Annotated in this window: 49 protein-coding genes and 3 pseudogenes (2 of these 52 cut by a window edge); 39 read left to right on the forward strand and 13 right to left on the reverse strand. The window is 42.4% G+C overall.

Annotated elements, in window-relative coordinates; genetic code table 11:
* From I872_RS03485 to I872_RS03495, 3 genes are all read left to right on the forward strand, one after another.
* Positions 1 to 129, forward strand: the final stretch of a protein-coding gene (locus I872_RS03485) for a M20/M25/M40 family metallo-hydrolase (RefSeq protein WP_015604771.1). Its footprint begins 1488 nt before the window's first position; only the last 129 of its 1617 coding nucleotides appear in the window; its start codon lies beyond the left edge, outside the window; it ends in the stop codon at positions 127 to 129.
* Positions 130 to 239: 110 nt separating this feature from the next.
* A complete protein-coding gene (locus tag I872_RS03490; RefSeq protein ID WP_015604772.1) occupies positions 240 to 983 on the forward strand; it encodes an ABC transporter ATP-binding protein in 744 nt (247 codons plus the stop codon).
* Positions 973 to 2613 (forward strand): hypothetical protein, encoded by a 1641-nt coding sequence (locus tag I872_RS03495; protein ID WP_015604773.1) that lies wholly within the window; start codon positions 973 to 975, stop codon positions 2611 to 2613. The genes I872_RS03490 and I872_RS03495 overlap by 11 nt, the downstream gene beginning before the upstream one ends.
* 241 nt (positions 2614 to 2854) lie before the next feature.
* On the opposite strand, the gene I872_RS03500 is transcribed toward I872_RS03495, so the two are convergent.
* The 3 genes from I872_RS03500 to I872_RS03510 all read right to left on the reverse strand — a co-directional run bounded on the left by I872_RS03500 (position 2855) and on the right by I872_RS03510 (position 5050).
* A complete protein-coding gene (locus I872_RS03500) occupies positions 2855 to 3613 on the reverse strand; it encodes a CPBP family intramembrane glutamic endopeptidase (protein WP_041826878.1) in 759 nt (252 codons plus the stop codon).
* A 344-nt stretch (positions 3614 to 3957) separates the two neighbouring features.
* Positions 3958 to 4605, reverse strand: coding sequence for a PAQR family membrane homeostasis protein TrhA (trhA, locus tag I872_RS03505; RefSeq protein ID WP_005590131.1), 648 nt, complete (start codon positions 4603 to 4605; stop codon positions 3958 to 3960).
* Positions 4589 to 5050, reverse strand: a complete 462-nt coding sequence (locus tag I872_RS03510; protein WP_015604775.1) for a DUF1836 domain-containing protein — start codon at positions 5048 to 5050, stop codon at positions 4589 to 4591. Before I872_RS03510 ends, trhA begins: the two co-directional genes overlap by 17 nt.
* A gap of 155 nt (positions 5051 to 5205) precedes the next feature.
* Here I872_RS03510 and yaaA point away from each other — a divergent pair, with 155 nt between their 5' ends.
* Positions 5206 to 5922, forward strand: coding sequence for a peroxide stress protein YaaA (gene yaaA / locus I872_RS03515; RefSeq protein WP_015604776.1), 717 nt, complete (start codon positions 5206 to 5208; stop codon positions 5920 to 5922).
* A 291-nt stretch (positions 5923 to 6213) separates the two neighbouring features.
* On the opposite strand, the gene I872_RS03520 is transcribed toward yaaA, so the two are convergent.
* The 4 genes from I872_RS03520 to coaA all read right to left on the reverse strand — a co-directional run bounded on the left by I872_RS03520 (position 6214) and on the right by coaA (position 9056).
* Complete coding sequence (locus I872_RS03520) at positions 6214 to 6942, reverse strand: TraX family protein (RefSeq protein ID WP_015604777.1); 729 nt, start codon at positions 6940 to 6942, stop codon at positions 6214 to 6216.
* A gap of 302 nt (positions 6943 to 7244) precedes the next feature.
* Positions 7245 to 7763 (reverse strand): DNA topology modulation protein, encoded by a 519-nt coding sequence (locus tag I872_RS03525; protein WP_015604778.1) that lies wholly within the window; start codon positions 7761 to 7763, stop codon positions 7245 to 7247.
* Positions 7764 to 7828: 65 nt separating this feature from the next.
* Positions 7829 to 8065 (reverse strand): 30S ribosomal protein S20, encoded by a 237-nt coding sequence (gene rpsT / locus I872_RS03530; protein ID WP_001274000.1) that lies wholly within the window; start codon positions 8063 to 8065, stop codon positions 7829 to 7831.
* Between the two features lie 70 nt (positions 8066 to 8135).
* Complete coding sequence (gene coaA, locus I872_RS03535; RefSeq protein ID WP_015604779.1) at positions 8136 to 9056, reverse strand: type I pantothenate kinase; 921 nt, start codon at positions 9054 to 9056, stop codon at positions 8136 to 8138.
* Between the two features lie 93 nt (positions 9057 to 9149).
* On the opposite strand from coaA, the gene I872_RS03540 reads away from it, so the two are divergent.
* From I872_RS03540 to I872_RS03575, 8 genes are all read left to right on the forward strand, one after another.
* Positions 9150 to 9737, forward strand: a complete 588-nt coding sequence (locus I872_RS03540) for a class I SAM-dependent methyltransferase (protein WP_015604780.1) — start codon at positions 9150 to 9152, stop codon at positions 9735 to 9737.
* A 2-nt stretch (positions 9738 to 9739) separates the two neighbouring features.
* Positions 9740 to 11017 (forward strand): pyrimidine-nucleoside phosphorylase, encoded by a 1278-nt coding sequence (locus tag I872_RS03545; RefSeq protein WP_015604781.1) that lies wholly within the window; start codon positions 9740 to 9742, stop codon positions 11015 to 11017.
* Between the two features lie 17 nt (positions 11018 to 11034).
* Positions 11035 to 11697 carry a deoxyribose-phosphate aldolase gene (deoC, locus tag I872_RS03550; protein WP_015604782.1) on the forward strand — a complete coding sequence of 221 codons (663 nt, stop codon included), beginning with the start codon at positions 11035 to 11037 and terminating at the stop codon, positions 11695 to 11697.
* Positions 11684 to 12073 (forward strand): cytidine deaminase, encoded by a 390-nt coding sequence (locus I872_RS03555; RefSeq protein ID WP_015604783.1) that lies wholly within the window; start codon positions 11684 to 11686, stop codon positions 12071 to 12073. Before deoC ends, I872_RS03555 begins: the two co-directional genes overlap by 14 nt.
* A gap of 71 nt (positions 12074 to 12144) precedes the next feature.
* Entirely contained in the window at positions 12145 to 13200 is a 1056-nt protein-coding gene (locus I872_RS03560; protein ID WP_015604784.1) for a BMP family lipoprotein, read from the forward strand.
* Positions 13201 to 13336: 136 nt separating this feature from the next.
* A complete protein-coding gene (locus I872_RS03565; protein ID WP_015604785.1) occupies positions 13337 to 14851 on the forward strand; it encodes an ABC transporter ATP-binding protein in 1515 nt (504 codons plus the stop codon).
* Positions 14852 to 14864: 13 nt separating this feature from the next.
* A complete protein-coding gene (locus tag I872_RS03570; RefSeq protein WP_015604786.1) occupies positions 14865 to 15959 on the forward strand; it encodes an ABC transporter permease in 1095 nt (364 codons plus the stop codon).
* Between the two features lies 1 nt (position 15960).
* Positions 15961 to 16917: an ABC transporter permease gene (locus tag I872_RS03575; RefSeq protein ID WP_015604787.1), complete on the forward strand. Its 957-nt coding sequence runs from the start codon at positions 15961 to 15963 to the stop codon at positions 16915 to 16917.
* Positions 16918 to 17018: 101 nt separating this feature from the next.
* Here the strand turns inward: I872_RS03575 and I872_RS03580 are convergent, their stop codons facing one another.
* Positions 17019 to 17951, reverse strand: a complete 933-nt coding sequence (locus tag I872_RS03580; RefSeq protein WP_015604788.1) for a polysaccharide deacetylase family protein — start codon at positions 17949 to 17951, stop codon at positions 17019 to 17021.
* Between the two features lie 131 nt (positions 17952 to 18082).
* Between I872_RS03580 and I872_RS03585 the strand changes: the two genes are divergently transcribed.
* From I872_RS03585 to I872_RS03625, 9 genes and pseudogenes are all read left to right on the forward strand, one after another.
* Positions 18083 to 19369 (forward strand): homoserine dehydrogenase, encoded by a 1287-nt coding sequence (locus tag I872_RS03585; RefSeq protein ID WP_015604789.1) that lies wholly within the window; start codon positions 18083 to 18085, stop codon positions 19367 to 19369.
* A 1-nt stretch (position 19370) separates the two neighbouring features.
* A complete protein-coding gene (thrB, locus tag I872_RS03590; protein WP_015604790.1) occupies positions 19371 to 20237 on the forward strand; it encodes a homoserine kinase in 867 nt (288 codons plus the stop codon).
* A 183-nt stretch (positions 20238 to 20420) separates the two neighbouring features.
* Positions 20421 to 21359: a UDP-N-acetylmuramate dehydrogenase gene (gene murB, locus I872_RS03595; RefSeq protein ID WP_015604791.1), complete on the forward strand. Its 939-nt coding sequence runs from the start codon at positions 20421 to 20423 to the stop codon at positions 21357 to 21359.
* Between the two features lie 144 nt (positions 21360 to 21503).
* Complete coding sequence (locus I872_RS03600; RefSeq protein ID WP_015604792.1) at positions 21504 to 22661, forward strand: ABC transporter ATP-binding protein; 1158 nt, start codon at positions 21504 to 21506, stop codon at positions 22659 to 22661.
* On the forward strand, positions 22642 to 23448 hold the full coding sequence (locus tag I872_RS03605; protein WP_015604793.1) for an ABC transporter permease: 807 nt from the start codon (positions 22642 to 22644) through the stop codon (positions 23446 to 23448). The genes I872_RS03600 and I872_RS03605 overlap by 20 nt, the downstream gene beginning before the upstream one ends.
* Positions 23445 to 24217 (forward strand): annotated as a pseudogene (locus I872_RS03610) (ABC transporter permease). Before I872_RS03605 ends, I872_RS03610 begins: the two are co-directional and overlap by 4 nt.
* A complete protein-coding gene (locus I872_RS03615) occupies positions 24214 to 25284 on the forward strand; it encodes an ABC transporter substrate-binding protein (RefSeq protein ID WP_015604795.1) in 1071 nt (356 codons plus the stop codon). Before I872_RS03610 ends, I872_RS03615 begins: the two are co-directional and overlap by 4 nt.
* A gap of 123 nt (positions 25285 to 25407) precedes the next feature.
* The gene (locus I872_RS03620; RefSeq protein ID WP_015604796.1) at positions 25408 to 26793 is read left to right on the forward strand and encodes an IS1182 family transposase; all 1386 of its coding nucleotides are present in this window, start codon (positions 25408 to 25410) and stop codon (positions 26791 to 26793) included.
* Positions 26794 to 26987: 194 nt separating this feature from the next.
* Positions 26988 to 28139: an iron-containing alcohol dehydrogenase gene (locus tag I872_RS03625; RefSeq protein ID WP_015604797.1), complete on the forward strand. Its 1152-nt coding sequence runs from the start codon at positions 26988 to 26990 to the stop codon at positions 28137 to 28139.
* Positions 28140 to 28251: 112 nt separating this feature from the next.
* Here I872_RS03625 and I872_RS03630 read toward each other — a convergent pair whose 3' ends face one another.
* Complete coding sequence (locus tag I872_RS03630; protein ID WP_015604798.1) at positions 28252 to 29067, reverse strand: Cof-type HAD-IIB family hydrolase; 816 nt, start codon at positions 29065 to 29067, stop codon at positions 28252 to 28254.
* 137 nt (positions 29068 to 29204) lie between these two features.
* Here I872_RS03630 and proB point away from each other — a divergent pair, with 137 nt between their 5' ends.
* The 12 genes and pseudogenes from proB to I872_RS03685 all read left to right on the forward strand — a co-directional run bounded on the left by proB (position 29205) and on the right by I872_RS03685 (position 47102).
* On the forward strand, positions 29205 to 30314 hold the full coding sequence (gene proB / locus I872_RS03635; protein WP_015604799.1) for a glutamate 5-kinase: 1110 nt from the start codon (positions 29205 to 29207) through the stop codon (positions 30312 to 30314).
* Between the two features lie 102 nt (positions 30315 to 30416).
* Positions 30417 to 31679: a glutamate-5-semialdehyde dehydrogenase gene (locus I872_RS03640; protein ID WP_015604800.1), complete on the forward strand. Its 1263-nt coding sequence runs from the start codon at positions 30417 to 30419 to the stop codon at positions 31677 to 31679.
* Positions 31680 to 31681: 2 nt separating this feature from the next.
* On the forward strand, positions 31682 to 32482 hold the full coding sequence (proC, locus tag I872_RS03645; protein ID WP_015604801.1) for a pyrroline-5-carboxylate reductase: 801 nt from the start codon (positions 31682 to 31684) through the stop codon (positions 32480 to 32482).
* Positions 32483 to 32868: 386 nt separating this feature from the next.
* Complete coding sequence (locus tag I872_RS03650; RefSeq protein WP_015604802.1) at positions 32869 to 34140, forward strand: DUF2130 domain-containing protein; 1272 nt, start codon at positions 32869 to 32871, stop codon at positions 34138 to 34140.
* Positions 34141 to 34151: 11 nt separating this feature from the next.
* Positions 34152 to 37328, forward strand: a pseudogene (locus I872_RS12190) (SIR2 family protein).
* A gap of 15 nt (positions 37329 to 37343) precedes the next feature.
* A pseudogene (locus I872_RS12480) lies at positions 37344 to 37424 on the forward strand (DUF2130 domain-containing protein); the annotation flags it as partial.
* A gap of 1 nt (position 37425) precedes the next feature.
* Positions 37426 to 37872, forward strand: a complete 447-nt coding sequence (locus I872_RS03660; RefSeq protein WP_015604803.1) for a GNAT family N-acetyltransferase — start codon at positions 37426 to 37428, stop codon at positions 37870 to 37872.
* Between the two features lie 3 nt (positions 37873 to 37875).
* Positions 37876 to 38754: a tRNA pseudouridine(55) synthase TruB gene (gene truB / locus I872_RS03665; RefSeq protein ID WP_015604804.1), complete on the forward strand. Its 879-nt coding sequence runs from the start codon at positions 37876 to 37878 to the stop codon at positions 38752 to 38754.
* A gap of 283 nt (positions 38755 to 39037) precedes the next feature.
* Entirely contained in the window at positions 39038 to 43861 is a 4824-nt protein-coding gene (locus I872_RS12370) for a collagen-flanked surface repeat-containing protein (protein WP_015604805.1), read from the forward strand.
* The gene (locus I872_RS12065) at positions 43794 to 45608 is read left to right on the forward strand and encodes a collagen-flanked surface repeat-containing protein (RefSeq protein ID WP_272912033.1); all 1815 of its coding nucleotides are present in this window, start codon (positions 43794 to 43796) and stop codon (positions 45606 to 45608) included. Before I872_RS12370 ends, I872_RS12065 begins: the two co-directional genes overlap by 68 nt.
* A 155-nt stretch (positions 45609 to 45763) precedes the next feature.
* Positions 45764 to 45838 (forward strand): hypothetical protein, encoded by a 75-nt coding sequence (locus tag I872_RS12485; RefSeq protein WP_231089366.1) that lies wholly within the window; start codon positions 45764 to 45766, stop codon positions 45836 to 45838.
* 136 nt (positions 45839 to 45974) lie between these two features.
* The gene (locus I872_RS03685; RefSeq protein ID WP_231913992.1) at positions 45975 to 47102 is read left to right on the forward strand and encodes a glycosyltransferase; all 1128 of its coding nucleotides are present in this window, start codon (positions 45975 to 45977) and stop codon (positions 47100 to 47102) included.
* Between the two features lie 326 nt (positions 47103 to 47428).
* Here I872_RS03685 and pepT read toward each other — a convergent pair whose 3' ends face one another.
* Positions 47429 to 48652, reverse strand: a complete 1224-nt coding sequence (gene pepT, locus I872_RS03690) for a peptidase T (protein WP_015604808.1) — start codon at positions 48650 to 48652, stop codon at positions 47429 to 47431.
* Between the two features lie 281 nt (positions 48653 to 48933).
* Between pepT and I872_RS03695 the strand changes: the two genes are divergently transcribed.
* From I872_RS03695 to I872_RS03710, 4 genes are all read left to right on the forward strand, one after another.
* Positions 48934 to 49566, forward strand: coding sequence for a copper homeostasis protein CutC (locus tag I872_RS03695; protein WP_015604809.1), 633 nt, complete (start codon positions 48934 to 48936; stop codon positions 49564 to 49566).
* An 11-nt stretch (positions 49567 to 49577) separates the two neighbouring features.
* A complete protein-coding gene (locus tag I872_RS03700) occupies positions 49578 to 50249 on the forward strand; it encodes an MmcQ/YjbR family DNA-binding protein (RefSeq protein WP_015604810.1) in 672 nt (223 codons plus the stop codon).
* A gap of 112 nt (positions 50250 to 50361) precedes the next feature.
* Positions 50362 to 52110: an ABC transporter ATP-binding protein gene (locus tag I872_RS03705; RefSeq protein ID WP_015604811.1), complete on the forward strand. Its 1749-nt coding sequence runs from the start codon at positions 50362 to 50364 to the stop codon at positions 52108 to 52110.
* Positions 52107 to 53846: an ABC transporter ATP-binding protein gene (locus I872_RS03710; RefSeq protein WP_015604812.1), complete on the forward strand. Its 1740-nt coding sequence runs from the start codon at positions 52107 to 52109 to the stop codon at positions 53844 to 53846. Before I872_RS03705 ends, I872_RS03710 begins: the two co-directional genes overlap by 4 nt.
* A 166-nt stretch (positions 53847 to 54012) precedes the next feature.
* Here the strand turns inward: I872_RS03710 and I872_RS03715 are convergent, their stop codons facing one another.
* The 3 genes from I872_RS03715 to I872_RS03725 all read right to left on the reverse strand — a co-directional run bounded on the left by I872_RS03715 (position 54013) and on the right by I872_RS03725 (position 56525).
* Positions 54013 to 55311, reverse strand: a complete 1299-nt coding sequence (locus I872_RS03715) for an aminotransferase-like domain-containing protein (protein ID WP_015604813.1) — start codon at positions 55309 to 55311, stop codon at positions 54013 to 54015.
* A gap of 138 nt (positions 55312 to 55449) precedes the next feature.
* Complete coding sequence (locus tag I872_RS03720; protein ID WP_015604814.1) at positions 55450 to 55962, reverse strand: transcription repressor NadR; 513 nt, start codon at positions 55960 to 55962, stop codon at positions 55450 to 55452.
* Positions 55963 to 56000: 38 nt separating this feature from the next.
* Positions 56001 to 56525: an ECF transporter S component gene (locus I872_RS03725; RefSeq protein WP_015604815.1), complete on the reverse strand. Its 525-nt coding sequence runs from the start codon at positions 56523 to 56525 to the stop codon at positions 56001 to 56003.
* A gap of 208 nt (positions 56526 to 56733) precedes the next feature.
* On the opposite strand from I872_RS03725, the gene I872_RS03730 reads away from it, so the two are divergent.
* Together I872_RS03730 and I872_RS03735 are read left to right on the forward strand one after the other, a co-directional pair.
* Entirely contained in the window at positions 56734 to 57072 is a 339-nt protein-coding gene (locus tag I872_RS03730; protein WP_005590197.1) for a zinc ribbon domain-containing protein YjdM, read from the forward strand.
* 8 nt (positions 57073 to 57080) lie between these two features.
* A protein-coding gene (locus I872_RS03735) for a Pr6Pr family membrane protein (protein ID WP_015604816.1) crosses the window boundary here: on the forward strand, positions 57081 to 57671 show its 5' portion. 39 nt of this gene lie beyond the right edge of the window; the window shows 591 of its 630 coding nt (coding positions 1–591); it begins with the start codon at positions 57081 to 57083; its stop codon lies beyond the right edge, outside the window.

Below are 57671 nucleotides of genomic sequence, written 5' to 3' on the forward strand. Positions count from 1 at the left end.
ATCAATCTTGGACCATGGGGCAAGGACTTGCATCAGCTGACTGAGCGTGTCTATGAGCAGGACATGCTGGAAACCATTCCTAATTTCTTGCTCTATCTGCTGGAAAATGCTCAATTTTTCAAGGTTTAAAAGATGGCTATAGATTATTTCAAAGCAAAATCCGAACTTTTTCGCTCATTTTAAGACAAATAACTTTTAAGATAGTATAATAAGCTTAAAACATAGTAAAGGAGTTTCTCATGATTGAATTTAGAGATGTTACAAAAGACTATGATGGCAAGCTGGCGCTTAACCAGCTGAATCTAACCTTGGAAAGCGGTGAGATTGTCGGTCTGATCGGTCACAATGGAGCGGGTAAGTCAACGACCATTAAATCCTTGGTCAGTGTTATCAATCCGACGCAGGGACAAATTTTTGTGGACGGAAAGGAGCTATCCAGTAATCGTCTAGAAATCAAGAAAAAAATCGGCTATGTAGCTGATTCTCCTGACCTTTTCTTGCGCCTAACAGCCAATGAATTTTGGGAGCTAGTGGCGACTTCCTACGACATGACCACGGCAGAAGTAGAAGCTCGTTTGGGTGAGCTGCTGGCTATCTTTGACTTTGCTAGTCATCGCTATGAAGTAATTGAGTCGTTTTCACACGGTATGCGGCAGAAGGTCTTTGTCATTGGTGCCCTTTTGTCTGATCCAGATATCTGGGTCTTGGATGAGCCTTTGACGGGCTTGGATCCTCAGGCAGCTTTTGATCTAAAGCAGATGATGCGTGAGCATGCTGATAAGGGCAATACAGTTCTGTTTTCAACTCACGTTTTAGAAGTGGCTGAACAGCTATGCGATAAGATTGCTATTCTCAAAAAAGGAGAGCTGATATTCTACGGAACGGTTGAAGACTTGAAAGCCCAGCATCCAGACCAGTCCCTCGAAACCATCTATCTAGGTCTGGCTGGTCGCAGAGAAGAGGTGAGTCCAGATGCGCTTTAATGCCATTAAAAAATTGGTTGATATCAATATTCTTTATGCGATTCAAGCTTCGCAGTTGCAGCAATACCGCAAGAAGCAGGCAAAGAATCCCTCGGTCAAGGTCAATGTCTCTCAGAAGACCATTCGCATGTACTTGATTTTGGGTTTTGTCTACTTGGTTATTTTTGGCATCATGAGTGCCTTCAATCACATGGTAGGAAATCCGGGCCTTTTTGCCAATATGGTCTCCGTATTTGCTATATTTTCCATGTCACAGGGCTTCCTCGTTTTCTATAATGTCTTTTATGAAAGCAAGGATTTGCAGTCCTATCGGCCCTATGCCTTTAGTGAATCAGAAATCATTGTCGGAAAGAGCATCTCTGTTGTCCTGACTCTCTTGATTGCGATTCTGCCCATGTATAGCTATTTTATCGTACTAGGTCTTCAAGGCGGAAATCCTTTAGTCGGCCTGCCTCTGGCCTTGGTTTCGATTGTCATTTTAAGTTCGGTTATAACCTTTGTCATTTTGATTTTGGTGCATTTTATCACTAAGACAGCCTTCTTTAGAAAGTATAAGACCATCCTATCCAATGTGATTCTGGGGCTAGTTTCCCTAGGCTCGGTAGGTCTCTATATCTTTATCAATCAGATGAACAGTCGCAGTATCGCCAGCAATACAATGGTTACACCTTATTTCCCGCCAGTTGTAGCCTTTTACGACTTTATCATCAATCCTCTTAGCTTGACTGCGATTTTAGGAATTTTAGCTTGGCTTGCCGTGGCGGTTCTGCTCTTTTTGGTGGTCAAGTTCAAGGTCATACCAGAATTTTATGAAGCAGCCTTGATGACAGGAGCAGCAAGTGGCAAACGCGAGCGGGTGCGCGATATCAATATGGACGAGGCCAAGAATTTTAAGAAGTTCGTCTGGCGCTACCACATTCGGCTGCTGAGTGAAGGTTCGGTCATCTTGCAGGCTCTCTTTATGTCGGCACTGATACCTTACATCATCATTTTTAGTATGCTCATGGGGGCGATCAATGCAGGTCTGGATGTTAGCCCGTTCTTGATTCCACGATTTTTACTTCCGCTTATCTTCCTAGCTATGTTTATCGCTACCCTCAATTCGGGTGGGAATAATCTGACCTCTATTGGTTTATCCTTGGAGCGGGAAAATTTTGATTATCTAAAGGTTTTGCCTTTTGAGCTCAGAAAATACGTTCGTCTCAAATTTTGGTATCTCTTTGCTATTCAGTCCATTCTACCAGTGATTCTTCTTTTGGCGACCAGTCTTATCTTCCATGTTCATCCGGTGACTTTTCTGGTTATGCTGCTGGTTTGGTTTATTGCCAGTCTAGCTTGGAGCGCTTGGGGCTATCATCGGGATTATAAGCATTTGGTGACCAACTGGTCCAATGTCAACGAGCTAATGACTCGAGATAATAGTATGGGTAAGACCCTATTGGCACTAGCCTTTACCATTGGAGTGATTATCGTAATTGGTGTTCTCTATGCGATTTCATACTCCCTGCCTCTCACTGTTCTCTACCTCCTTTCAGTTCTGCTGATTGTGATTTCTGGACTTGTTTCTTATCTGATCTATCGCTACTATATGAAAAGACTTGATAGCGAAATTGCTAGTTTCAATTCGTAAATAACAATAATAAAAAGAGGCTGTGACAAAAGTCCTAGCCTCTCAATTGTCTTTGGATTGTCGAGCAAGACGCAGTGGTTGAGTGGGCTCTATTACGCTGATTTCATCAGCTTTTTCATCCCTACTCAACTGTGCGGAGGTGGGACGACGAAATCGAATTCTAACGAATTACTGATTTCTGTCCCACTCTCTTTTAGTTGCGATTTATTCTACAGTTTTTTGTTAGCTGAGATTTATCCTTTTAGGAGCGCCAGTTAATCAGTACATACATCAAGCTGGAGCCAAACATATCTGCCAAGGCGTGCATGAGGAAGAAAGGCAGAAGGTTCTTGACCTTGTACTTGTAAAGGAAATAGTAAAGGAGTCCATAGACCACTCCGATAACCAAGACCCAGAGCATTCCTTGATAAGTATGGAAAGAAATCCGAACGATAGTAGAGTAGGCCAGCGCCCACCACTTATACTTATCCTTGACCGAAGTCATGAGGCCAAGAAAGAAGAATTCTTCATAGAAGCCGTTGAGCAGTCCATAGAGGATGGTCATTGGTGTCAGATCAGCAAATTTCCGGAAAATTTCCAGTAAATCTATATAGGACCAGAGGGTTGGATCAAAGTAATTATACTCGCCGCTCAGTGTCATCACGATGTCGCCAAAGAATCCTACTGCTACGAAGATCAGAGGTGTCCAGAGTAGAACCGACCAAGTCAGGCGGATGGGAAGCTGCTTAAAATCAAAGCGCCGCAGTAAGAGATAGAGAATGGTCAAGACCAGCATCAAAAGCTGAAGATTGAAATTGCTAGAAAAGGCTGCGCCTTCGCTAGCTGTATTGCTGACCGTTTCAGTAGCTGCAGTCGTCGCTGTTGTTGAAAAACTAGCTAGGTAAAGCTCAGTTGATCGGTAGATGAACTGACCAAACATGAGCAGAGTAATCACAAGAATATCGAACCATTTCAGCTCTTTCAGAGGCTGCGATGGGCGGATTTTTGATAAAATAGTCATTCGTTTTCCTTCCATAACTGGCAGAATCATTTGCCAGAGATAATCTTCTCTATCTTTATCTTAGCAGAAAAAGCTTAAATTTTTATTATTTTCAAAGACCCTGCTTTTGAGAAGTGGTCTTCGCAGATCAGTTGTAGGCTTGGTTGAAGAGCTACATTATACTATAGAGAAGAGGCTGGGACAAAAGTCCCGGCCTCTCAATTGTCTTTGGAGTGTCGAGCAAGACGCAGTAGTTGAGTGGGCTCTACTAGGCTGATTTCATCAGCTTTTACAGCCCTACTCAACTGTGCGGAGGTGGGACGACGAAATCGAATTCTAACGAATTACCGATTTCTGTCCCACTCTCACATGAAATAAACAATTGCTAGGTACTGTAGGGCAGAAGCAGCTAGGATGAAGAGGTGCCAAATCATATGGAAGTAGGGCTTCTTTTTGGCATAAAAACCAGCGCCGACTGTGTAACAAAGCCCGCCAGCTAGCATCAGTCCCCAAAACACTGGCCCAGTTTGTCCTATGATTTGCGGAATGATAAAGATCACCAGCCAGCCCATAATTAGATAGAGAGCCAGACTGAATTTCTCATTAACCTTCTTGGCAAAGATTTTGTAGAGAATACCAAAGATGGTCGTGCCCCACTGAATCACGATAATCAGATAGCCCCGCCAGTCATTCATGAGTGAAAGGACGACGGGAGTATAGCTGCCCGCGATGGCAATATAGATCATGGAGTGGTCAATAATCCGCAGGATATATTTGTGGGTAGAGCCATAGGACATGGAGTGGTAAATAGTAGAGGAAAGAAACATAAGAAAAAGGCTTATGACAAAGATAGAAGTGCCAACAGCAGAAACGAGGCCATGCCCTTCATAACTGTAAATTGCTGAGATAGGCAGAAGAATCAGCATCAAAACAGCTCCGACGGCATGGGTAACAGCATTGGCAATCTCCTCTCCAAAAGAGAGTTGTTTACTGAGTTTAAGCGCGTAGTTCATCGTTATCGACCTCCTTTTCGGGTATTTGGATAAAGGCAAGGGTTTGCTGGTAGAGTTTTAAGGTCTGACAAGCACTGGCAATGATGGGTGTCACTTCAAGTTTCTGCCCATTCATATAATCCACAAAGTCATTGTAAAGCTCCTCAGACTGGGTTTCAGCGTTGAGCATATCCAAAGTCGCAGCAATATCTTGAATAGAAAAAACAGTTTTCAAGCTTGTAATGGCAATCAAGCGGGCAACTTGCTGGCGATTGTATTTTTTCTTTGAAGGTTTTTCAAGGTAGCCATGCTTGACATAATTATTGATCATGGATGCGGTCAAGCCTTTGTCAGATGCGGTAAAAGCTGGCATGCAGACCTTGTTGACATAGAGCAGGACCTGGTCCAGATACAGGTCAAGAACAGGTAATTCATCCCATCTAGGGAACAGATTTTTTGTTTCCAAATTTTAAACTTTCTAATATCTAGTTTTTATAACTAGATATTATCATTTTTGAAAATTAAAGTCAAGAATAAATCCAATTAGTCCAAAATTTGCTATAATCATGAGTAAGGAAAACAGGAAAATGGACTCAGAATCCAAGATGAGAAAGGAAGAATATGAAGATTTTAATTCCGACTGCTAAAGAAATGAATGAAGAGCAGAGTTCGCTGGGGCGCTCCCAGTTGACGCCTAAAAGCGAAATCATAATAGAAAAGTTGTTGCAATTCTCAGCCAAGGAGCTGGAAAAATTATACAAAATCAGTCCGCAAATGGCCGAAATAGAATACCAGCGGATTCAAAATTTAAGCAAGAATGAAGCGGAGACCTATCCAGCCTTGCACTTATTTGACGGGCTTATGTATCGCAATATCAAGCGAAAAGATTGGACACAAGAGGAGAAATCCTACATTCAAGAGCATTTGCTGTTAACGTCTAGTCTATATGGGGTCATTCCTGCCCTTAGTCCTATTGCTCCTCATCGGCTGGACTTTTTGGTGGGGCTGAAGCCAAATGGTCAAACGCTGAAAAAATTTTGGCGGGACGATTATACAAAAGCAGTAGCGGATGAGGATATGCTGCTTTCGCTCTTGTCTAGTGAATTTGAAGATGTTTTTGAAAAATCGGTCAGAGAGAAGATGCTTCGTTTTAAATTCTTAGAGGAAAAGGCTGGCAAACTCAAAAGCCATTCTACTATTTCTAAAAAAGCGCGTGGGCAATTTTTGACTGCTTTGATGGAAGCTCAGGTCGATCATCTTGAGCAAATCAAACAGCTCTCTTTTGCAGGTTTTGCCTATCAAGCAGATCTTTCAGATGATAAAGAATTAGTTTTGTAAAAGAAGAATAAGAAAAGGAGGCTGGGACAAAAGTCCGACCTCAAATATAAAAAGCGAACAAAACTAGTTTTCTGGTAATCAGAATTCTGCTTTGTTCGCTTTTCGCATTTTATTCTAGATTAGAAGGGCTTAATAATTAAGATTTTTAAAAATTGAAATATTTTTGTCCCAAACTCTTTTTTTGTAGCAAAGAGACTATTGTCCCAGATTCTTTTATTCTATTATTGAGACTTACCAAAAGAAAAATTAACTTAACAGGTATTCTACTGCAGCTTTTAACACATTCATTAATTACATTAGAAATAAGAGAAAGGCAATTCGAAACAGAGACAGGGCGAGCAAATGAAGGGGATAAAACAAGTAAAATACTTTTCCAATATTGGCCCCTTTTTGACCGTTGTAGAAAGAGGTCACGAGGAGAAACAAGAGACAGGTGGCAGTCAGATCAGCCAAACCATCATAGGAGAAATTGAAAGCCAAAATTAGAATTTGCACACTGCTCAGTGCCAAGACACCGCCAATTTTTCGGAAGATTGGATCTTTAATCTTCGCAAAGGCATAGATACCAAAAACTCCCCCCGCCAGTCCGCCGTCGGCAATAATGGACAGAGTAAAACAGAGTAGAATAATTAGAACTTTTCTCCAGGTTGCTGTTTGGTGATCACTGTAATAAAGAGCACAGAGCCCCAAAAAGAGAGTAACAACCGTATTTTGCATGATAAAGCCAAGACCAGTAACCCAGCCCATCAGAGAGAAAGGGATGATACTGATAAGAGCCAGCAGCCCCAATCGTCTCATATACTTGCTCACATCATGACTGTGTCGATAGCCTTCCGCGATACAAAAGGCAAAGACTGGAAAAGCCAGGCGGCCTATTATGTGCATACTATTGGCAAGCCAGTTAGGAGAGAGAATATTCATATTGGTAGCCAGTGGAAAAGATACCCAGGCGATATGGTCAATCAGCATGGCAAGCATAGCCAGCAGTTTCAAACTGCTATTGTCAATCATTTTTTTCATAGGATCCTCCTTTTTCCTTTCCCATGATACAAGAAAGAGGTTCTTCTTTCCATTTCTCTAGCTTACATTTCTCTCATTTTTCTTACAATTTTGTAAGTTGGAATTTCGCCTTTTTACCTCTTCGATGAATACTTCTGATTTTTTCTTGACAGATAAGACTGAGCGAGGCTGGGACAAAAAGATTTTGATTTTAGGAATTCTTTATTATAAATTTTTAAAATCGATAGATTAGACAAAAAAGTGAACAAGACAGAATTCTGAGTGTCAGACAACTCCGTTTTGTTCGCTTTTTATATTTAAGGTTAGACTTTTGTCCCAGACTTTTTTACATAGTCTGATAATTGCTTTTGATTCTGCAATTCGATGAATTTCTTAGGATAGGTTTGGCGAACTTTTTCATAGCGAGTCTTAGTCTCTTTTGTCCGACCATCCCAAAGGATCCAGCGAATAAATTCCCAATCCAGTCTTTCGGTACAGCCAGATGCCATACTTTCTCGCACTTGATTGCGATATTTTAGATAGCGTTTAAGGGCACGATAGAGGCAGTTCCAGCGAGAAAAGTTCATAAAGATAATCTGATCAGCCTGAGCCATTCTTTCCTCAAAGTAGGCAAAAGAGTAGTTGCCATCGATGACCCAGGATTGTTCTCGCTTGAGGTAATCCGCTAAATCAGCCTTGACTTGGTCTTGACTACGAGTCTGCCAGTCTTCTTCAAACTGGATCGTGTCTAGATGAAGGACGGGAATATGGTGGAAGTGGCCTAACTGCTGGGCTAAGGTTGACTTGCCGGAGCCGGAGTAGCCGATGATAGCAATCTTCATATAAATTCTCCTTTATAATGAGCAACAAAAAAAGCTCCGTGGAGCTCCTTTGTATGCGCGATGCATTATTTAGCAAGTTTAGCTGAAAGACGTGCTTTATCGCGGCTTGCTTTGTTTTTGTGGATCAAACCTTTAGTTTCTGCTTTATCGATAGCTGAGCTAGCAGCACGGAAAAGTTCTTCAGACGGGTTTGCTTCAAATGCTTTGATTGCAGTACGCATAGCTGATTTTTGAGCTGAGTTTTTTTCGTTTTGTTTAACGTTCAATTCAGCGCGTTTGATAGCTGACTTAATGTTTGCCAAGTTATTCACCTCCATTGAAAATACTAACTATCTAATTATATATGAAAAGTTGTGATTTGACAAGCCTAAATTATTTTTTTAGATAGATTTCGTCAATTTCATGATTTTTTGCCTTGTGCAAAATCACTTCAGCCCTGTTACGGGTTGGCTCGATATAGTCTATCAGATTCACCAGATTGATTGTTTCCCAGATATTATGGGCAAGTGCCATGACTTCTTCTTCGGGCTGGGTCGTAAAGCGATGGTAGTAGTTGTCCGTGTCGTGCTTGGCTAGTGCCAGTAATTTTTTAAAGCGGTCCAGATACCAAGACTCGATATTTTCGACTTCGGCATCCACGTAAATGGAGAAGTCAAAAAAGTCAGTCATGTAAAGGCGTTCGTTTTGCGGATTTTGGAAGACGTTGATACCTTCTACGATGACAAAGTCAGCTGCTTTAATTTCCTGCTTTTCATTTGGGACAATATCATAGATTTCGTGCGAGTAGACAGGAATTTTATAGTTTTGACCATTTTTGATGCGGTCTAAGAAATCCAGCAAAAGTTCCATATTATAGCTTTCAGGGAAGCCCTTGCGATTTAAAATGTCTGATTCAATCAAGGTTTGATTAGGATAGAGGAAGCCATCGGTCGTCACCAATTCAACGGTTGCATTTGTGAAAGTTCGTGACAGAAGGATTTGCAGCAGGCGACTAATCGTTGATTTTCCAACGGCAACACTACCAGAAACTCCGATAATAAAAGGTTGTCTTTTACTTTCTTTTTGCAGAAAAATACCTTTTGAAAAGGCGAGATCCTCTTTGGAACGTTTGTAAATTTGGATAAGATTGGTCAGAGGCAGATAGACGTCCGTTACATCCTGCAGGCTGATTTCGTCATTGAAACTCTTGATAGAATTGAGTTCGGACTCGGTGAGCGGTGGATTTTTTTTACGGTGCAGATTCTGCCAAGTGTGGCGGCTGATTTTTTCAAAATGAAGAAATTCGTTGGTCATAAGTTACTCCTATATGATGGATTTTAGTATAACATACTTTTGGAGAAATGAAAACGATTTACAAATCTAGAAAATTTATGATAAAATGGTTTTATGACTAAAATGTATTTTGCAGAAAATCCGGATGCCAAACATGACATTCATGAATTAAAAGTGGAACTATTAGGACAACATATGACCTTTTTAACGGATGCTGGTGTCTTTAGCAAAAAAATGATTGATTATGGCAGTCGAGTTTTGTTGTCTGCCTTGGAATTTAACAAAAAAGAAACATTGCTGGATGTCGGTTGCGGTTATGGAACACTGGGCTTGACTCTGGCTAAAGCGCAAGAGCTGGAAGTCACTCTCGTGGATATCAATCAGCGAGCACTAGACTTGGCTAGAAAAAATGCGGATGCGAATCAAGTATCTGCAGATATTTTCCAGTCCAATGTTTACGAACATGTGACCGGACAATTTCATCATATTATCAGCAACCCGCCGATTCGAGCTGGTAAGCAGGTGGTGCATGAAGTTATTTCAGGTAGCTATAATCACTTGCTAGCGGATGGGGACTTGACGATTGTTATCCAAAAGAAACAAGGAGCTCCCAGTGCTAAAGCTAAGATGGAAGAAGTGTTTGGCAACTGCGAGACTCTTAAGAAGGACAAAGGCTATTATATCCTAAGGAGTGTGAAATAAAGATGCGGGCAGTTGATATTATTCAAAAGAAACGAGATGGACTAGAGTTGTCCAGTCAAGAGATTGAATGGCTGATTGAGGGGTATGTAGCTGGAGCAGTACCAGATTACCAGATGTCAGCCTTTGCCATGGCTGTTTACTTTAAAGGTATGACCACTCGGGAAATATCTGATTTGACCATGGCCATGGTGGGGACAGGCCAGCAGTTTGACCTGTCAGCTATTTCAGGGATTAAGGTCGACAAGCATTCTACTGGTGGAGTGGGAGATAAGGTTACCTTAATCTTGGCTCCTCTAGTAGCTAGCTTTGGCGTGCCCGTTGCTAAGATGAGCGGACGAGGATTGGGACATACGGGTGGTACCATAGACAAGCTCGAGTCTGTCAAGGGCTACCAGGTAGAGCGCAGTCAGGAAGATTTCATTAAGCAGGTTCAGGATATTGGTGTATCCGTAATCGGTCAGTCAGACCAGCTGGTCAAGGCAGACAAGCTTCTCTATGCCCTGCGTGATGTGACGGCTACTGTTGATACGATTCCTTTGATTGCCAGCTCTGTTATGAGCAAGAAAATCGCCGCTGGTGCAGACAGCATTTTGCTAGATGTGACCGTTGGTGAGGGTGCCTTTATGAAAAATCTAGAGGATGCCCGTGTCCTAGCCCGTACTATGGTAGACTTGGGCAAGGCAGTCGGACGCAGGACAGTTGCAGTTATTACCGATATGAGTCAGCCTTTGGGCACTAGCATTGGCAATCGTTTGGAAATCTTAGAAGCACTGGAAATTCTTCAAGGACAAGGACTCGAGGATATTACGGACTTTATCTGTGAGCTCGCTCAAATCATGCTTGATTTGGCTAATGTTGAGAAATCTGTTTCTGAAATCAGAGAACATTTGACAAACGGAGCGGCTTTGAAAAAATTTGAAGAGATGATTGCGGCTCAAGGTGGTGATCTAGAGGACTTGTATCGACCATCCCAGGCGGCTTATGTGGCTGAAGTGAGAGCAGAGCAATCTGGTTATATCACAGAGCTTCCAGCCATGGAATTTGGCTTGTTTGCAATGAGGTTAGGAGCAGGACGAGCAGTCAAATCTGACGAACTAGATTATGAAACTGGAATTGTGTTCGAAAAGAAGATTGGAGAAACAGTCGAAATTGGGGAAATTGTTGCAAAAATATACGCAAATGAAAAAATTTCTCAAGAACTAGTTACAAAATTCCAAAAAAATGTTAAAATAGGTAGTGAAAGCGTTGCAGTAAGCGAGATTATCGAAGTTATCGCTTAATTCTAGGAGAATCCAACATGAAATTAAACAAATACATTGACCATACGCTTTTGAAACCTGATGCAAGTCAGGAGCAGATTGCCACTTTAATTGAAGAGGCAAAGAAATACGATTTTGCTAGCGTCTGTGTTAATCCGACTTGGGTAATTTTTGCCGCACAAGCTCTGAAAGGGACAGATGTTAAAGTCTGTACGGTCATTGGTTTTCCTCTGGGTGCAAATACTCCAGAGCTCAAGGCTTTTGAAACGAGTGATGCCATCCAAAACGGAGCAAATGAAGTCGACATGGTCATCAATATCGGTGCTCTAAAGTCTCGAAACTTTGACTTAGTTGAAAGAGACATTCGAGCTGTTGTGGAAGCTGCCAAAGGAACCTTGGTTAAGGTCATTATTGAGACCTGCCTCTTGACAGATGATGAGAAAGTGAAAGCTTGTCAAATTGCTCAGAAAGCTGGGGCGGATTTTGTCAAGACATCCACTGGTTTCTCAACTGGTGGTGCAACCGTTGCAGATGTAGCTTTGATGCGTAAGACAGTTGGGCCAGATATGGGAGTCAAGGCTTCTGGCGGTGCCCGTTCTTACGAAGATGCACTTGCATTTATCAAAGCTGGTGCGACTCGCATTGGAGCATCCTCTGGTGTAGCGATTATGGAGGGAGACGTGGCTAATGGCGACTACTGATTTGATTGATTTAGTTGTAGAAACCACGAAGAATGCCTATGTTCCATACTCTCATTTCCCTGTCGGAGCCGTTTTAGTAGCTAAAAATGGACAAGTTTTCACAGGTGTCAATGTCGAAAATGCTAGTTTTGGCTTGACCAATTGTGCAGAGCGAACAGCCATTTTTAAAGCTGTTTCTGAAGGCTTTTTAGACTTTGAGGAATTAATTGTTTACGGAGAAACGGAAAAACCGATCTCCCCGTGTGGTGCCTGCCGCCAAGTAATGGCAGAGTTTTTTAATCAGGATTTACCAGTGACCTTGGTCGCTAAAGATAAATCGACGGTCGTGATGACGGTCAAGGAGTTACTTCCATACTCTTTTACAGACTTAACTTGAGTCTGTTGCTGGTCAACTGACCAAAATTAAACTCGCAACTAAGTTGCACATCTTATATAGGAGGTTCAGAAATGAACAAGAAACAATGGCTAGGTCTTGGTCTAGTGTCTGTCGCAGCAATCGGACTTGCTGCATGTGGGAATCGTGCGTCTAAATCAGATAGCTCTAACGCTAAAACTGATTTAAAAGCTGCTATCGTAACCGATACAGGTGGTGTTGATGATAAATCATTTAACCAATCTGCATGGGAAGGTTTGCAAGCTTGGGGGAAAGAAAATGGCCTTTCAAAAGATAACGGCTATACTTACTTCCAATCAACAGACGAGTCACAATACGCGAACAACCTAAACCAAGCTGCTACGGATGGTTATAAACTAGTATTTGGTATCGGTTTTGCCCTTCGTGATGCCGTTGAATCTGCAGCAAAAGACAATGCAGAGATTAACTACGTTATCGTTGATGATGTGATTGAAGGTCAAAAGAACGTTACTTCAGCTGTCTTTGCGGATAATGAAGCTGCTTACCTTGCAGGTGTTGCAGCTGCAAAAACTACTAAGACAAAACAAGTTGGTTTCGTAGGTGGTATAGAAAGCGCAGTTATCACACGTTTTGAAAAAGGTTTTGAAGCTGGTGTGAAATCAGTTGACCCATCTATCAAGATTCAAGTAGACTATGCTGGCTCATTCGGTGATGCTGCTAAAGGTAAGACAATTGCTGCTGCTCAATATGCTGCAGGTGCAGATGTGGTTTACCAAGTTGCTGGTGGAACTGGTGCAGGTGTCTTCTCTGAAGCAAAAGACTTGAACGAGAAGAAAAATGAAGATGAAAAAGTTTGGGTACTTGGTGTTGACCGTGACCAAACTGAAGAAGGTAAATACAAGTCTAAGGATGGTAAAGAGTCTAACTTTGTTTTGGCATCAAGCTTGAAACAAGTTGGTAAGACTGTCCAAGACATCGCTAATCAAACTGCTAAAGGTAAATTCCCAGGTGGTAAAACAGTAACCTTTGGTTTGAAAGACGGCGGTGTTGATTTGACAACAACTAATCTTTCTGAAGATGCTAAAAAAGCTGTTGAAGAAGCGAAAGCTAAAATCCTTGACGGAAGTATCACAGTTCCTGATAAATAATTGAATTCTGAGCGATCCGACCTACTTGGGTCGCTCATTTTTCAATTCTGACGCCTTTACATCGATTAGGCTTACTAGGATACGAGTCCGACGAGGTTTGATCGACATAAAATGAAATTCTGGAAAGGAAAGAGCCATGACACATGAAAATGTCATTGAAATGCGAGAAATTACCAAAGTTTTTGGTGAATTTGTAGCCAATGATAAAATCAATTTGCAACTCCGAAAGGGTGAGATTCACGCCCTTTTAGGAGAAAATGGTGCCGGGAAGTCAACCTTGATGAATATGTTGGCCGGCCTGCTTGAGCCGACTAGTGGTGAGATTGTAGTCAATGGAAAGCCAGTTAAGCTGGACTCTCCATCAAAGGCAGCCTCACTTGGTATCGGAATGGTGCACCAGCACTTTATGCTTGTGGAAGCCTTCACTGTTGCTGAAAATATCATTCTCGGAAGTGAGCTTACAAAAAATGGTATCTTAGACTTGAAGCGCGCTACGCAAGAAATTAAGCGTTTGTCTAAGAAGTATGGCTTGTCGGTCGATCCTTCTGCCAAGATTGAAGACATTTCGGTCGGAGCCCAACAGCGTGTTGAAATTTTGAAGACCCTTTATCGTGGGGCAGACATTCTCATCTTTGACGAACCGACAGCCGTTTTGACGCCGGCTGAGATTGATGAATTGATGAAAATCATGAAGAACTTGGTCAAGGAAGGTAAGTCTATCATTCTCATTACCCATAAGTTGGATGAAATTCGTGCCGTATCAGACCGAGTGACGGTTATTCGTCGCGGAAAATCAATCGAAACGGTTGAAATTGCTGGTGCGACCAACCAAGATTTGGCTGAAATGATGGTAGGACGTGCCGTTTCCTTTAAGACTGAGAAAAAGCCGGCTAATCCACAAGAAACGGTCCTTTCAATCAAGAATCTTGTTGTTGAAGAAAACCGTGGCGTTCCAGCTGTTAAGGGACTTTCACTGGATGTTCGTGCTGGTGAAATCGTTGGGATTGCAGGAATTGACGGAAATGGTCAGACTGAGTTGATTCAAGCTATCACAGGACTTAGAAAAGTAAGCTCGGGTGAAATTTTGATCAAGAACCAGTCCGTGATTGGTAAGAAACCACGTCAGATTACTGAGATGAAGGTCAGCCACGTACCTGAAGACCGCCATCGTGATGGTTTGGTGCTGGAGATGTCCATTTCTGAAAATATTGCTTTGCAGACCTACTACAAGGAGCCGCTCAGCAAAAACGGCATCTTGAACTACAATAATATTTACTCTTACGCCTGCAATCTGATGAACGAGTTTGATGTGCGGGCAGCTAGCGAGTATGTACCTGCTTCAGCTCTCTCAGGAGGAAACCAGCAGAAGGCTATCATTGCTCGGGAAGTGGATCGTGATCCAGATTTGTTGATCGTTAGTCAGCCTACTCGTGGACTTGATGTCGGAGCAATTGAGTACATCCATAAACGCTTAATTGAGGAGCGTACTCAAGGTAAGGCAGTTCTCGTTGTCAGCTTTGAGCTAGATGAAATACTCAATCTTTCTGACAGAATCGCCGTTATCCATGATGGCAAGATTCAAGGAATTGTGAGTCCAGAGAAGACCAATAAGCAAGAACTTGGTATTCTCATGGCCGGCGGTAAGATTTAGAAGGGAGATTCAAATGTCTAAGAAAATGCAGCAGATTGCAGTTCCCTTAATCTCAGTTCTTTTAGGGATTTTATTGGGAGCGATTGTCATGGCTATCTTTGGCTATGATGCCATCTGGGGATATGAATCCCTCTTTAAAACAGCTTTCGGTTCTTTGAAAAGTCTAGGTGAAATTTCTCGGGCAATGGGTCCTTTGGTTCTCATTGGTTTGGGATTTGCCGTGGCTAGCCGGGCTGGATTCTTTAACGTCGGACTTCCAGGACAGGCCTTGGCCGGTTGGATTATGGCTGGTTGGTTTGCCCTTTCCTTCCCTGACCTACCTCGCCCACTGATGTTGCTAGCAACTGTAGTCATTGCTGCAGTAGCTGGCGGGATTATTGGTGCTATTCCAGGGATTCTACGGGCCTATTTAGGAACAAGTGAAGTCATCGTTACGATTATGATGAACTATATCGTCCTCTTCGTTGGAAATGCCTTTATCCGCAGCTTTCCAAAATCTGTGATGCAGAGTGTTGACTCTAGTAAGCGTGTCGGTGCCAATGCGATTTATCAAACAGAATGGTTGAGAAGTCTGACAGCCAACTCTCGGATGAATATCGGTATTTTCTTTGCCTTGATTGCAGTCGTACTAATCTGGTATATGTTGAAGAAAACAACGCTTGGTTTTGAAATCCGTGCTGTAGGTCTTAACCCAAATGCATCTGAGTATGCAGGTATGTCTTCTAAACGAACCATTATCTTGTCCATGATTATTTCTGGCGCTCTTGCAGGACTTGGAGGAGTAGTAGAAGGACTTGGAACTTATCAGAATGTCTTTGTTCAAGGAAGTTCCTTGAGTGTTGGTTTCAATGGTATGGCGGTAAGTCTCTTGGCTGCCAACTCTCCAATTGGAATCCTCTTTGCAGCCTTTCTCTTTGCGGTTCTGAGTGTTGGTGCTCCAGGTATGAACGTGGCTCAGATTCCGACAGAATTGGTCAATATTGTGACAGCTTCGATTATCTTCTTTGTTAGCGCCCATTACTTGATTGAGCGTCTGACTGGTAAGACAGTTTTTGAATTGTTTAAAAATAATAAACAAGAAGTTGACAAAGTGAAGGGAGGAAACTAGGATGAGTATTGTAACGATATTAGGTTTATTAGTATCATCTATGCTGATTTATGCGGCTCCCTTGATTTTCACAAGTATCGGTGGAGCTTATTCAGAGCATGCTGGAGTCGTCAATGTCGGCTTGGAAGGGATCATGGTAATGGGAGCATTTACAGGCGTTCTCTTTAACCTGACTTTCGAAAGTAGTTTTGGCAGCTTGACTCCATGGCTCTCCTTGATTGCTGCTGGTTTAGTCGGAGTGCTCTTCTCCCTTATCCATGCTGTAGCAACCATTAACTTCCGCGCAGACCACGTTGTCAGTGGTACGGTTCTAAACTTGCTAGCACCAGCCTTGGCAGTCTTTCTTGTAAAAGCTATCTATAACAAGGGACAAACAGACAATATTCAGCGTTCATTTGGTAAATTTGATTTTCCTATTTTATCTGATATTCCAGTTATAGGAGAAATTTTCTTCAAACACACAAGTTTGATGGGATATTTGGCTGTTGCCTTCTCTTTCCTCGCTTGGTTTATCATGTTTAAGACAAAATTCGGACTTCGTCTTCGCTCAGTAGGAGAGCATCCGCAGGCAGCAGATACACTTGGAATCAATGTTTACCTCATGCGTTATTGCGGTGTCATGATTTCTGGTTTGCTCGGCGGTATTGGTGGAGCTATTTATGCTCAGTCAATCTCTGTTAACTTTGCTGTCACAACTATCGTAGGTCCAGGTTTCATCGCCTTGGCAGCTATGATTTTTGGTAAATGGAGTCCTATCGGCGCTATGTTGGCAAGTCTCTTCTTTGGAGCTTCTCAAAGTTTGGCCGTTATCGGAAACCAGTTGCCTCTTCTTTCAAAAGTGCCAACAGTTTATCTGCAGATTGCACCATATGTCTTGACGATTGTGGTTCTTGCAGCCTTCTTTGGTAAAGCTGTTGCTCCGAAAGCAGACGGTATCAACTATATCAAGTCTAAATGATTTTTTACACCAGTTCTTTGGAACTGGTGTTTTTTGTGATTAGAAGAAGTTGCTATCGGAAATAGAAAAAGCCTGCTTCGTCTGAAGCAAGCTTTTTAAGATTAATTCGTTGCGATTTCGTTTAATAAATCTTCTGCAGTAGTAGTTGGGTTAACGCGAACACGATTGAGTGAGAGCAAGCCGTCTGCAAGTGAAGCAAGACCGTGGTTGGTCGTCAATCCCATCTTGTAGCCCAAACTTTCAGCAATCTGCAAGGTCGCATCACTATAACGACCAGATGGGTAGGCAACAGTTGTCGTCTTCTGTGATAGATTGTCATCTAAAAAGGCTTTAGAATCAGCTAGTTCAAGGTTTTGTTGAGCAACAGTAGCAGTTGAAAGATCAGGGTGGTTGACAGTGTGGTCTTCAAAGGACATACCCTTTTCCTTCATTTCCTTTATCTCATCCAGCGTCAGCATATCTTCACGGCCAGCTTGGACAAAGCCAGTGATGACATTATTGGTAGCCTTCATTTGGTACTTTTGCAGTAGCGGGAAGGCATTGGTGTAAAAGTCTTTCAAACTGTCATCAAAGGTTAGCCAGACCACTTTTTTATTTTTAGGTAGGACATTCTCTGTCAAAGCTTTGTAAGCTTCGTCTGGGGTTAACGTATAGTAACCAGCTTCTTTGAGAGCCTGCAAATGGCTTTCAAAAGTGGTTGGATCTACAATCAAACCAGCATTGGCTGCCTCAGAGGGATCCATTACATGGATCGCATGGTACATCAAAATTGGGATTTTAACAGGTTCGTCTTGTTTTACCCACTTTATTTTTGAAGTTTCTTCATTTGTCGCACTAGTGTCAGACTTGGAGCTGGATTGCACCGTCTGGTTGCCTGAAGAGGATTGTTTGCTAGGAGAGAACTGAGTCTTCCAAAGATAAATTCCTCCCACGATTAGGGCAAGGAGCAAGAAAAGATTGATAATAGAAAAAAGGAATGCCTTTTTCTTAGCTTTATGTCTTTGCATGCGTCTTCCAATGTGTTTATCTGTCATGGTATCTCCTTCTAATCTCATGAGTTTAAAATTTTTATTTACATTATAACAAATATACAAATAGATTTGTAGGCATTTCTATATATTTTTGTTATAATGTTTTTATATAAGAAATATTCAAGGAGTTCCTCATGTCTATTAAAATTGCTTTACTTGGTTTTGGAACAGTTGCTAGTGGTGTTCCTTTCTTGTTGAAAGAAAATGGAGAAAAGATTGTTCAGGCTGCTCATTCTGAGATTGAAGTTGCTAAAGTTTTGGTCAAGGATGATGCTGAAAAAGAACGTCTTTTGGTAGCTGGAAATGACTACAACTTTGTGACCAATGTGGATGAAATCTTAAATGACAGCGAAATTGCGATCGTAGTGGAGCTGATGGGACGGATCGAACCAGCTAAAACCTTTATTACGCGCGCACTTGAAGCAGGTAAACATGTGGTGACCGCTAACAAAGACTTGCTGGCAGTTCATGGTTCTGAATTGTTAGGCATTGCTCAGAAAAATGGCGTTGCCCTTTACTATGAAGCTGCTGTTGCCGGCGGTATCCCAATTTTGCGCACCTTGGTTAATTCATTGGCATCTGACAAGATTACTCGCGTTTTGGGTGTGGTCAATGGAACATCTAACTTCATGATGACTAAGATGGTAGAAGAAGGTTGGTCTTACGAGGATGCCCTTTCGGAAGCGCAACGTTTAGGATTTGCTGAAAGCGATCCGACTAACGACGTTGATGGAATTGACGCGGCTTATAAAATGGTTATCCTCAGCCAATTTGCTTTCGGTATGAATATCAAGTTCGAAGATGTTGGTCACCAAGGAATTCGCAATATCACGCCAGAAGACGTCGCAGTTGCTCAGGACTTAGGCTATGTGGTGAAATTGGTCGGGTCAATTGAGGAAACACCATCAGGAATCGCTGCGGAAGTAACACCGACTTTCTTGCCAAAAGCGCATCCGCTGGCTAGTGTAAATGGCGTAATGAATGCAGTCTTTGTCGAGTCAATCGGTATTGGAGAATCCATGTACTACGGTCCAGGTGCAGGTCAAAAACCAACTGCGACTAGTGTCGTTGCAGATATCGTCCGCATCGTCCGTCGACTAAATGAAGGCACGATTGGCAAAGCCTTCAATGAATTTAGTCGCGAACTTGTTTTAGCTAAGCCTGAAGATGTCAAGAGCAGCTATTATTTCTCTATCTTGGCTCCAGATGCCAAAGGTCAAGTCTTGCATTTGGCTGAAATCTTCAATGCTGAAGAAGTTTCCTTCAAGCAAATTCTGCAAGAAGGTACGGATGGTGAAACAGCTCGTGTAGTCATCATCACGCATGCTGTCAGCAAGACTCAGCTAGAAAATGTCGTTGCCAAGCTCCGTGAGGTACCAGAGTTCGAATTGCTCAATACCTTTAAAGTATTAGGAGAATAAGATGAAAATTATTGTACCAGCAACCAGTGCCAATATCGGGCCTGGTTTTGACTCAGTTGGTGTTGCAGTCTCCAAATATCTAGAAATCGAAGTCTTGGAAGAAAGTGAGGAGTGGGTTATTGAGCATGACCTCAATCCTCGAATTCCAACTGATAAACGAAATTTACTAATCAAGATTGCCCTGCAATTAGCACCAGACCTTCAGCCTCATCGCTTAAAAATGACTAGCGACGTTCCTTTGGCGCGTGGGCTTGGCTCTTCTAGCTCCGTTATCGTGGCTGGGATTGAACTGGCAAATCAGTTGGCAAATCTGAACTTATCAGATCATGAAAAGCTAAAAATTGCGACAAAAATCGAAGGCCATCCTGACAATGTGGCACCAGCAATTTATGGGAATCTAGTGGTAGCAAGCTCTTTCCAAAATCAAGTTTCAGCTGTTGTGTCAGATTTTCCAGAGGCTAGCTTCATTGCTTTCATTCCCAATTATGAGTTGAGAACAGTTGAAAGCCGCCGTGTCTTGCCTAATCGCCTTTCATACAAGGAAGCTGTTGCTGCAAGCTCCGTGGCCAATGTCGCTGTTGCCGCGCTCTTAAAGGGCGATATGAAAACAGCTGGTCGTGCTATCGAATCTGATCGTTTCCATGAGAGATATCGTCAGCCGCTTATCAAAGAATTTTCTGATATTAAATTCTTAGCCAGAAAACAGGGCGCTTTTGCGACTTACATCTCTGGAGCTGGGCCGACTGTTATGGTTTTGGCTCCGAAAGACAAGGCTGAGCAGATTTATCAGCAAATCAAGGAACAAGGTTTTGATGGGGAAGTCTTCCAGTTGCAAGTCGATACTCAGGGTGTAAGAGTAGAAAAATAAAGAGAGTTTGAGGATGACGACCTTGTGGACGCAGTGTTGGTCTACAAGCTACGTTCTCTTCTCTCTTTTTACTTTTAATGAAATCTAAAAAGTGCTCTATCTAATCATTTTTCTCTCAGTCTATCGTAAATATCGTATAATTTTGATATAATAGAGTGTAATTTGTAAAAAAGAGAGTAAGTCATGCATAACCTAGATAAATATTCTGCGGAATTAGAAGGAATCGACATCCGTTTCAATGAACCTTTGAGTCAATACACTTACACAAAGGTGGGCGGAGCTGCCGATTTCTTAGTTTTTCCACGCAACCGTTACGAGTTGGCGCGGATTGTCAAATTGGCCAATCGTGAACATATTCCTTGGTTGGTGCTTGGAAATTCAAGTAATATTATCGTTCGAGATGGCGGTATTCGAGGCTTTGTCATCATGTTTGATAAGCTAAATAATGTAGCAGTAGATGGCTATACAATTGAGGCAGAGGCCGGTGCAAACCTGACTCAGACCACTCGTATTGCCCTGCATCATAGTTTGACTGGTTTTGAATTTGCTTGTGGCATCCCGGGTAGTATCGGCGGTGCAGTCTTTATGAATGCTGGCGCTTATGGCGGTGAAATCGGTCATGTGCTCGTTTCCTGCAAGGTCTTGACACCTGAAGGCGAAATTAAGACCTTGGATGCGCGTGATATGCGCTTTGGCTATCGTCATTCACTTATTCAAGAAACTGGCGACATTGTGATTTCAGCTAAGTTTGGTCTGGCACCAGGTGTCCACCAAAACATTCGTCAGGAAATGGAACGGCTGACCTATCTGCGTGAACTCAAGCAGCCTTTGGAATACCCATCATGCGGGTCGGTCTTTAAGCGTCCTCTGGGACATTTTGCTGGCCAGCTAATCAGTGAGGCCGATCTAAAAGGCTACCGAATCGGCGGTATAGAGGTTTCAGAAAAGCATGCTGGTTTCATGATTAACGTTGATCATGGTACAGCTAGCGATTATGAAAAGCTGATTGCTCATGTCATTAAAACTGTAAAAGAGCATTCAGGTGTCACTCTGGAAAGAGAAGTTAGAATTATTGGAGAAGCAGAAGAGTCCGATATGCAATTGTCCAAGTCTTTGGGATAGCCAATATCCATGTGTCATTAGTAAAGGGGGTGAAAGCCTATCGATATAGCAAGTATGCAGGGCCATAGTAGCCCTCGAGAGGTTTTTTTGGTCTGACAGAACCAAAAATCTGTTAATACATGGAAAAGAAGGAATTTATGCCAATTGAAAAAACCAATTATTGAGTTCAAAAACGTTTCGAAGGTTTTTGAAGACAGTAACACCGTCGTTCTCAAAGATATCAACTTTGAATTAGAAGAAGGAAAATTTTATACGCTTCTAGGGGCTTCTGGCTCTGGGAAGTCAACCATCCTCAATATTATCGCAGGACTTTTGGATGCGACTACGGGAGACATCTTTTTGGATGGTGTCCGCATCAATGACATTCCTACCAATAAGCGGGATGTTCACACAGTATTTCAGTCCTATGCCCTTTTCCCGCATATGAATGTTTTTGAGAATGTGGCCTTTCCTTTGCGTTTGCGGAAGGTAGACAAAAATGAAATTGAAGAACGGGTTACTGAAGTTCTGAAAATGGTTCAGCTGGAAGGATATGAACGTCGCTCTATTCGAAAACTCTCAGGCGGTCAACGCCAGCGGGTAGCCATTGCCCGTGCTATCATCAATCGGCCACGTGTTGTCCTACTAGATGAGCCACTTTCTGCGCTGGATTTGAAGTTGCGGACGGATATGCAATATGAGCTCCGTGAACTCCAACAGCGCCTTGGGATCACTTTTGTCTTTGTCACCCACGACCAGGAAGAAGCCCTAGCTATGAGTGACTGGATTTTTGTCATGAATGAAGGGGAGATTGTCCAGTCAGGAACGCCAGTGGATATCTATGATGAGCCGATTAACCACTTTGTTGCAACCTTTATCGGAGAATCGAATATCCTGCCAGGGAAGATGATCGAAGACTACTTGGTCGAGTTCAATGGCAAGCGCTTTGAAGCGGTTGACGGAGGTATGCGACCAAACGAATCCGTTGAAGTGGTGATTCGTCCAGAGGATTTGCGCATTACCCTGCCTGAAGAAGGGAAATTACAGGTAAAAGTAGATACTCAGCTTTTCCGCGGGGTTCATTATGAAATTATCGCCTACGATGAGCTTGGCAATGAATGGATGATTCACTCAACCCGCAAGGCCATCGTCGGAGAAGAAATCGGTCTGGACTTTGAGCCAGAGGATATCCATATCATGCGCCTCAATGAAACCGAAGAAGAATTCGATGCTCGGATTGAAGAATACGTAGAAATCGAAGAGCAAGAAGCAGGGCTGATCAATGCCATTGAGGAGGAAAGAGATGAAGAAAACAACCTCTAACCTTTTTATGCTTCCATATTTTCTTTGGATTCTGCTTTTTGTCCTAGCTCCAGTGATAATGATTGTCTGGAAATCATTCTTTAATATCGAAGGTCAGTTCACGCTGGAAAACTATCGGATTTATTTCACATCGCAGAATCTGACCTATCTGAAAATGAGCTTTAATTCGGTATTTTACGCAGGGATCATCACCTTGGCGACCTTGCTCATTTCTTATCCGACTGCTTATTTTTTGACCCAGCTTAAGCATCGCCAGCTCTGGCTCATGCTGATTGTCCTGCCAACTTGGATCAATCTTTTGCTTAAGGCCTATGCCTTTATCGGTATTTTTGGGCAAAACGGCTCGGTAAATGAATTTCTGACCTTTATCGGTATCGGTCCCAAGCAGATTCTTTTCACTGACTTTTCTTTTATCTTTGTTGCCAGCTACATTGAGCTGCCCTTTATGATTCTGCCTATTTTCAACGTCTTGGATGATTTGGATCCCAACCTCATCAATGCCAGCTATGACCTAGGTGCCAATCGTTGGCAGACTTTCCGCAATGTGGTCTTTCCGCTTTCAATGAATGGCGTGAGAAGTGGCGTGCAGTCCGTCTTTATTCCTAGTCTCAGTCTCTTCATGCTGACGCGTTTGATCGGTGGGAACCGTGTTATTACGCTGGGAACAGCCATTGAACAGCATTTCTTGACAACGCAAAACTGGGGAATGGGCTCAACCATCGGAGTGGTTCTGATTATTGCCATGCTCTTCACCATGTGGGCAACCAAGGAAAGGAGAGAACGATGAAAAAATTTGCTAATCTCTATTTAGCGATCGTGTTTCTAATCCTCTATCTTCCGATCTTTTATTTGATTGCCTATGCTTTCAATGCTGGCGATGATATGAATAAATTTACTGGCTTTGATCTGGTTCATTTTCAAAAGCTGTTTGAAGATTCACGCTTGATTTTAATTTTGGCGCAGACTTTCTTCTTAGCCTTTCTTTCTTCCCTCATTGCTACGATTATCGGAACTTTTGGTGCTATTTATATTTACCAAGCCCGCAAAAAATATCAGGATGCCTTCTTATCCATCAATAATATTTTGATGGTGGCGCCTGACGTTATGATTGGGGCTAGCTTCCTGATTCTCTTTACCACGGCTAAATTCCAATTGGGCTTTATATCTGTTTTGGCCAGTCACGTTGCTTTTTCAATTCCCATTGTGGTGCTGATGATTTTGCCAAGGCTGAAAGAAATGAATGATGACATGATTAAAGCTGCTTATGATTTGGGAGCTAGTCAAGTCCAGATGCTCAAGGAAATCATGCTGCCTTATTTGACACCAGCCATCATTGCCGGTTATTTTATGGCTTTCACCTACTCACTAGATGACTTTGCTGTGACCTTCTTTGTAACAGGAAATGGCTTCTCGACTCTTTCCGTAGAAATTTATTCCCGTGCACGGCAAGGAATTCCTTGGAAATCAATGCCCTGTCTGCTCTGGTCTTTCTCTTTAGTATCGTTTTAGTCATCGGTTATTACTTTATCACGCGTGAGAAGGAGGAAGCAGCATGAAAAAACTCTATTCGTTTTTAGCAGGGATTCTTGCGATTATCCTGATCTTGTGGGGAATTAGCTATCGGATTGAGAGTAAAGCCAACAGCAAGGGCAGTGATAAATTGGTTGTCTATAACTGGGGAGATTACATCGATCCAGACTTGCTGACTGAGTTTACCAAGGAAACAGGTGTTCAGGTCCAGTACGATACTTTCGACTCCAACGAAGCCATGTACACGAAAATCAAGCAAGGTGGTACAACCTACGATATCGCTATCCCAAGTGAGTACATGATTGCCAAAATGATGAAGGAAAACTTGGTGGAGAAATTGGATCATAGCCAGATCAAAGGCTTGGAAAATATTGGTTCAGACTTTTTGGATCAGCCATTTGATCCAGGAAATCAGTATTCCATTCCTTATTTCTGGGGAACGCTGGGCATTGTTTACAATACTAAAATGGTCGAGCACGCGCCTGAGCACTGGAACGATCTCTGGAAGCCAGAATACAGAAACTCTATCATGATGATTGACGGAGCCCGCGAAGTCATGGGGATTGGTCTGAACTCGAATGGTCATAGCCTTAACTCCAAAGATGCTGACCAGCTGCAGGAGGCTGTCGATAAGCTTTATACTCTGACGCCCAATATCAAAGCCATCGTCGCTGATGAGATGAAAGGCTACATGATTCAGAATAACGCGGCTATTGGCGTGACCTTCTCTGGCGAAGCTCGCCAAATGCTGGAAGCTAACGAAGATTTGCGCTATGTTGTTCCGACAGAAGCTAGCAACCTTTGGTTTGATAATATCGTCATTCCTAAAACCGTAAAAAATAAAAAAGCTGCCTATCAGTTTATCAATTTCATGCTGAGACCAGAAAATGCTTATAAAAATGCTCTTTATGTTGGCTACTCAACACCAAATCTTCCTGCCAAGGCCATGCTGCCAGAAGAAGTACAGGAAGACGAGGCTTTCTATCCAACCGAAGAAACCATGAAGCATCTGGAAGTCTATCAGCAATTAGGACCGAAATGGCTCGGAACATACAATGACCTCTATCTTCAAGTCAAAATGTATCGCAAGTAGCCAAAGAAACCTGAATTTATTCAGGTCAGATTGAAGACAAAGTCCTTGGAACACAAGTTTCCAAGGGCTTTTCTTTGTGTAAAGTCGTATAATAGAGGTAAGAAGAGTTGTGAGGTGTTCCCCATGTTTCACAAAGAAAAAACTGATTATAATCGTAAGCAATATGGCTTCTATACAATAGATGAATTGGTCCCACAAGATCACTTTCTTCGCCAAGTAGATTCAAAGGTTGATTTTGACTTTATCTATGACTTGATAGAAGACACCTATAGTCCAGATAATGGTCGTCCTAGTCTTGATCCCGTCATGTTAGTCAAAATTCCTTTGATAAAATGTTTTTATGGCATTCGTTCCATGCGCCAAACCATTAAAGAGATTGAAGTAAACGTGGCCTATCGTTGGTTTCTTGGTCTGACTTTAGATGATAAGGTTCCTCATTTTACTCCCTATGGGAAGAATTACAGTCGTCGTTTTCAAGATAAAGAACTGATTTCTGAGATTTTTTCCCAAGTTCTCAACCAAGCTTTGTATGCAGGTTTAATTGATCCTTCTGAAATATTTGTGGATGGTACCCATATCAAAGCGGCAGCTAATAGTCACAAGTATCGTAAGGAAATGGTAGACCAACAAGCTAAATTTATGAGTGAACAATTGGAAGTTGAGATTGATTTAGATAGGAAAAAACACGCAAAAAAGTCCTTAAAGCCCGCAAAAGAAAGTGAGGCTAAGGAAAAGAAAATTTCAACGACAGATCCCGAATGTGGTTGGTTTCACAAGGGTGAACACAAGGAAGTATTTGCCTATTCTGCCCAAGTTGCATGCGATAAGCATGGTTGGGCCTTAGCTTATACGGTTGAAGCGGGAAATATTCATGATAGTCAGGCTTTCCCTGCCTTATTTTCAAAGTTAGAGCCTTTCTCCCCACGCTATATTATTGCGGATTCAGGCTACAAGACTCCAGCCATTGCCCATTATTTATTAGAACGTAACATCATCCCTGTCTTCCCTTATACTCGTCCAAAGGGAGTAAAGGGGAACTTAAGACCTAGTGATTTTGTTTATGATGCAAGTCATGACTCTTATGTCTGTCCAGAGAATCAAGTATTAAACTATCGCACTACCACTCGAGAAGGTTACCGTGAGTATAAGAGTAATCCCAAAGTATGTGTTGACTGTCCTTTATTATCCGTTTGTACCCAAAGCAAGAATTTTCAAAAAGTAGTAACGAGACATGTCTGGAAAGATAACCTTGAATTTTGTGAGGAGATTCGTCATCAAAGAGAAATGAAAGAACTCTATAAGAAGCGCAAAGAAACAATTGAACGACTCTTTGGGACTGCTAAGGAATATCATAACTTGAGATACACTAGAGAGAAAGGAAAGTCCAAAATGGAAGATAAGGTTGGGCTTACTTTGGCATGTTTAAATATCAAAAAACTAGTGAAATGGGTAGCGAATATCCCTTTTTATTTTGTTCTAAATCCGACCTTTGGATGGAATTGTAGATGACAAGAGAAAATATTTTTGAAAATACAAAAAACAAACGCCAAAAATGACGTTTGTCTTCGTTCTGACCTGAATTTATTCAGGTTTCTTTTTTTCTATTTTGACTTGTATAATTATTTGAAAAGTAGAAGAGAAAGTGGTAAAATTATATTAACATATGCAATAGAGCTTTGTGCTCAATTAAGGAGGAAATCATTATGTCAGTTTTCTACGTTCCATCAGTCAATTTGATTGGTAAGGGTGTCATCAATGAATTTGGTGCTCATGTCAAAGAGTTGGGCTTCAAGAAAGCTCTAATTGTTACAGATCACTACATTGCATCCAGTGATATTTTACCAAAAGTCATCAAGCCGCTAGAAGCAGAAGGCATTGAATATGTGGTTTTTGAAGGTGTAGACCCAAATCCTTCTTGTAAGAATGTCTACGATGGCTTAGCTGCTCTTCAAGAAAATGGCTGTGATTTTATCATCAGTGTCGGCGGAGGCTCTCCTCAAGATGCTGCTAGCTGTATTTCTATTATGGCGACAAATGGAGGCAAGCCTCAGGATTATGAGGGGCTCCACAAGTCTAAAGAAAAGGGACTGCCAGTTGTAGCTATCAACACCACGGCAGGGACTTCTGCTGAAATTACCATCAACTATGTCATCACGGACGAAGAACGCAAGGTTAAGATGGTGATGGTTGATAAGAACAGTCTGGCTCTCATCTCTGTCAATGACCCAGAGCTCATGGTTTCAAAACCAGCTAATTTAACAGCAGCGACTGGGATGGATGCTTTGACCCATGCTGTTGAAGCCTTGGTAACTCCTAGTGCTTATGGCGTGACCAAGAAACTGTCGATCGGTGCCATCGAGTTGATTAAGGAATATTTACCGCGAGCAGTTGCTAATGGCCATGATATAGAAGCGCGTGAAGCTATGGTCAATGCTATTTTCCTCGGTGGCATGGCCTTTAACAACGCAGGTCTAGGCTACGTGCATTCGATGGCTCACCAGCTTGGTGCGGTCTATCATCTTCCTCATGGGGTTTGCTGTGCTATGCTCCTGCCAGTAGTCGAGCGTGAAAATGCCAAACGTGTGCCAGCAGCCTTTAGAAATGTAGCTAAAGCTTTAGGCTTGCATACCGAAGGCAAGACTGATGAAGAATGTGCGGCATATGCCATTTCGGAAATCGAAACCTTGTCCGAAACGGTCGGTATTCCTAAGAAATTGACCGATCTTGGTATTGAAGAAAAGGACTTTGACTTTGAATACCTTTCTAAGAATGCCTTGATTGATGCTTGCGCACCTGGTAATCCTTTCATGCCGACTTTGGAAGAAACCATCGCTTTATACAAAGAATTGTTTTAAGGCAAAGGAGAAAGGCTCTCCCTCTAAACTTAGTTGATTTATATCAAAAAAAGACAGTTGCTCTCTCCTACAACTGTCTTTTTAATTTACGGAAATGGGATGATGTACAGGATTAGTGACCTAAGATAAACCTAGCAATAGCTGTAGCAACGCCATTTTCTTCATTGCTATCTGTTACATAGTCAGCTAAGTCTTTGACATGTTGGCTAGCATTCCCCATGGCAACACCCAAGCCAGCAAATTGAAGCATTTCAATATCGTTATTAGCATCGCCCAGTGCCATGATTTCCTCGGGTTTGATTTCTAGAGCTTGCGCCAGACGCTCTAAGGCAAAGGCTTTGGTAACACCTTTTGGCATCGCCTCGTAGATGACAGGCTGGGAACGGACGCCACTGAATCGCTGGCAGAGTTCTTGAGCGAACTTGTTCTCAAAATCATCTACTTGCTCAGGATTTCCTAGAAACATAGCTTGAAACATTCGATGCTGGCCGCTGCAAGCTTCCTCAAGGCTAATTTCAGTAGGAGATGTAAAGACGAGGGCCGCATCATCTGTCACAATTTTGCTGGCTTTCTCTCCTACGACGAAGTAATGCTCTTCATCAAACAAGGTCAACTGTACTTGGCTCTGCTCGGCCAAACTGTAGAGGTAGCGAATGTCTTCGGTCTTTAATTCTTGCCAATCAACAAGCTGCCAATCGCTAGTCTGATGGATAGCGCAGCCATTGTCTACGATGACATATTCATTTTCATTCTCCAAGCCCAGCTCTTGAAAGTAAGGCTTGACACCCACGAGCGGTCTGCCTGTACAGAGGACAAGCTTGACTCCAGCTTGGATAGCTTGGTGAATGGCATCAATATGAGCTTGAGGAATCTTTTTGTCCTCAGTTAGCAAGGTGCCGTCCATATCAAGGGCAATTAGTTTAATCATAGTTTTTCTCCAATAGTATTTGTGAATATTATAGCATATTTTCTATCGCTAGGAGAGCAGAAATGGGAAAAGCTTGTTTTTTTCATTTTTCAAGCCTTGTGGTATAATAAGAAAATCTAGTAAGGAAAAGAGAAGCTATGAAAGCAAAGCGTATCGTATTTAAAGTTGGAACGAGCTCATTGACAAATCCTGATGGCAGTTTGTCGCGGGCAAAGGTGCGGGAAATTACCCATCAATTATCGGTCTTGCATGAAGCAGGGCATGAGTTGATTTTGGTATCGTCTGGAGCTATTGCGGCTGGTTTTTCTTCTCTGGGCTTTAAAAAACGCCCAACCAAAGTAGCCGACAAACAGGCTTCGGCCGCTGTTGGTCAAGGTCTTCTCCTAGAGGAGTACACCACTAATCTGCTCTTGAAGAAGATTGTATCTGCCCAGATCTTGCTGACGCAGGATGATTTTGCGGATAAACGGCGTTACAAAAATGCCCACCAAGCTCTGTCAGTCCTCCTCAATCGTGGAGCTATTCCCATTATCAATGAGAATGATACTGTTTCTATCGAGGAGCTAAAAGTAGGTGATAATGACACGCTTAGTGCTCAGGTGGCAGCCATGGTTCAGGCGGATCTTTTGGTACTTTTGACAGATGTTGATGGGCTGTACACGGCTAATCCTGCTTCAGATCCAACTGCCAAACGTCTTGAAAGAATTGAGACTATTTCTAGCGATTTAATTGATATAGCAGGCGGTGCAGGTTCCAGCAATGGGACTGGTGGCATGCTGACCAAGATCAAAGCAGCAACTTTGGCGACCATGTCCGGTGTACCAGTCTATATCTGCTCATCACTTAAAAGCAATGCTTTATTGGAGGCAGCGAGCCAGACTCGAGATGGAAGCTTTTTCTCGGCACAGGATAAGGGCTTGAAGACGCAAAAGCAGTGGCTGGCCTTTTATGCTAAGAGTCAAGGCGCCATCTATGTAGATCAGGGAGCGGCACAGGCACTCCGTTACGATGGTAAAAGCCTTCTGGCATCAGGAATTGTTAGGTTAGAGGGGCATTTTTCCTACCAAGATACGGTGACAGTGTACGAAGAGGAGACTGGTGCGATTTTAGGAAAGGGGCGCGTGCGCTTTGGTAAATCGGCCCTCAAGGACATGCTTCGATCTAGCAAGCCAAAAGGAGTCGTCATTCATCGTGACGATTGGATTTCTATTACTCCAGAGCTCCAACTGCTCTTTTCTGAATTTTAAGTGGAAATAGGAGCTTACTTATTAAGAGTATTTCATAACCGAACTCTGCAACATTTTCACGAATGCTAAAAAGAATTATTGTATCTTACGAAAGGAGGCGCTATGACCTCAACACAAGAATTATTTGAAATTGTTAAAAAGTCAAAAAAATCAATCAACACAGCTACAACTGCTGAGAAAAATCATGCTTTGGAAGAAATGGCAAAGCAGCTCTGGCTTTCTCGTGCTGACATTTTAGAAGCCAATGAATTGGATATGGCAGCGGCTAAAGGTAAAATCTCAGATGTAATGCTGGATCGTCTCTATCTGGATGAGGAGCGGATTGCTGCCATGGCAAAGGGTATTCGTCAGCTGATTGACTTAGAGGATCCTGTAGGGCAAGTCTTGGAAAGGACTGAGCTTGAGAACGGCCTCGTCATCAGCAAAAAGCGGGTGGCTATGGGCGTGATTGGGATTATCTACGAAAGCCGGCCTAATGTAACCTCTGATGCTGCTGCTCTAGCTCTAAAAAGTGGTAGCGCAGTCGTCCTCAGAAGTGGTAAGGATGCTTATCAGACAGCGCTAGCTATTGTCACAGCTTTGAAAGAAGGCTTGGCTCAGACCAAGATTTCACCGGATTGTATCCAGTTGGTTTCTGATACTAGTCGGGCTTCCGCTCAGGCCATGATGAAGGCCAAGGGCTATCTGGATTTGCTCATTCCTCGTGGTGGTGCGGGACTGATTCAGGCGGTCGTGGAAAATGCTACCGTGCCAGTTATCGAGACAGGTACCGGAATTGTCCATGTCTATGTAGATAAGGATGCTGATCAAGGCAAGGCTTTGGCGATTATTGAGAATGCTAAGACCAGTCGCCCTTCTGTCTGCAATGCTATGGAAGTACTACTGGTTCATGAAGCGATTGCAGCTGACTTTTTGCCACGTTTGCAGAAGATCTTGGTGACTGATCGTGATGCTGCGCAAGAAAACCCTGTTGAATTACGGTTGGATGAGAAAGCAGCTAAGTATATCTCGGGCTCGCAAGCTAAATCGGAAGATTTTGATACCGAATTTTTGGATTACGTCTTAGCGGTCAAGCTGGTTTCTTCTCTGGAAGAAGCGGTGGAGCATATCGAAGCCCACAGCACCCATCACTCGGATGCCATTGTGACGGAGAATGAAGCAGCGGTAGCTTACTTCACAGAGCAGGTGGATAGCGCAGCAGTTTATGTCAATGCCTCAACCCGCTTTACAGATGGCGGTCAATTTGGCCTTGGCTGCGAAATGGGGATTTCTACTCAAAAACTACATGCCAGAGGTCCCATGGGACTGAAAGAGCTGACCAGCTATAAATACGTCATCCAAGGGACTGGTCAAGTGAGGAAATAATGATGAAAATTGGATTTATTGGTCTGGGAAATATGGGCGGCAGTCTTGCTCGCCTAGTTGCCCAAGTTGAAAGATATAGCAGCGAATTACTCCTAGCTAATCGCAGTCGTGACAAGGCTGAAAAGCTTGCTGCAGAAGTTGGTGGTCAGCCGGTCAGCAATGAAGAAGTTTTTGCCCAGGCAGAGGTGATTATTCTGGGTATCAAACCAGCTCAGTTTGAGGGTTTACTGGCTGACTATCAGGAAGTTCTAGAAGAACGGGAGTCTCTTCTGCTGGTTTCGATGGCTGCAGGCCTGTCCTTGGAAAGATTGGAAAAAATGACACCTAGTCACCATCGTTGGATTCGGATGATGCCTAATACACCCGTAGTCGTAGGTGAGGGTGTTATTAGCTATGCCTTATCCCAGCAAGCACATCAAGAGGACGAAGCCTTGTTCCGTGAACTTCTTTCTTCTGCTGGTCTTTTGGTCAAACTTGATGAAAAGCAGTTGGATGCGGCGACAGCTCTTGCTGGCTGTGGACCAGCTTTCGTCTATCTTTTTATAGAGGCTTTAGCGGATGCAGGTGTCCGAGCAGGACTCAGTCGCGATATATCGCTGCAGCTAGCTAATCAGACACTTTTAGGCGCTGCTAAGCTGAGTCAGATCAGTGGCCAACATCCTGCCCAGCTCAAAGATCAGGTCTGCAGTCCGGCCGGTTCGACCATCGTCGGGGTAGCTAGTCTGGAAGAAAATGCCTTTCGAGGAACAGTCATGGATGCCGTTCAAGCTGCCTACAAGAGGACGCAGGAGTTGGGGAAATAAAGAATCTACCGACTTTGAGCTGCTTCCTTAAGGCTGGAAGTAAAAAATCTAACTTTCCTGGGCAGGTCTTAGCGTAAACTAGGGAATAGTAAGGGAAAGATGTCGTTCTAGAAGATTATGGATAAAGTAGTGAAATTACCTGAACAAGCGAGAGTGGGATAGAAATCGGTAATTCGTTAGAATTCGATTTCATCGTCCCACCTCCGCACAGTTGAGTAGGGCTGTAAAAGCTGATGAAATCAGCGTAGTAGAGCCCACTCAACCACTGCGTCTTGCTCGACAATCCAAAGACAATTGAGAGGCTAGAACTTTTGTCCTAGCCTCGTTTTTCATCTAAAGGGAAGAATGGTATAATGAAGTAGATAAAAATTTTGAATGAGGTAGCCATGAATGAAATCAAATGCCCCAACTGTGGGGAGGTTTTTACAGTTAATGAGAGTCAGTACAGTGAGCTTTTGTCGCAGGTGCGGACAGCGGAGTTTGACAAGGAAATCCATGCTCGGATTGAGCAGGAGCTGGCTTTAGCAGAGCAAAAATCCCAGAATGCCCAACAAGTCCTCCTATCGCAAAAAGAACAGGAAATTAGCAAGCTTCAAAGTCAAATTGCTCAGTTTGAGACCCAGCAGGAGTTGGCTAAGAAAGAGGCGGAGCAGGCAGCCAGTCTTCAGTTACAAGAAAAAGACAAGGAAGTCCAGCAACTAGAAAATAAGCTGACAACTCTGCGCTTAGAGCATGAAAATCAACTTCAAAAGACCCTGTCTGCGTTGGAAAAAGAGCGAGACGAGGTTAAGAACCAGCTAGTCTTGCAAGAAAAGGAAGCGGCTCTGGCTCAGACCTCGCTCAAAGAGCGCTATGAGGTAGAGCTGCGGCAGAAAGACGAGACCATAGAGTTCTACAAGGATTTCAAGGCCAAGCAGTCCACTAAGATGATTGGTGAGAGTTTGGAACAGCACTGTGAGTACGAGTTTAACAAGAATCGTATGGCCATGTTTCCACGAGCGGAGTTTGGCAAGGACAATGATGCCAGAACAGGCAGCAAGGGTGACTACATTTACCGTGAGGTGGATGAAAATGGTATAGAAATCCTCTCCATCATGTTTGAGATGAAAAATGAAGGCGATGAGACGGCGACCAAGAAGAAAAACGAGCATTTCTTCAAAGAGCTGGATAAGGATCGGCGGGAGAAAGGCTGTGAGTATGCCATTCTAGTGACACTTCTTGAGGCTGACAGCGAGCTCTACAATTCGGGTATTGTCGATGTGTCATATGCCTATGAGAAGATGTATGTTATCCGGCCTCAGTTCTTCCTACCCATGATTACCCTCCTGCGTAATGCTGCGCTTAACTCGCTCCAGTACAAGCAGGAACTAGCCTTGGTGCGGGAACAGAATATTGATATTACACATTTTGAGGAAGATTTGGATGCCTTTAAAGTAGCTTTCGCCAAGAACTATCAGTCTGCTTCGACCAACTTTGGCAAGGCCATCGAGGAGATTGACAAGGCCATCCGTCGAATGGAAGAAATCAAGAAATTCCTGACGACCTCTGAAAACCAGCTGCGCTTAGCAAACAACAAACTGGACGATGTCTCTGTCAAGAAACTGACGCGCAAAAATCCAACCATGAAAGCTAAGTTTGAAGCACTTAAGAGAGAATGAGGTTAGAATTTATGGAAAATACTATATATTATGAAAAGCTAGTAAATGATTTGACGGAAGCTATAAACCAACAAAAATTAGTTATTTTTGTTGGTGCTGGAGTTTCTATTTCACAAGGATATCCCAACTAGAATAATTATATAGAACATCTTATTAAATATTGGCAGGGGCAGGTTTTAGCCGAAAGTAGTGAAAAAAAACTTGGCAGAGAACACCATTTGATTTTTGATTTAATTAGTAAATCTGATATTACTAATAAACGCAAAGTTGATTTAGTTAACTATGAATTAAAAAATGTTTTTGGTGAAGACTTTGAAAAAAGACGGTTAGACTTTGAAAAAGGGTATTTCAAGAATTTACTTCCATATTCGTTGATTAATCAGACATTGGAATCTTTAGCAAGCCTAAACGCAATATTTATAACTTCAAATTATGATTATGAGATTGAAAACCATGCTAGACGTTTAAAAAATACTGTAATAACAATCAATGATTTAAATGAATTTAAGAATAGTAAAAAAGGTAAGTTAAAACTTGGAGATGTTCTACATATTCATGGTACCCCTGATTGTGACGTTAAGTATTTTGTTAGTTCATCAGCAGATTATTCAAAAGTGTATTTGAGAGATAGGAATAATTTTGATGGTTTAGTAAGTTGGTTTGAGGAGGCAAAACCAACAGTACTATTTATTGGTGCTGGTCTTGAAGAAGATGAAATTTTATCATTACTTCGTGAAGGTAGTCATAATTATGCATTAATGAAATCAGAACATACAGGTAACCCAAAAGTTGATGAGCATTATAAAAAAATTGCTGAAGATTTTTTTTAATTCAGAAAATCATACTCAGATTATATGGTACGGAAATGAGTTTAGTGACTTGCCAAATTTTATCAAAAAACTTGTTTCAAGTATTGATAAAAAATTAGGAACACACGAGTTTTACAAAGAGTGGAATAATCTTTTAAATCCCTCATTAAAACAAGAAGATTACAATAAATCATTAGATAGCATTTGTGGTGATTTTAAGTATCTTAATTCTCTTTTGGATAAAGTTATTGAAAATAATAATGATACTCTAAATGAATTATTGTTGAGCGGTGTATTACAGGGAGAAACTATAAAGGCAATTGAGTCAAGCTCATTCTCTATATTTTGGAAGTTTATTGTTAAAAATATTGAAAAGTTAAGTAATAATGATTGGAAAAGTATCTATGATATTATTTCTAAAGGAAATCAAAGTTGTTTTATAAATGATTTGTACATTATCTATAAGAAAGCTAAGGAAGAGAAAATTTTCGACAGTAAGCAATTAAATGAACTGAGAAGAATTATTGCAAAAGATAGTAATGTTATTAACTCCAGTTTTAATCAAGATAAAACTCTTTTGGGATACTGGTTTGTAGATACTTTTGTACAACAGAATAGCTATTTATATATTGAAGATGAGAGCAAGATAACAATCAACCTTGTACCAGAGTGTATTGAAAGATTGACTGAAATTTTTAATGCATCATCAATTTTTCGTTACTATACTTTAAAAGAAATCTTAGAACACAATAACATTGAATTATTGTATAAACTTATAAAATCAAAAAAATTGTTAGTAGAAGGTAAAGAATTTTTAGAAGGTGTTCCTGAAAAATTATTAAGTACTAGATTGGTTCAAAGGCTACTTGTTCAAATTGACAATGAAGATGGTTTAAATTTGAAGCTAGTAACTAAATTAATAAATAATATTGATTTTTCTGACATCCACTTTGGAGAAGAATTAAATGCATTTATTCATAAACACAAAAGAATTATTATAACTGAAAATTTAGAAATTCCAGAGGAGCCTTATCGAAATTGGATATCTTCGATGGAGGGAGGCTTTGTTTCACAGTTTTCATTTTTAACTCAAGAAAATCTTGTAGAGTATGATGGACCTAAATTATTAAAGGTATTAGTTAACGCAAAAAATGAACAAAAAGGTTCTTCGTTTTTGAAGAAAAGACTATAAGCGAAACTGAAGATTTCTTGATTAGTGTTTTAAAAGAATCAAATGAACTATCTAGAAAAGTTTCTAATTTGCTAGAAAATCATATTGAAGATTTATATCTAAAATATAAGAGACTTTATGTAGAAATTATCACTACTTCCGAAATGGAGGCAGAATTAAGAAATTTCGTTAGGGAAAAATATTTAGAAAAATTTAATTGTGAGAGTTTTGATGAAAGTGATCGAAAATTCTTTAAATACTATATAACACAACAAAATGATGAAGAATTAATTTTTGAAAAATTACTTAGTATTGATGTAAATAAACTTTCGGCTTTAAGAGATGACAATGAGCAATTAGATATGTTTCACTATATAAATAGTGAAATGGGATTATATTTGCAATGTTTGATATCATTATTTGATAATCACTCAAATTATAAACCTGGAATTATTCAGAAAATAGATTCTATAGAGGATCCTGAGTATAAAGAACTTTCTCAAGGCATTTTGTTAAATGAATACGATCCTAAAACAATTAATGTAACCTATCATACATTTTTAGGGTTTAGCTACTCTCATAAGGTGATTTATGCAAAGGTTGCAAATATATTCAAGGGTGTTGTTGAAAATATTTTAAAAGAAAACATTAAAGACAATCAAATTCTTGATAGAGTTTATCTAGTTGCTTTAGAGAGTGTAGATCCAACTATTGATTCATTTTCTTTATCAAAGAATAACTTTAGTCAAATGATAAACATCATTTTTACATCAGAGTATGAATTTAGATATTCTAAACAATGGTTACAAGAATTGTTCAAACACGACTCAACAGCAAACTACTTAGAAACAATTTCTAATTTATTTTATAGAGATAATCTTAATAAAGATAGACTAGCTTTGTTTATTAAGGAGTTCAATGATTTTATATCCAAATATAAATATAAATTATCTTTACGTATGATTAGTTATATTCTAAAACAAGAAGATTCTAAAAAATTCGATTTGATTAAAAATTATTTTTTTGTGTTACTTGAGAATGATAAATTAGAAAATGATCTTTTCTATTTAGAGACTATAAAAAATATTCTTCCTTTGTTGTCTTTAGAAGAGAGAATTAATGTATTACAAAATATTCAAAAACAGAAAAATTGTCCTCCACCAGAGATTGAGGAGCTGCAAAGAATTGTTAATGACTTAAATTCATAAGTTATAATATAATGATTGAACGATGTCTCTGTCAAAAAACTGACGCGCAAAAATCCTACTATGAAAGCTAAGTTTGAGGCACTTAAAGGAAAATAATATGACTGTCAAGATTCGAAAGGTAAATGAGACGGACATGGAGAAACTTCTTCCTCTCTATGAAGCCTTAGGCTATCCAGTAGATAAAGATGAACTGCAAAGTAGGCTTAAGAATATTCTTGCTAATCCAGCTTACGGTTGCTTGGTTGCTGAGAAAGAATCTCAGCTTCTTGGATTTATCGGCTATGTCAAGCTTCAGTTTTTTGAGACAAGCGACTCATATTATAGGATTTTGGCACTGTCAGTCAGCCCAACTGCTAGACGGGAAGGAGTTGCGACAGCGCTTATGGATAAAGTAAAGAAGTTGGCGACAGAGAATGGTGCCAAGGCATTGGCTTTGAACAGTAGCCTGACGGATGTTAGACAGGCTGCTTATCAATTTTACGAAAACTATGGCTTTGAGAAAGTAACAACTGGTTTTGCAATGAATTTAGAAAATAATGAGTAAAGAATGAACGGAATTATCAACTTAAGAAAAGAAGCGGGCATGACCTCGCATGATGCGGTATTTAAGCTGCGCAAGATTTTAGGAACGAAGAAAATTGGCCACGGGGGTACCTTGGATCCAGATGTAGTCGGGGTACTTCCGATTGCTGTGGGCAAGGCGACGCGCTTAGTCGAGTTCATGCAGGAGGAAGGCAAAGTTTACGAAGGTGAAATTACTCTGGGCTGCTCAACAACGACAGAGGATGCTAGTGGAGACGTCCTTGAGCGGACGCCAGTGACGGAACTTTTAGAAGAGGCTCTCATCGATCAAGTGATGGAGTCCATGACTGGTGAGATTCGCCAGACTCCGCCCATGTACTCTGCAGTCAAGGTAAATGGCCGCAAGCTTTATGAGTATGCAAGAGCGGGTCAAGAAGTGGAGCGGCCAGAGCGGCAGGTTACCATCTATAGTTTCGAGCGTACCAGTCCGATTTCCTATGAAGATGAACAAGCCCGTTTTCGCTTTCGAGTCAAGTGCAGCAAGGGGACCTATGTCCGAACTCTGTCTGTTGATTTAGGAGCTAAGCTGGGCTTTGCCAGTCACATGTCCCAGCTAACAAGGACTTCTTCAGCAGGTATGAGCTTGGATGATGCTTTGACCTTGGATGAAATAGCGGAGCGAGTATCAACGGAGGATTTCTCCTTTCTACAGCCTCTGGAGTTGGGGACAGGTGATCTACCAAAGATTGAACTAACGGAAGAACAGCTCGAAGAAGTGCGCCACGGTCGTTTTATTCTCATTGAAAATGCCGAGAATATCTTAGCAGCTTTTCATAAAGGCAAGCTCATTGCCATTTTAGAGAAAAGAGAAGAATATTACAAACCTAAAAAAGTTTTTCTTTGATGGTATATAGCATATTAGCATCCTGAAATATATTTTCAGGATTTTTATATAACTTGAAGAATCAAATAAATATTGAAGTTAAAAATGGACAGAAATTTTGTCTCAAAAGGCATAGAAGACGCTTGTATATCTTAGTACATGTTTTGAAATAAGAATACTCCAAATTTAGGCATTTTGGTAAAAATGATAGAGAAAAAACAGGGGATTATCATTGCTTAAATCCTACTTATATGGTACACTTGGGAGAGTGACAATTTTAGAATAATAAGGAGGGTTCCAATACATGGGACAAGACTGGAAGAAGATAGAAAGGCAACGTTTTACGATTCGTAAGACGAGAGCATGGGGAGCATGTTCTGTTTTTCTAGGATCAAGTATTTTCTTTCTAGGAGGGGGAGTTGCAAGTGCACAAGAAGTTAGTCCTTCTGCACAAGACCAAGCACCTCAAGTAGCAGAAGCTGCTAGAGTTTCAGATGAAAAAGAGTCTGAGAAACCGGCAACTGAAGCGCAAGCCGAGCCTGAAAAGAATGCTGCGTCAGTAAGTGCAGGTGTTCAAGCAACTGAAGCTAAGGAACAAGCTGCGCCTAGCACTGAAGAAGTAGCTAAAGCAGAAGAAGCAGCTGTTTCAAAAGACGAAAAGTCAGAAGAAACAAGTGCTCCGAAAGAAGCTAAAGCAGAAGAAAAGGCTGAGCCAAAAGAAGAGAAAATAGAAGCAAAAACAGCAAGTTCTGAAACTAATGCAGCCACACAACCTAAGCGTTCAGGCACATCAGGATTCAGAAGTGTTAGTGGTACATCAGGATTCCGAAATACTGGTGCTGCTCGCCAAGGATCTGACTATACTGTTACTCAAGATGGTAATCTAGCTACAGTTCAAGCTAATGCCTTGAAAACTCAGCTGGATAGAGCAGCGTCAGAGAACTTGCCAGTTACACCGAACCAGCTTAGAAATTTTGGAACCGCAACAACTGACGAAGAAAGACGCAGATTAGAACGTCAAGCAGCTGATCTTCAAAATGCTGAAGCTCAGGCAATGAATAAAAAAATCTCTGATTACTTGACGGCTAAACAAAGAGCTCAACAATTAACAGGTAGAGAAGGAAGCTTGCAACAAATTGCTCCTCAAAACCTCGTTTTCTCTGATGAGCCAAATGCAACAGCTAAGATTAGGCTGGCACAAGGAGACTGGTTTGTCAAAGACAGTACGCTCACATCTCGAAATCAATATGTTCGTGAAGCTTTGGATAGTCGAAGCTACAGTGAGTGGCGAGACGGGACAACTACTCAACCGAATGCAGTTATCACTAGAGCCGATACAAGCCAACCGGCAGCAGAGCGAATCATCAAGGATCAAACAGATGCTTACTACATGGTTCATACGCAAGTTGGTAGAACTACAACAGTAGAGTACACCTTGCACAACTCATTTGCAGGTGGTCGACCTATTACGAAAGCTATTGCTAGATATACGCCTAAGAAGAGTTCTGCTTATGATGATAGTATGGTCATGGCTATCCATAAAGACCCAACTATGACAGTTTGGAATGGATCCAGCTATGATCGTAAAGGAACTGGTAACCAATTGCATATGGAATGGGAATTCTATTATGCGGATGGCACCAAGGTAGACTTTGGCAGAACACCAGGTGTTGTTTCTTTCGCTTCACGTAACCACCACGGGAATGATATTTACGCTGAAATTTATGGTAATTTGAGCTCAAATATGCAGAATGTACAAATTGTAGGTTCTTCTATCGTTCCACAGGCAAATGGTTGGTACTATGCAAATGGTAAGAACAACTCTTATAAAGGCCAAACTGAATATCAATGGGACCAACAAGGTAATCCAAATGAATTCTGGGGAGCGGGTGCTGCAAAAGTTACAAGTGGTACATCATTGAGCTTTGATATTGCTACCACTAACCCTGGTCAGCACTGGCCACGTCCAATTCGCCAATGGTTCTCATTTAATACCAACGTAAAAGCGAATAACGTCGTAACTAACCCTAATTTGACTTATACTCCTGCAGCATATGTCAATGAAGTTCCAGCACCAGAACCAGAAAAATCTTATGACAGATTTGTCATGGATATTCCACATAATGTCAGAGTCGTAGATTATGAGAATGCCACTCCAGATCAAAAACGCGCCTTTGATAATCAAACTGGTTCTCAGATTGTTTACCAACAAGGTAAAGACGGACAGGTTATTGTTGTAGGACCAAAACCAGAAAACCTAAATGACGTACCAAATCCTAAGTTTACAGCTCAAGAACTTGAGACACTTAAAAATGGTGGAACTGTAAGAGGATTTAAAGGACACAATTACGTTGATCCTGTAGATACCATCATGGTTGTCAAACGTAATGCGGGACCAACTGGGCCTAAGGGTGATAAAGGCGCAACTGGAGCCACAGGTGCAACCGGTGCAGCAGGACCAAAAGGCGATAAAGGCGCAACTGGAGCAACTGGAGCCACCGGTGCAGCAGGACCAAAAGGTGATAAGGGTGCTACAGGCGCTACAGGAGCCACCGGTGCAGCAGGACCAAAAGGTGATAAGGGTGCTACAGGCGCAACTGGAGCGACCGGCGCAGCAGGCCCGAAAGGTGACAAAGGCGCAACTGGCGCTACAGGCGCGACCGGCGCAGCAGGACCAAAAGGCGATAAGGGCGCAACAGGTGCTACAGGCGCGACCGGAGCTAAAGGTGAAGATGGTAAGCCATCATTGGCTCAAGTCGTAGACAACAACGACGGCACACATACTGTTAAAGTTGGTCTTGATAAGAACGGCAACGGCCAGCTCGATCCAGACGAAGTAACCTCATCTACAATCGTCAAGGACGGTAAGGATGGTAAGTCTCCACTAGCTAAAGTAGTCGATAACAACAATGGTACCCATACTGTTCAAGTCGGTCTTGATAAGAACGGTAATGGCGAGTTGGATCCAGATGAAGTGACATCTTCAACTATCATCAAAGATGGTAAGGATGGAAAAGCTGGTGCTACAGGCGCGACCGGAGCTAAAGGTGAAGATGGCAAGCCATCATTGGCGCAAGTCGTAGACAATAACGACGGTACTCATACTGTTAAAGTCGGTCTTGATAAGAACGGCAACGGTCAGTTGGATCCAGATGAAGTAACCTCATCTACCATCGTCAAAGACGGTAAGGATGGTAAGTCTCCACTAGCTAAAGTTGTCGATAATAACAACGGTACCCACACAGTTCAAGTCGGTCTTGATAAGAACGGTAATGGCGAGCTTGATCCAGATGAAGTGACATCTTCAACAATCATCAAAGATGGTAAGGATGGAAAAGCTGGTGCCACTGGTGCCACTGGAGCTAAGGGTGATAAAGGTGAAACCGGAGCAACAGGTGCTACCGGAGCTACAGGCGCGACCGGAGCTAAAGGTGAAGATGGTAAGCCGTCATTGGCTCAAGTCGTAGACAACAACGACGGTACTCACACTGTTAAAGTTGGTCTTGATAAGAACGGCAATGGTCAGTTGGATCCAGATGAAGTAACATCATCTACTATCGTTAAAGACGGAAAAGATGGTAAATCTCCATTAGCTAAAGTAGTCGATAATAACAACGGTACCCACACAGTTCAAGTCGGTCTCGATAAGAACGGTAATGGTGAACTTGATCCAGACGAAGTAACATCTTCAACTATCATCAAAGATGGTAAGGATGGAAAAGCTGGTGCAACTGGCGCCACAGGAGCAACCGGAGCTAAGGGTGATAGAGGTGAAACTGGAGCCACCGGCGCAACTGGTGCCAAAGGTGAAGATGGCAAGCCGTCATTGGCGCAAGTCGTAGACAACAACGACGGTACTCACACTGTTAAAGTTGGTCTTGATAAGAACAATAACGGCCAGCTCGATCCAGACGAAGTAACCTCATCTACCATCGTTAAAGACGGTAAGGATGGTAAATCTCCACTAGCTAAAGTTGTCGATAACAATAACGGTACTCATACTGTTCAAGTCGGTCTCGATAAGAACGGAAATGGTGAGCTTGATCCAGACGAAGTAACATCATCTACAATCATCAAAGATGGTAAGGATGGAAAAGCTGGTGCTACAGGTGCTACAGGCGCGACCGGAGCTAAAGGCGAAGATGGTAAGCCATCATTGGCGCAAGTCGTAGACAACAACGACGGTACGCATACTGTTAAAGTTGGTCTTGATAAGAACGGCAACGGTCAGTTGGATCCAGACGAAGTGACATCTTCAACAATCATCAAAGATGGCAAGGATGGAAAAGCTGGTGCAACTGGTGCCACAGGAGCTACAGGGGCAAAAGGAGCAGATGGTAAGCCATCATTGGCTCAAGTCGTAGACAACAACGACGGCACACATACTGTTAAAGTCGGACTTGATAATAACGGCAACGGTCAGTTGGATCCAGATGAAGTAACTTCTTCAACCATCGTTAAAGACGGAAAAGATGGTAAATCTCCATTGGCTAAGGTTGTTGACAACAATAATGGCACACACACAGTTCAAGTCGGTCTTGATAAGAATGGTAACGGTGAGCTTGATCCAGATGAAGTGACATCTTCAACTATCATCAAAGATGGTAAGGATGGAAAAGCTGGTGCCACAGGAGCAACCGGAGCTAAGGGTGATAAAGGTGAAACCGGAGCTACAGGCGCGACCGGAGCTAAAGGCGATAAAGGTGAAACTGGAGCTACAGGCGCAACAGGTGCCAAAGGTGAAGATGGTAAGCCATCATTAGCCCAAGTCGTAGACAATAACGATGGCACTCATACTGTTAAAGTCGGTCTCGACAAGAACGGCAATGGCCAGTTGGATCCAGATGAAGTAACATCATCTACTATCATTAAAGACGGTAAGGATGGTAAGTCTCCACTAGCTAAAGTTGTCGATAATAACAACGGTACTCACACTGTTAAAGTTGGTCTTGATAAGAACGGCAACGGTCAGTTGGATCCAGACGAAGTAACATCTTCAACAATCATCAAAGATGGAAAAGCTGGCGCAACTGGGGCCAATGGAGCTAAGGGTGATAAAGGTGAAACCGGAGCTACAGGCGCAACAGGAGCTACAGGAGCGACCGGAGCGACCGGAGACAAAAGGTGAAGATGGTAAGCCGTCATTGGCTCAAGTCGTAGACAACAACGATGGCACTCATACTGTTAAAGTTGGTCTTGATAAGAACGGCAATGGCCAGTTGGATCCAGATGAAGTAACATCATCTACTATCGTTAAAGACGGTAAGGATGGTAAATCTCCATTAGCTAAAGTTGTCGATAACAACAATGGTACCCACACAGTTCAAGTCGGTCTCGATAAGAACGGTAATGGTGAACTTGATCCAGACGAAGTAACATCTTCAACAATCATCAAAGATGGTAAGGATGGAAAAGCTGGCGCAACAGGTGCAACAGGTGCCAAAGGTGAAGATGGTAAGCCATCATTGACTAAGGTTGTAGACAATAACGACGGCACCCATACTGTTCAAGTCGGTCTTGATAAGAACGGTAATGGTCAGTTGGATTCAGATGAAGTAACCTCATCTACCATCGTTAAAGACGGTGCAACTGGTGCTACAGGTGCAACTGGTGCGGATGGTAAAGATGGTAAATCATCATTAACGGAAGTAGTTGATAACCACGACGGTACTCATACTGTTAAGGTTGGTATCGATAAGAACGGCGACGGTAAACTTGATCCAAGTGAAGTAACGTCAACGACTATCGTTAAAGACGGCGCAACTGGTGCTACAGGCGCAACCGGAGCGGATGGTAAGCCATCATTGGCTAAGGTTGTAGACAATAACGATGGCACTCACACTGTTCAAGTCGGACTCGATAAGAACAATAACGGTCAGTTGGATCCGGACGAAGTAACATCTTCAACTATCATCAAAGATGGTAAGGATGGTAAAGCTGGCGCAACCGGTGCTACAGGAGCGACCGGAGCTAAGGGCGATAAAGGTGAAGATGGTAAATCATCATTAACTGAAGTAGTTGATAACCACGACGGTACTCATACTGTTAAAATTGGAATCGATAAGAATGGTGATGGTAAACTTGATCCAAGCGAAGTGACTTCAACAACGATCGTTAAAGATGGTGCAACTGGTGCTACAGGAGCGACCGGTGCAACTGGTGCAACTGGTGCGGATGGTAAAGATGGTAAATCATCATTAACTGAAGTAGTTAACAACAACGACGGTACGCATACTGTTAAGGTCGGTCTTGATAAGAACAGCGACGGTAAACTTGATCCAAGTGAAGTAACCTCAACGACTATCGTCAAAGACGGAAAAGATGGTAAGACACCATTGGCTGAAGTAGTTGACAATCAAAATGGAACACACACCATTAAGATCGGATTTGATACAAATGGCAATGGTAAGCTTGATCCAGAAGAAGTAACCTCTGCTACAATCGTCAAAGATGGAAAAGACGGAAAAGATGGTAAGGACGGCAAAGACGGAAAAGATGGTCAAAGCTCTCTTGTAACTATCGTTGAAAATGGAGATGGCACTGTTACTATTCTTGTTGGAATTGATAAGAATAATAATGGTAAGGTTGATCCTGATGAAGTAACATCTTCTACAATTATCAGAAATGGTAAAGATGGCAAGGATGGTAAAGACGGCAAAGATGGCAAAGACGGAAAAGATGGTAAAGATGGAAAAGATGGTAAGGACGGTAAAGATGGCAAGGGTGTAACCGGTCCAACTGGTCCAACCGGTCCAACCGGTCCAACTGGTCCAACTGGCCCAACCGGTCCTACAGGTCCAACCGGCCCAACTGGTCCAACCGGTCCAACTGGTCCAACCGGCCAACCGGTCCAACCGGCCCAACAAAACCAGTAGTTCCAACTGGTCCTACTAAACCAATAAAACCAGTAGTTCCAACCGATCCAACAGTTCCGGCTAAGCCAACAAAACCTGCAGGAACAACCAAAGTAGTAGCTAAGTCAGGAACACTTCCTAATACTGGTGACAATAGCAACCCTGAAGTAGGTGTTGTGGGTGCAGGCCTTCTATCTGCTGCACTTCTAGCTGCCTTAGGTGTTTCTAAGCGAAAAGAAGAAGAACTCTAAGATATTCCCTTTGTAAACTTTAAGGAATATCAAGTTTAGAGTAAAACAGAGGCTATTAGAATTGTAAATTCTATTAGCCTCTAGTTTTGTTGTATTAATGTTTTGGAGGAATTGAATGTCATCAATTGTATTGAATATGATTGTAAAAAATGAAGCCCATATAATTTTGGAAACGCTCCAAAATTTAGTCAATTCGATTACTTTTGACTACTGGGTCATTTCTGACACTGGATCCACAGATGGAACGGAAAACCTCATTTTGAACTTTTTTAGTGAAGTTGGGATTCCGGGAGAGTTGTATAAAGATGAATGGCAGAACTTTGCGCACAATAGAAATGTTGCCTTAGACCATGCAAGAGGAAAGGGAGACTATGTTCTTACCTTTGATGCAGATGACAGGATTGAAGGGAATTTAAAAATTTCTACTGATCTGGAAGCAGATGCCTATTATCTTAATTTTTCAGATGAGAGCGGAACTCTTTCATTTCGTCGCGTAGCCATTTTTAAAAATAGGCCAGAAGTCTATTGGCGAGGGGTCGTGCATGAATTTATTGAATTGCCTGAGGGTGCCACTTATGGAAATCTTGTCGGACCTTATTCAGTCATTGCAAGAACTAGAGGTGCACGAAGCCTAGACGGTGCTAAATATTTTAATGATGCAACTTTACTTGCAAATGCTGTTCATAATAACCAAGACCCTGATTTAGAGCCTAGATATACTTTTTACTGCGGGAGATCATACCGTGGTGCAGGCTTAAATCACGAGGCGCTTCCTTGGTTCAAAAAGCGGGCAGATATGACGGATGGATGGTCAGAGGAAGCTTATTATTCTTGTCTAGAAATAGCACAAATTTATGAAAATGAAGGGAAAGCTTTTGAAGGTCGAGAGTATTTGGAAAAAGCTATCCAGATCAATCCTAATCGTGCTGAAGCATGGTCTGAATTAGCTAAATTGTATAGAGAAAAATGCCAGCATCACATTGCTTTTGCCTATGCTTACATGGCTAAGGATTTAGAATTAAATCCGGATAGTCTATTTAGCTGGGAGACGGTTTATGATTATTGGATTCCATTTGAATTGTTAGAGAATGGTGTCAAGATAGGGAATTTTGAAGTTGCCTACCAAGGATTCAGAGCCTTAATTCTGGCAGGAGAAGCCGATACTTATAAAAATTATTATGAATACTTGCCTCAATTTGAACAATATCTAGATAATGAGATTATTGAGAAGATTATAGAAGTAATCAACGGTACAGAAGCTTAAAAGTAGCAATGCTAGGTAGACTTTTGTCGATTAGAGTGGCTAGATACAGCCTAAACTTTGAGAGTGGGACAGAAATCGGTAATTCGTTAGAATTCGATTTCGTCGTCTCACCTCCGCACAGTTGAGTAGGGCTGTAAAAGCTGATGAAATCAGCGTAGTAGAGCCCACTCAACCACTGCGTCTTGCTCGACAATCCAAAGACAATTGAGAGGCTAGGACTTTTGTCCCAGTCTCATTTGTTTTGGAGAAGTTGCTATTAGCCTAGTTCTTAGTTTTGAAAGGCAGAAAAAAATCAGAAATTCATAAGGAATTTCTGATTTTTTTATTTACTCTTGATAGGAAACAATGCCGATGATGGTATCGACAGCGCGTTCCATGGTTTCTAGGCTGACATATTCGAAACGGCCATGCATGTTTTCACCGCCAGCAAAGAGGTTAGGTGTCGGGATTCCCATAAAGGAAATTTTTGAGCCATCAGTACCGCCACGGATCGGCTCGATAATCGGCTGGATGTCCAGACTTTCCATGACTGCTTTGGCGATATTGATCGGTGTCATGTCCTTTTCAATGACCTGCTTCATGTTGTAATACTGGTCTTTGAGGGTCAAGATGACGCGCTCGCTGCCCAGCTCTTGGTTCATTTTATCAGCAATAGCCTGCATAGCAGCTTTGCGATTTTCAAAAGCCTCTGTCTCAAAGTCACGAACAATGTAGCTGGCTTGTGCTTCCTCGACTGTACCGGTCAGGTTCATCAGGTGGTAGAAGCCTTGGTAGCCCTCAGTCTTCTCTGGTCGGTCGGCTTCTGGCAGCTGGTTATGGAAGTCAATAGCCAGCTGGAGAGCATTGACCATCTGGTCTTTAGCAGTTCCCGGATGGACATTGCGGCCTTGGAAGGTCAATTCTGCCCCAGCAGCGCTAAAGGTTTCGTACTGGAGTTCTCCTAGAGGGCCGCCATCTACTGTGTAGGCGAAGTCTACATCAAAGTCTTCTGCGTCAAACTTATCAGCACCGATACCGATTTCTTCGTCTGGACCAAAGCCAACTCGGATTTCTCCATGCTTGATTTCTGGATGGGCAGACAGGTATTCGATAGCCGTCATGATTTCAGCAATACCTGACTTGTCGTCTGCTCCCAAAAGGGTTGTGCCGTCAGTCGTAATCAGGGTTTGGCCCTTGTATTTATGGAGACTGGCGAAGTCTGCAGGATCTAAGTTAAAGCCAGATTGCCCCAGCGGAATCACACCGCCGTCATAATTCTCAATGACCTGCGGCTGGATGTTTTCTGCGTTGAAATCTGCTGTATCCATGTGGGAAATAAAGCCAATTTTGCGAGTAAAGCTTGGGTCGTTGGCTGGTAGAGTTCCAATCGCAAAGCCATTTGGTAGGTAGTAGACATTTTCCAAGCCAACTCGCTTCATTTCAGGAATGAGGACATTGTTAGCAAAGTCGACCTGACTCTGGGTGCTGGGTGTAGTAGTAGATGTTTCGTCTGAGCGTGTGTTGACCTTGACATAGGTTAGGAAACGATCTAAAAGATTAGGGTATTTCATAAAAGCTCCTTGTTTTTATAGATTAAGTCTATTTTAGCACAATCTTGAACAAAAGACATCCGTAAGTCAACAATTCTCTAGTTGAAAAGTCTTGGAAGATGGTCATAGTGGAAATAGCTGAAAATAAAATTTGTAAGAGTAGACAATAGAAAATTTTTGCAAGCTATTAATATAAAATTGTTGAGAAAAGCAGTGGCAAATATGCTAGAGGAGTATGTTAAGAGAAATTTTGTGATATAATAAAAAGTAGAAAATCAATATAGTAAATAAGAGGTAGTGCCATGATTTATGAATTTTGTGCTGAGAATGTCACCTTGCTAGATAAGGCTTTAAAGGCTGGAGCGAAGCGGGTTGAGCTGTGTGACAACCTATCAGTTGGTGGAACAACGCCTAGCTACGGTGTCATTGAGGCTGCAGTACGAATAGTTCAGCCTTATGATGCGACTGTGATGACCATGATTCGGCCTCGCGGTGGGAATTTTGTCTATTCAGATATGGAAATCGAGATAATGCTCTCGGACATTCAGAAGGCACGTGAGGCGGGGAGCCATGGCCTTGTTTTTGGTGTTTTAACGGAAAATAATGAGATTGATTATCCTAAGATGGAGCGACTGCTTGAAGCGGCTCGGGGGCTGGATGTGGTCTTCCATATGGCTTTTGATGCGATTCCTGCTGAATATCAGTTTGGAGAGTTAGACTGGCTGGTTGAACATGGAGTGAAGCGGATTTTGACTCATGGCGGGCCAGCGTCAGAGTCCATTCTAGAGCATTTGGCTTGGCTGGATGAATTGATTGAGCATGCGGCAGGGCGGATAGAAATTTTACCTGGTGGTGGAATCAACCTGGAAAATCGTGCTGAGATTGCTGACACTTTGGGTGTTGATCAATTGCACGGCACCAAAGTAGTATTTTAGCAGGCAAGTTCATGTTGGATTTATTTGAAAAATACAGGTTGAAGGAAGAAAATTTGCTGGATTATGGCTTTGTCAGGTCTGGTGCAGAATACAGCTATTCGACCAAGATTATGGCAGGCGACTTCCAGATAGATGTGCTAATTTCCGATGGAGAGCTGGATTTTCAGGTGCTTGACTTGGACACAGGTGACGAATACCGACAAGTCAAGATGGAAAGTATGGCTGGAGAATTTGTCGATCAAGTCAGGGCGGCCTGTCAGGAGCTTTTGCTGCACATTCGGCAGCATTGCTTTGAGGAAGTAGGCTTTCTTTATGAGCAAAGTCAGCGACTGAGCACTTATGTTGCGGCTACTTATCAGGGACAGTTGGAGTATCTCTGGGAGAATTCTTCTCGTAAAAGTACTAATGGGGCCGCTGTTTTTCGCCATCAGGATAGCAAGAAATGGTACGGAGCTTTTTTGACGACCGACTGGTCCAAGTTTGAGAAGGAACGCAGTGGTCTGATTGAGGTCCTAAATGTCAAGAATGACCGAGTTGCGGAACTTATTCAGCAAAAAGGGATTTATCCCGCCTTTCATATGAATAAAAAATACTGGCTCAGCCTGCCCTTGGATGGAACATTGTCGGATCAGCACCTTTTTGATTTGCTGGATATCAGCTTTGTCCTGACCAAGAAAAAGTGATCTTGGTTTGCCTGAGTTTCATTTTCAGATGAAATAACGTATAATAGAGATAGCGAGAAACGGACAGTCGGATTAGGGGCTGTCCGTCCTTTGTTTGAAATGAGGAAACGAAATGAATCTTATCAGAAAACTGGACTGGTTTTTTAAACTGGAGAAGCGACGTTATATGATTGGCATCTTGGCCTTGTCTCTGGTCAGTGTTTTTAATCTGATTCCACCACGAGTCATTGGGCAGGTTATAGACAGGATTGCTGGGCGGAGTCTGACTGCTGGAGAACTCGCTTATAATCTTCTCCTTTTGATTTCGTCCGCTTTTATCATGTATGGTTTGCGGTATGTCTGGCGGCTCTATATCTTTGGCACAGCAAATAATCTGGGACGCATCTTACGCTTTCGGCTTTTTGAGCATTTTACGCAAATGCCGCCAAGTTTTTATCAAAAATACCGAACGGGTGACCTCATGGCTCATGCGACCAATGATATCAATGCGGTAGTCAGCGTGGCTGGCGGTGGCGTTATGTCTGCAGTAGATGCTTCTATTACGGCCTTGGTAACTCTCATCACCATGTTTTTGGTCTTGGACTGGCGGCTGACCCTGATTGCCATTCTCCCTCTGCCCTTTCTGTCCTGGGGGACCAGTTTGATTGGTCGGAAGAATCACGAGAGCTTTAAAGCGGCTCAGGAGGCTTTTTCTGATCTCAACAATAAAGTTCAGGAAAGCGTAGCGGGGATTAAAGTAACTAAGTCCTTTGGATATCAGGATGCGGAGACTCAGTCCTTTGCAGCAATCAACCAAGAAGTCTACCAAAAGAACATCTTGGCTGCTAAGTATAATTCTCTGTTTGACCCCATGGTGCTGATTTTTGTCGGCTTATCCTATGTTCTGACCCTGATTTTCGGAGGAATGTTTATCTCCCAAGGTCAATTTACAGTCGGTGAGCTGGTTACCTTTATGACTTATCTGGATATGCTGGTTTGGCCACTACAGGCAATGGGTTACCTAGTGAATATCAGCCAGAGGGGAGCCGTTTCCTATGAACGGATTGAGAACTTGCTGGCTGAGGAGTCGGATGTCGAGGAAGCCCAGCAGCCACTTGCCAGCATTCAAAATGGTCGACTGGACTATGAGATAGATTACTTTGCTTATGAGAACGAAGTGACGTTGAAGGATATTCACTTTACATTAGAAAAAGGGCAGACCTTGGGGATTGTTGGGCCGACTGGATCTGGGAAGACCACCTTGCTACGCCTTTTGCTGCGGGAGCAGGATATTCAGCAAGGAGCAATTTATCTGAATGGGCACGATATCCGAGAGTATGCTCTTAAGGATCTGCGAAGTCTGATCGGCTATGTGCCTCAGGATCAGATTCTCTTTGCCCTGTCCATTCGGGACAATATCCGCTTTGCCAATCCACAACTGTCAGATGAGCAAGTCATCCGAGCAGCCCGGCTTTGTGGTGTTTATGAGGATATTAAGGCTATGCCGGATGGTTTGGATACGCTGCTTGGTGAGCGGGGCGTCTCGCTTTCTGGTGGTCAAAAGCAGCGTTTGGCTATGAGCAGAGCCCTCATCACCAATCCAGAAATTTTGATTTTGGATGATTCCTTGTCAGCAGTGGATGCCAAGACCGAGCATGTGATTTTAGAAAATCTCAAGCAGGAACGAGCTGGCAAGACGACCATTATCACTGCCCATCGTCTGTCAGCCATTGTCCATGCGGATTTGATTTTAGTGCTGGAGAATGGTCGTATCAAGGAGCGAGGCAATCACCAAGAACTTCTGGCAGCACAGGGCTGGTATGCCCAAACCTATCAAAATCAGCAGCTATATGAACGCTTTAAGGAGGAGTCTGCAAAATGACAAAACAATCAACTTTTAGACGCCTCCTAGGTTATATGTGGCGCTACAAATGGATTAGCCTGCTGGCTCTAGCTTTTATTTTTGCGACAACCTTGGTGACAACGGCCTTGCCGCTCTTGGCTCGTTCTTATATTGACCAGTTTGTCAGCCGAGAGGCAGCCACAAATGGGCTCTATCTGCTGGGGATTTACTATGGACTCTTTCTTTTGCGGGTGCTCCTTACTTTTCTGGGGCAATATGCCTTTGCACGAGTGGCTTACAGCATTGTTCGTGATCTTCGGCAGGAAACTTTTGCGAATATGCAGCAATTAGGCATGGCTTATTTTGATCAGACTGCAGCAGGGGCTATCGTTTCTCGCTTGACCAATGACACTCAGTCAGTGGCTGATATGTTTAGTAGTATTTTTTCAAATTTTCTCAGCTCCATGCTTATCTTGGTGGTGACAATCGTAACTATGCTGGCTCTGAATTGGCGGCTGACTCTGCTGATTGTCCTCTTTTTGCCTATCATGCTTGGTTCGATTATCCTGTATCAGCGGCTGTCCAATCGCTTGCTCAAGCAAGTCCGAGCTAAACTGAGTGACCTCAACGTCAAACTTTCTGAGAGCATTGAAGGGATGCGGATCATCCAAGCTTTCGGCCAGGAAAAGCGGTTAATAGAAGAATTTGAAGCAATCAATAGAGAACACCTAGACTTTAGCAATCGCTATCTGAACGTGAACAGCCTCTTTCTGCGCCCTGCCATGTCCTTGCTGAAAATCTTGGCTTATGCTCTTATTCTGACTTATTTTGGTTTGAGCTGGCAAGTAGCTGGAGTGACTGCGGGTATCATGTATGCCTTTATCCAGTATGTCAACCAGCTTTTCAATCCCTTGATCGATGTCATGCAAAATTACTCAGTTCTTCAGACATCGATGGTGGCTGCGGAGCGTGTTTTTGAACTGATGGATCGTCGAGACTTTGAGCCTGAGCAAGCAGAAGAAGGACCTGAGATTCAGGCAGACAATATTGACTTTCAGCATGTGAGCTTTTCCTATGACGGAAAGAGAGAGATTCTAAAGGACATTTCCTTTAGTGTCAAGCAAGGTGAGACGATTGCCTTTGTCGGATCAACGGGTTCGGGCAAATCCTCCATTATTAATCTTTTCCTGCGCTTTTATGAATTTGAGAAAGGCAAGATTCTTATTGATGGCAGAGACATCAGAGACTACAGTCAAGCAGAGTTACGACGGAATATTGGTCTTGTTTTGCAGGATCCCTTCCTCTACCATGGCACCATTGTCTCCAATATCCGCATGTATCAGGAGAGTCTCTCACAAGCAGAGGTCGAAGAAGCAGCTCGCTTTGTCGATGCCCATGACTTTATCAGCCAGCTAGCTCAGGGCTATGATAGTCCGGTTACTGAGCGTGGCTCCACCTTTTCTAGTGGCCAACGACAGCTTTTGGCCTTTGCCAGAACCATCGCAACCAAGCCTAAAATCTTGATTTTGGACGAAGCCACTGCCAATATCGATTCGGAAACTGAGGAGCTGATCCAATATTCTCTCTGGAAAATGCGGCAGGGCAGAACGACTATTGCCATTGCCCATCGGCTGTCTACGATTCAGGATGCCAATTGCATCTACGTTTTAGATAAAGGGCGCATCATTGAGTCTGGTAGCCATGAAGAGCTTCTAGCACAAAATGGGACGTATAAGAAAATGTATCAGCTGCAGGCTGGGATGTTGGATGCCTGATAAACAAGGAGAAATTCAAAGAAAAGAGGCTGGGACAAAAGTCCTAGCCTCTCAATTGTCGATCAAGACGCAGTGGTTGAGTGGGCTCTACTACGCTGATTTCATCAGTTTTTACAGCCCTACTCAACTGTGCGGAGGTGGGACGACGAAATCAAATTCTAACGAATTACCGATTTCTGTCCCCCTCTTTTTTTAGATAGTCTTTAAATTTTTCCAGATTTTCTTTTAAATCATCAAACTGTAGCTTAGCGTAGTGGTAGGGGCAGGTCTGAATGTAGCTGCTTTCAAAAAAGTCCAGCGGCAGCTTGCTGTGTTTGAGGGAGCTGACTGAGGGGAGGGATTGGAGGTCAAAAATCACGCCATCTGTTGTCAACTGGTGGGGCAGAGGGAAATTAATAGAGTCCAAGAGGAATCGTGCCTTATTTTTTTCAGTTTCCAGTCGGTTAAGTAAGCCTAGACGATTCTTTTCAAACATCAGATTGTCAATGTAAAGGGAGAGAGCCTTTTGCATAATGAGGTTGCTGTCGTAGTCAACCGCTATTTTATAGGACAGAAAGGTTTCTCGAATCTGAGGTGGTAGAGCCAAGGCCGTGATGCGGAGGGCAGGAAAGAGACTGGTAGAAAAAGACTTGATATAGAGGACATGCTGACTATTATCTAGATAGTAAAAAGGCAGTTCTCGCTTGCTATCAAAGTCGGCCAGATAGTCGTCTTCAACGATATAGACATCATAACGTTCAGCAAGGGCAAGGATTTCTTCCTTTTCCTGACGGCTGTAGGAATGTCCTAGTGGATAGTGAAAACGGGGAATCGTATAGAAAAACTTGATCCGCCTTGTCTGAAAAATCCTCTCTAACTCTTTCAGGTCAATCCCAGTCGGTTTACGTTCAATGGTCTCATAAGACAGTTTCTGATTTAGCAGTAAATCATTGATCCGATGATAGGTGGGCTGCTCAACCAGAATGGTCTCTTTACCATTGGGGAAATCAATCTGGGAGAGAATGTAGAGGGCTTGTTGGGTACCGGAAGTCAGAATCAGATTGTCTGCAGAAGTGTAGACTGCGGAGTCCAAGAGCAAGCGCTGAACTGACTGTCGCAGCTCCTCCAGTCCTTCTTGCTGAGAGTAGTAGTTGAAAAGATAGTTTTCTCGACCAATCAGCGTTTCATTGACACAAATGCGAAAGTCCTCATAGGCTTGGTGGCGGTCGTCTGTCACAGCAAGCTCAATATCTTCCTTTTTGTTTTGGTCATTTTCCAAGACATAGTAGCCGCTCTTAGGCACGGCATAGATGTACTTCTGATAACGAAGCTCAATCAGAGCCTTCTGGGCAGTATCCTTGCTGCAATGGTAGCGGTCTGCCAGCTTGCGGACGGAGGGAACCTTTTGCCCTCTAGTAAGTCTTCCCTTGTCAATGTCCCTAATAATTTTATCCATGATGATTTGGTATTTAGGTTTTTCTGCCATTCTGTCCCCCTACAGATTTCTTTCTCTTATTTTACCCTATTTCTAGGAAGTTGACAAAGTTTCTTGTTCATCCAAAATATAAAAACCAGCCTTGAATTTTCTTCAAAACTGGTTCAATATAGAATAATATCCTTGTGCTTATTCTTGCAGAAAGCCCAGTGTAGCTAAGGCTTCCTCGATATAGTCTAAGTCCTGCTGAGAATCTGCCTCGATTAAATGGTAATGAATTCCATTTGTTAGCTCGGATAAGGCACGAAAATCGCTCTCTGAAATTTGCTCTAAAAATTGTTGCACATCGCGGCGGCAGGTCAATTTCAGATAGGTCTGGATTTCCCCATAGACTGGATGTTCAATCATGATATTTTGCACTCGTCCACCATTATCAACGATGGCCAAAAGTTCGGCTTCAATATCGTCCGCCTTGTGTTTGAGTTTAAAAAGTCTGTGAAAATGAGCGGGCTGATTGCTTTCTTTATAGAGATAGCCCCTATTGGTACTGATAATGGGAGTGCCATCGGCTCGCAGTAGGGCAATATCCTGAACGATAATCTGACGAGTGACATGAAATTGTTCCGCCAAAAATTGTCCATTTAAAGGTTGTCGAGCTTCTTTTAAAAGCTCTAATAAATCATTTCTTCGTTTTTTTGTCATAACTTCATTGTAAATCAAATCTCTAGAAGATTCAAGGTTTAGCGAATCTTTTTCAGAGCCTGATAGACAATTTTTGCAATGACAAAGTCAACCATACTGTGAATGATTGTTCCAAATCCAACCAAACCGAATAAGATGTAGAAGGCATTAGCTGGATAGGCTGTCGTTGTGTAAAAGAGAATGCAGACCACTACCTCGCCAAAGGCATGAATCAAGGCCAGGACGAAATTAAAAATCCAAATCTTTTTCTGACTATCCAGTGTTTCAGGATGCTTTTGCAGGTAAAGAGCACCGATAGTCCCGAAGAGCAGGTGAGACAGGGCTCTCAGGGTGATGATGAAAGGAAGACCGGACATGGCAAATCCGATGGTAGAGCCGAGAACGACAATTACTGTCATGAGTGGTGAGATGAACATGGCCAGAAAGATTGCAACGTGGCTGGCTAAAGTGAAGGAAGCTGGCGGAATGACAATCTTGATCGGCATAACCAGTGGGATAACGATGGCTAGGGCAGTCAAAAAAGCGGTCAGTGTCATAAACTGATTTTTAGATTTTGGTTTCATAATAATCTCCTTTTATCTACTGTATATACACTAGAATAGTACATTGTTTTGTCATAAAAGTCAAGAAAGTTTTTTGAAATAGGATGATTTTCTGGACTTATTTGTCAAATAAGATAAAATATCGTATAATAAGACGGTAAAATATGGATCTCATTCAGATTCTGTTCTTTTTCTGAATGTCTATCCGTCTATAAGGAGAAATGATTTAATGAATAATTTGCCAAATTGCCCAAAATGTAACTCAGAATACGTTTATGAAGACGGTGTCCTCTTGGTTTGCCCAGAATGTGCCTACGAATGGGATCCAGCAGAAGTTGCAGCAGGAGAAGCTGGTCCGGTGGCTATTGATGCGAACGGGAACCAGTTGGCCGATGGAGATACAGTTACCTTAATCAAGGACTTGAAAGTCAAAGGTGCCCCTAAGGATCTCAAACAAGGAACGCGCGTGAAAAATATCCGCATCGTCGAAGGCGACCACAATATTGACTGTAAGATTGACGGATTTGGTGCTATGAAGCTCAAGTCAGAATTTGTCAAGAAAATCTGAGAAGCGCTATGAATAAAAAAATAATTCTTTCTTATCGCCTTCTTCTTCTGGTTTTGGCTTTTGTCGGAGTCTATCTGGAAATTGCTAAACTTGGCGTGGGAATGCTGATGTACTACACGGTCTTGTCTAATCTTCTGGTTCTGTTATTTACCGCCTATCTTGTTTTTAGGATGTGGACGGACAATAACTGGGAGTGTCCCAAACTGTTGCGCGTGAAGGGCGGCGTGACCATGTGTATCATGATTACCTGCGTCGTCTATCACTTGCTCCTAGCTCCGATTGCGACAGATTTTTATCGTTTGGAAAATTTCCTTTGCCATTACATTGTGCCTCTCATGTTTTTCTTTGATACTCTTGTATTTGATAAAACTCGGCAGTATCGTTGGTTTGATCCCATTTCTTGGACAAGTGTTCCACTGATTTACATGATTTTTGCCCTTATTAACGGTTTTTTCTTGAAAATTGATATTCCGAATGCCAAGGATAAACCCTTTCCCTACTTTTTCCTTAATGTCTATAAGCACGGTTGGCCTTATGTCATAAAGATGTGCTTGATTATCTTTGTGGCTTATCTAGTCTTTGGTTATATTTTCTACGGA

Origin of the sequence: Streptococcus cristatus AS 1.3089 (genome assembly GCF_000385925.1) — a bacterium.
Lineage (GTDB): Bacteria > Bacillota > Bacilli > Lactobacillales > Streptococcaceae > Streptococcus > Streptococcus cristatus_B.

What these genes read in the sequence shown, in the direction of transcription:
- I872_RS03650 (WP_015604802.1), top strand. Translation starts at nt 32,869, where the DNA reads ATGAATGAAATCAAATGCCCCAACTGTGGGGAGGTTTTTACAGTTAAT.
- murB (WP_015604791.1), top strand. Translation starts at nt 20,421, where the DNA reads ATGCATAACCTAGATAAATATTCTGCGGAATTAGAAGGAATCGACATC.
- I872_RS03570 (WP_015604786.1), top strand. Translation starts at nt 14,865, where the DNA reads ATGTCTAAGAAAATGCAGCAGATTGCAGTTCCCTTAATCTCAGTTCTT.
- I872_RS03520 (WP_015604777.1), bottom strand. Translation starts at nt 6,942, where the DNA reads ATGAAAAAAATGATTGACAATAGCAGTTTGAAACTGCTGGCTATGCTT.
- I872_RS03725 (WP_015604815.1), bottom strand. Translation starts at nt 56,525, where the DNA reads ATGAAACCAAAATCTAAAAATCAGTTTATGACACTGACCGCTTTTTTG.
- pepT (WP_015604808.1), bottom strand. Translation starts at nt 48,652, where the DNA reads ATGAAATACCCTAATCTTTTAGATCGTTTCCTAACCTATGTCAAGGTC.
- I872_RS03560 (WP_015604784.1), top strand. Translation starts at nt 12,145, where the DNA reads ATGAACAAGAAACAATGGCTAGGTCTTGGTCTAGTGTCTGTCGCAGCA.
- deoC (WP_015604782.1), top strand. Translation starts at nt 11,035, where the DNA reads ATGAAATTAAACAAATACATTGACCATACGCTTTTGAAACCTGATGCA.
- I872_RS03495 (WP_015604773.1), top strand. Translation starts at nt 973, where the DNA reads ATGCGCTTTAATGCCATTAAAAAATTGGTTGATATCAATATTCTTTAT.
- I872_RS03710 (WP_015604812.1), top strand. Translation starts at nt 52,107, where the DNA reads ATGACAAAACAATCAACTTTTAGACGCCTCCTAGGTTATATGTGGCGC.
- I872_RS03625 (WP_015604797.1), top strand. Translation starts at nt 26,988, where the DNA reads ATGTCAGTTTTCTACGTTCCATCAGTCAATTTGATTGGTAAGGGTGTC.
- I872_RS03700 (WP_015604810.1), top strand. Translation starts at nt 49,578, where the DNA reads ATGTTGGATTTATTTGAAAAATACAGGTTGAAGGAAGAAAATTTGCTG.
- I872_RS03545 (WP_015604781.1), top strand. Translation starts at nt 9,740, where the DNA reads ATGCGGGCAGTTGATATTATTCAAAAGAAACGAGATGGACTAGAGTTG.
- coaA (WP_015604779.1), bottom strand. Translation starts at nt 9,056, where the DNA reads ATGACCAACGAATTTCTTCATTTTGAAAAAATCAGCCGCCACACTTGG.
- I872_RS03490 (WP_015604772.1), top strand. Translation starts at nt 240, where the DNA reads ATGATTGAATTTAGAGATGTTACAAAAGACTATGATGGCAAGCTGGCG.
- I872_RS03715 (WP_015604813.1), bottom strand. Translation starts at nt 55,311, where the DNA reads ATGGCAGAAAAACCTAAATACCAAATCATCATGGATAAAATTATTAGG.
- I872_RS03630 (WP_015604798.1), bottom strand. Translation starts at nt 29,067, where the DNA reads ATGATTAAACTAATTGCCCTTGATATGGACGGCACCTTGCTAACTGAG.
- thrB (WP_015604790.1), top strand. Translation starts at nt 19,371, where the DNA reads ATGAAAATTATTGTACCAGCAACCAGTGCCAATATCGGGCCTGGTTTT.
- I872_RS03685 (WP_231913992.1), top strand. Translation starts at nt 45,975, where the DNA reads ATGATTGTAAAAAATGAAGCCCATATAATTTTGGAAACGCTCCAAAAT.
- I872_RS03615 (WP_015604795.1), top strand. Translation starts at nt 24,214, where the DNA reads ATGAAAAAACTCTATTCGTTTTTAGCAGGGATTCTTGCGATTATCCTG.
- I872_RS03660 (WP_015604803.1), top strand. Translation starts at nt 37,426, where the DNA reads ATGACTGTCAAGATTCGAAAGGTAAATGAGACGGACATGGAGAAACTT.
- I872_RS03720 (WP_015604814.1), bottom strand. Translation starts at nt 55,962, where the DNA reads ATGACAAAAAAACGAAGAAATGATTTATTAGAGCTTTTAAAAGAAGCT.
- I872_RS03565 (WP_015604785.1), top strand. Translation starts at nt 13,337, where the DNA reads ATGACACATGAAAATGTCATTGAAATGCGAGAAATTACCAAAGTTTTT.
- proB (WP_015604799.1), top strand. Translation starts at nt 29,205, where the DNA reads ATGAAAGCAAAGCGTATCGTATTTAAAGTTGGAACGAGCTCATTGACA.
- I872_RS03695 (WP_015604809.1), top strand. Translation starts at nt 48,934, where the DNA reads ATGATTTATGAATTTTGTGCTGAGAATGTCACCTTGCTAGATAAGGCT.
- I872_RS03580 (WP_015604788.1), bottom strand. Translation starts at nt 17,951, where the DNA reads ATGACAGATAAACACATTGGAAGACGCATGCAAAGACATAAAGCTAAG.
- I872_RS03500 (WP_041826878.1), bottom strand. Translation starts at nt 3,613, where the DNA reads ATGACTATTTTATCAAAAATCCGCCCATCGCAGCCTCTGAAAGAGCTG.
- I872_RS12370 (WP_015604805.1), top strand. Translation starts at nt 39,038, where the DNA reads ATGGGACAAGACTGGAAGAAGATAGAAAGGCAACGTTTTACGATTCGT.
- I872_RS03640 (WP_015604800.1), top strand. Translation starts at nt 30,417, where the DNA reads ATGACCTCAACACAAGAATTATTTGAAATTGTTAAAAAGTCAAAAAAA.
- yaaA (WP_015604776.1), top strand. Translation starts at nt 5,206, where the DNA reads ATGAAGATTTTAATTCCGACTGCTAAAGAAATGAATGAAGAGCAGAGT.
- proC (WP_015604801.1), top strand. Translation starts at nt 31,682, where the DNA reads ATGAAAATTGGATTTATTGGTCTGGGAAATATGGGCGGCAGTCTTGCT.
- I872_RS03730 (WP_005590197.1), top strand. Translation starts at nt 56,734, where the DNA reads ATGAATAATTTGCCAAATTGCCCAAAATGTAACTCAGAATACGTTTAT.
- I872_RS03705 (WP_015604811.1), top strand. Translation starts at nt 50,362, where the DNA reads ATGAATCTTATCAGAAAACTGGACTGGTTTTTTAAACTGGAGAAGCGA.
- I872_RS03525 (WP_015604778.1), bottom strand. Translation starts at nt 7,763, where the DNA reads ATGAAGATTGCTATCATCGGCTACTCCGGCTCCGGCAAGTCAACCTTA.
- I872_RS03575 (WP_015604787.1), top strand. Translation starts at nt 15,961, where the DNA reads ATGAGTATTGTAACGATATTAGGTTTATTAGTATCATCTATGCTGATT.
- I872_RS03605 (WP_015604793.1), top strand. Translation starts at nt 22,642, where the DNA reads ATGAAGAAAACAACCTCTAACCTTTTTATGCTTCCATATTTTCTTTGG.
- I872_RS03555 (WP_015604783.1), top strand. Translation starts at nt 11,684, where the DNA reads ATGGCGACTACTGATTTGATTGATTTAGTTGTAGAAACCACGAAGAAT.
- I872_RS03585 (WP_015604789.1), top strand. Translation starts at nt 18,083, where the DNA reads ATGTCTATTAAAATTGCTTTACTTGGTTTTGGAACAGTTGCTAGTGGT.
- truB (WP_015604804.1), top strand. Translation starts at nt 37,876, where the DNA reads ATGAACGGAATTATCAACTTAAGAAAAGAAGCGGGCATGACCTCGCAT.
- trhA (WP_005590131.1), bottom strand. Translation starts at nt 4,605, where the DNA reads ATGAACTACGCGCTTAAACTCAGTAAACAACTCTCTTTTGGAGAGGAG.
- I872_RS03620 (WP_015604796.1), top strand. Translation starts at nt 25,408, where the DNA reads ATGTTTCACAAAGAAAAAACTGATTATAATCGTAAGCAATATGGCTTC.
- I872_RS03540 (WP_015604780.1), top strand. Translation starts at nt 9,150, where the DNA reads ATGACTAAAATGTATTTTGCAGAAAATCCGGATGCCAAACATGACATT.